At 63.5% G+C, this 55,797-nt stretch carries 57 protein-coding genes, 1 tRNA gene and 1 riboswitch (2 of these 59 only partly in view); of the genes, 32 read left to right on the plus strand and 26 right to left on the minus strand.

Translation table 11 applies throughout. The annotated features are described in order from the left end of the window. Both ACIPV6_RS12630 and ACIPV6_RS12635 read left to right on the plus strand, forming a co-directional pair. Positions 1-1,902 carry the 3' portion of a penicillin acylase family protein gene (locus ACIPV6_RS12630; RefSeq protein ID WP_400271212.1) on the plus strand. Its footprint begins 222 nt before the window's first position, so only the last 1,902 of its 2,124 coding nucleotides appear in the window; the start codon falls outside the window, past its left edge; it ends in the stop codon at positions 1,900-1,902. An 87-nt stretch (positions 1,903-1,989) separates the two neighbouring features. After that, the gene (locus tag ACIPV6_RS12635; protein ID WP_400271213.1) at positions 1,990-2,592 is read left to right on the plus strand and encodes a GNAT family N-acetyltransferase; all 603 of its coding nucleotides are present in this window, start codon (positions 1,990-1,992) and stop codon (positions 2,590-2,592) included. A gap of 79 nt (positions 2,593-2,671) precedes the next feature. On the opposite strand, the gene ACIPV6_RS12640 is transcribed toward ACIPV6_RS12635, so the two are convergent. Genes ACIPV6_RS12640 through ACIPV6_RS12650 form a run of 3 tightly spaced genes read right to left on the minus strand, consistent with a single transcriptional unit; the run spans position 2,672 to position 5,621 of the window. Continuing rightward, the gene (locus tag ACIPV6_RS12640; RefSeq protein ID WP_400271214.1) at positions 2,672-3,466 is read right to left on the minus strand and encodes an energy-coupling factor transporter transmembrane component T family protein; all 795 of its coding nucleotides are present in this window, start codon (positions 3,464-3,466) and stop codon (positions 2,672-2,674) included. Next, entirely contained in the window at positions 3,463-5,001 is a 1,539-nt protein-coding gene (locus ACIPV6_RS12645; RefSeq protein ID WP_400271215.1) for an ABC transporter ATP-binding protein, read from the minus strand. Before ACIPV6_RS12645 ends, ACIPV6_RS12640 begins: the two co-directional genes overlap by 4 nt. Further along, positions 5,001-5,621, minus strand: coding sequence for an ECF transporter S component (locus ACIPV6_RS12650; protein WP_400271216.1), 621 nt, complete (start codon positions 5,619-5,621; stop codon positions 5,001-5,003). Before ACIPV6_RS12650 ends, ACIPV6_RS12645 begins: the two co-directional genes overlap by 1 nt. Before the next feature lie 78 nt (positions 5,622-5,699). Continuing rightward, a riboswitch (TPP riboswitch) is annotated at positions 5,700-5,836 on the minus strand. 155 nt (positions 5,837-5,991) lie between these two features. On the opposite strand from ACIPV6_RS12650, the gene ACIPV6_RS12655 reads away from it, so the two are divergent. Then, positions 5,992-6,705 (plus strand): NUDIX hydrolase, encoded by a 714-nt coding sequence (locus tag ACIPV6_RS12655; RefSeq protein WP_400271217.1) that lies wholly within the window; start codon positions 5,992-5,994, stop codon positions 6,703-6,705. Between the two features lie 36 nt (positions 6,706-6,741). Beyond that, positions 6,742-7,002 carry a DUF4235 domain-containing protein gene (locus tag ACIPV6_RS12660; RefSeq protein ID WP_387438201.1) on the plus strand — a complete coding sequence of 87 codons (261 nt, stop codon included), beginning with the start codon at positions 6,742-6,744 and terminating at the stop codon, positions 7,000-7,002. Between the two features lie 68 nt (positions 7,003-7,070). On the opposite strand, the gene mnhG is transcribed toward ACIPV6_RS12660, so the two are convergent. From mnhG to ACIPV6_RS12690, 6 genes are read right to left on the minus strand one after another with little or no spacing between them, the layout of a single operon-like run. Further along, complete coding sequence (mnhG, locus tag ACIPV6_RS12665) at positions 7,071-7,454, minus strand: monovalent cation/H(+) antiporter subunit G (RefSeq protein WP_400271218.1); 384 nt, start codon at positions 7,452-7,454, stop codon at positions 7,071-7,073. Continuing rightward, positions 7,444-7,722, minus strand: coding sequence for a monovalent cation/H+ antiporter complex subunit F (locus ACIPV6_RS12670; protein ID WP_387438199.1), 279 nt, complete (start codon positions 7,720-7,722; stop codon positions 7,444-7,446). Before ACIPV6_RS12670 ends, mnhG begins: the two co-directional genes overlap by 11 nt. Continuing rightward, positions 7,719-8,282 carry a Na+/H+ antiporter subunit E gene (locus ACIPV6_RS12675; RefSeq protein ID WP_400271219.1) on the minus strand — a complete coding sequence of 188 codons (564 nt, stop codon included), beginning with the start codon at positions 8,280-8,282 and terminating at the stop codon, positions 7,719-7,721. Before ACIPV6_RS12675 ends, ACIPV6_RS12670 begins: the two co-directional genes overlap by 4 nt. Continuing rightward, a complete protein-coding gene (locus tag ACIPV6_RS12680; RefSeq protein ID WP_400271220.1) occupies positions 8,279-9,847 on the minus strand; it encodes a Na+/H+ antiporter subunit D in 1,569 nt (522 codons plus the stop codon). Before ACIPV6_RS12680 ends, ACIPV6_RS12675 begins: the two co-directional genes overlap by 4 nt. Beyond that, entirely contained in the window at positions 9,844-10,344 is a 501-nt protein-coding gene (locus ACIPV6_RS12685; protein WP_397325720.1) for a Na(+)/H(+) antiporter subunit C, read from the minus strand. Before ACIPV6_RS12685 ends, ACIPV6_RS12680 begins: the two co-directional genes overlap by 4 nt. Further along, positions 10,341-13,328 (minus strand): Na+/H+ antiporter subunit A, encoded by a 2,988-nt coding sequence (locus tag ACIPV6_RS12690; protein WP_400271221.1) that lies wholly within the window; start codon positions 13,326-13,328, stop codon positions 10,341-10,343. The genes ACIPV6_RS12685 and ACIPV6_RS12690 overlap by 4 nt, the downstream gene beginning before the upstream one ends. Before the next feature lie 197 nt (positions 13,329-13,525). Between ACIPV6_RS12690 and ACIPV6_RS12695 the strand changes: the two genes are divergently transcribed. The 3 genes from ACIPV6_RS12695 (at position 13,526) to ACIPV6_RS12705 (ending at position 16,680) form a co-directional block, all read left to right on the plus strand. Beyond that, on the plus strand, positions 13,526-14,929 hold the full coding sequence (locus ACIPV6_RS12695) for an MFS transporter (RefSeq protein ID WP_400271222.1): 1,404 nt from the start codon (positions 13,526-13,528) through the stop codon (positions 14,927-14,929). A 65-nt stretch (positions 14,930-14,994) separates the two neighbouring features. After that, on the plus strand, positions 14,995-15,477 hold the full coding sequence (locus ACIPV6_RS12700; RefSeq protein ID WP_397325723.1) for a cation:proton antiporter regulatory subunit: 483 nt from the start codon (positions 14,995-14,997) through the stop codon (positions 15,475-15,477). 3 nt (positions 15,478-15,480) lie between these two features. Further along, entirely contained in the window at positions 15,481-16,680 is a 1,200-nt protein-coding gene (locus ACIPV6_RS12705; protein WP_400271223.1) for a cation:proton antiporter, read from the plus strand. Positions 16,681-16,756: 76 nt separating this feature from the next. Here the strand turns inward: ACIPV6_RS12705 and dcd are convergent, their stop codons facing one another. Next, the gene (gene dcd / locus ACIPV6_RS12710; protein WP_397325725.1) at positions 16,757-17,332 is read right to left on the minus strand and encodes a dCTP deaminase; all 576 of its coding nucleotides are present in this window, start codon (positions 17,330-17,332) and stop codon (positions 16,757-16,759) included. A 119-nt stretch (positions 17,333-17,451) separates the two neighbouring features. Between dcd and ACIPV6_RS12715 the strand changes: the two genes are divergently transcribed. Beyond that, on the plus strand, positions 17,452-19,425 hold the full coding sequence (locus tag ACIPV6_RS12715; protein ID WP_400271224.1) for a CAP domain-containing protein: 1,974 nt from the start codon (positions 17,452-17,454) through the stop codon (positions 19,423-19,425). A gap of 44 nt (positions 19,426-19,469) precedes the next feature. On the opposite strand, the gene ACIPV6_RS12720 is transcribed toward ACIPV6_RS12715, so the two are convergent. Beyond that, on the minus strand, positions 19,470-19,913 hold the full coding sequence (locus ACIPV6_RS12720) for an SRPBCC family protein (protein WP_400271225.1): 444 nt from the start codon (positions 19,911-19,913) through the stop codon (positions 19,470-19,472). A 284-nt stretch (positions 19,914-20,197) separates the two neighbouring features. Between ACIPV6_RS12720 and ACIPV6_RS12725 the strand changes: the two genes are divergently transcribed. The 4 genes from ACIPV6_RS12725 to ACIPV6_RS12740 all read left to right on the plus strand — a co-directional run bounded on the left by ACIPV6_RS12725 (position 20,198) and on the right by ACIPV6_RS12740 (position 22,484). Continuing rightward, the gene (locus tag ACIPV6_RS12725; protein ID WP_400271265.1) at positions 20,198-20,413 is read left to right on the plus strand and encodes a pentapeptide repeat-containing protein; all 216 of its coding nucleotides are present in this window, start codon (positions 20,198-20,200) and stop codon (positions 20,411-20,413) included. A gap of 68 nt (positions 20,414-20,481) precedes the next feature. Then, complete coding sequence (locus ACIPV6_RS12730) at positions 20,482-21,759, plus strand: D-alanyl-D-alanine carboxypeptidase family protein (protein ID WP_400271266.1); 1,278 nt, start codon at positions 20,482-20,484, stop codon at positions 21,757-21,759. Between the two features lie 72 nt (positions 21,760-21,831). Beyond that, positions 21,832-21,905, plus strand: a tRNA-Gly gene (locus ACIPV6_RS12735). A gap of 105 nt (positions 21,906-22,010) precedes the next feature. Further along, the gene (locus tag ACIPV6_RS12740; protein WP_400271226.1) at positions 22,011-22,484 is read left to right on the plus strand and encodes a nuclear transport factor 2 family protein; all 474 of its coding nucleotides are present in this window, start codon (positions 22,011-22,013) and stop codon (positions 22,482-22,484) included. 31 nt (positions 22,485-22,515) lie between these two features. Here ACIPV6_RS12740 and ACIPV6_RS12745 read toward each other — a convergent pair whose 3' ends face one another. Beyond that, complete coding sequence (locus tag ACIPV6_RS12745) at positions 22,516-23,916, minus strand: MFS transporter (protein ID WP_400271227.1); 1,401 nt, start codon at positions 23,914-23,916, stop codon at positions 22,516-22,518. A 157-nt stretch (positions 23,917-24,073) separates the two neighbouring features. Between ACIPV6_RS12745 and ACIPV6_RS12750 the strand changes: the two genes are divergently transcribed. Both ACIPV6_RS12750 and ACIPV6_RS12755 read left to right on the plus strand, forming a co-directional pair. After that, positions 24,074-24,928: a LysR substrate-binding domain-containing protein gene (locus ACIPV6_RS12750; RefSeq protein ID WP_387438184.1), complete on the plus strand. Its 855-nt coding sequence runs from the start codon at positions 24,074-24,076 to the stop codon at positions 24,926-24,928. Between the two features lie 66 nt (positions 24,929-24,994). Further along, positions 24,995-25,768, plus strand: coding sequence for a sugar phosphate isomerase/epimerase family protein (locus tag ACIPV6_RS12755; RefSeq protein ID WP_400271228.1), 774 nt, complete (start codon positions 24,995-24,997; stop codon positions 25,766-25,768). 15 nt (positions 25,769-25,783) lie between these two features. Here the strand turns inward: ACIPV6_RS12755 and ACIPV6_RS12760 are convergent, their stop codons facing one another. From ACIPV6_RS12760 to ACIPV6_RS12770, 3 genes are all read right to left on the minus strand, one after another. Next, a complete protein-coding gene (locus ACIPV6_RS12760; RefSeq protein ID WP_400271229.1) occupies positions 25,784-26,446 on the minus strand; it encodes a hypothetical protein in 663 nt (220 codons plus the stop codon). Between the two features lie 222 nt (positions 26,447-26,668). Then, on the minus strand, positions 26,669-27,457 hold the full coding sequence (locus tag ACIPV6_RS12765) for an alpha/beta hydrolase (protein WP_400271230.1): 789 nt from the start codon (positions 27,455-27,457) through the stop codon (positions 26,669-26,671). Positions 27,458-27,464: 7 nt separating this feature from the next. Next, positions 27,465-28,502, minus strand: coding sequence for a LacI family DNA-binding transcriptional regulator (locus tag ACIPV6_RS12770; protein WP_400271231.1), 1,038 nt, complete (start codon positions 28,500-28,502; stop codon positions 27,465-27,467). 196 nt (positions 28,503-28,698) lie between these two features. Between ACIPV6_RS12770 and ACIPV6_RS12775 the strand changes: the two genes are divergently transcribed. Genes ACIPV6_RS12775 through ACIPV6_RS12785 form a run of 3 tightly spaced genes read left to right on the plus strand, consistent with a single transcriptional unit; the run spans position 28,699 to position 31,921 of the window. Next, positions 28,699-29,868 (plus strand): Gfo/Idh/MocA family protein, encoded by a 1,170-nt coding sequence (locus ACIPV6_RS12775; protein WP_400271232.1) that lies wholly within the window; start codon positions 28,699-28,701, stop codon positions 29,866-29,868. Then, positions 29,868-31,082: a dihydrodipicolinate synthase family protein gene (locus tag ACIPV6_RS12780; protein ID WP_400271233.1), complete on the plus strand. Its 1,215-nt coding sequence runs from the start codon at positions 29,868-29,870 to the stop codon at positions 31,080-31,082. The genes ACIPV6_RS12775 and ACIPV6_RS12780 overlap by 1 nt, the downstream gene beginning before the upstream one ends. Further along, positions 31,079-31,921, plus strand: a complete 843-nt coding sequence (locus ACIPV6_RS12785; protein WP_400271234.1) for a sugar phosphate isomerase/epimerase family protein — start codon at positions 31,079-31,081, stop codon at positions 31,919-31,921. The genes ACIPV6_RS12780 and ACIPV6_RS12785 overlap by 4 nt, the downstream gene beginning before the upstream one ends. A gap of 177 nt (positions 31,922-32,098) precedes the next feature. Here ACIPV6_RS12785 and ACIPV6_RS12790 read toward each other — a convergent pair whose 3' ends face one another. From ACIPV6_RS12790 to ACIPV6_RS12805, 4 genes are all read right to left on the minus strand, one after another. Beyond that, the gene (locus ACIPV6_RS12790) at positions 32,099-32,548 is read right to left on the minus strand and encodes an oxidoreductase (protein WP_400271235.1); all 450 of its coding nucleotides are present in this window, start codon (positions 32,546-32,548) and stop codon (positions 32,099-32,101) included. 43 nt (positions 32,549-32,591) lie between these two features. After that, positions 32,592-32,795: a hypothetical protein gene (locus ACIPV6_RS12795; RefSeq protein WP_400271236.1), complete on the minus strand. Its 204-nt coding sequence runs from the start codon at positions 32,793-32,795 to the stop codon at positions 32,592-32,594. After that, on the minus strand, positions 32,779-33,861 hold the full coding sequence (locus tag ACIPV6_RS12800; protein ID WP_400271237.1) for a YihY/virulence factor BrkB family protein: 1,083 nt from the start codon (positions 33,859-33,861) through the stop codon (positions 32,779-32,781). The genes ACIPV6_RS12795 and ACIPV6_RS12800 overlap by 17 nt, the downstream gene beginning before the upstream one ends. Before the next feature lie 80 nt (positions 33,862-33,941). Next, the gene (locus tag ACIPV6_RS12805) at positions 33,942-35,159 is read right to left on the minus strand and encodes an ROK family protein (RefSeq protein ID WP_400271238.1); all 1,218 of its coding nucleotides are present in this window, start codon (positions 35,157-35,159) and stop codon (positions 33,942-33,944) included. 139 nt (positions 35,160-35,298) lie between these two features. Here ACIPV6_RS12805 and xylA point away from each other — a divergent pair, with 139 nt between their 5' ends. The 13 genes from xylA to ACIPV6_RS12870 all read left to right on the plus strand — a co-directional run bounded on the left by xylA (position 35,299) and on the right by ACIPV6_RS12870 (position 49,155). Continuing rightward, positions 35,299-36,486, plus strand: a complete 1,188-nt coding sequence (xylA, locus tag ACIPV6_RS12810) for a xylose isomerase (protein WP_400271239.1) — start codon at positions 35,299-35,301, stop codon at positions 36,484-36,486. A gap of 79 nt (positions 36,487-36,565) precedes the next feature. Next, a complete protein-coding gene (locus ACIPV6_RS12815) occupies positions 36,566-37,996 on the plus strand; it encodes a xylulokinase (protein ID WP_400271240.1) in 1,431 nt (476 codons plus the stop codon). Between the two features lie 69 nt (positions 37,997-38,065). Beyond that, positions 38,066-39,049, plus strand: a complete 984-nt coding sequence (locus ACIPV6_RS12820; RefSeq protein ID WP_400271267.1) for a LacI family DNA-binding transcriptional regulator — start codon at positions 38,066-38,068, stop codon at positions 39,047-39,049. A gap of 170 nt (positions 39,050-39,219) precedes the next feature. Continuing rightward, complete coding sequence (araB, locus tag ACIPV6_RS12825; RefSeq protein WP_400271241.1) at positions 39,220-40,989, plus strand: ribulokinase; 1,770 nt, start codon at positions 39,220-39,222, stop codon at positions 40,987-40,989. Next, complete coding sequence (locus tag ACIPV6_RS12830) at positions 40,986-41,693, plus strand: L-ribulose-5-phosphate 4-epimerase (RefSeq protein WP_400271242.1); 708 nt, start codon at positions 40,986-40,988, stop codon at positions 41,691-41,693. Before araB ends, ACIPV6_RS12830 begins: the two co-directional genes overlap by 4 nt. A 42-nt stretch (positions 41,694-41,735) precedes the next feature. Beyond that, on the plus strand, positions 41,736-43,256 hold the full coding sequence (araA, locus tag ACIPV6_RS12835; protein ID WP_400271243.1) for an L-arabinose isomerase: 1,521 nt from the start codon (positions 41,736-41,738) through the stop codon (positions 43,254-43,256). Continuing rightward, entirely contained in the window at positions 43,253-44,149 is an 897-nt protein-coding gene (locus tag ACIPV6_RS12840) for an aldose 1-epimerase family protein (protein WP_400271244.1), read from the plus strand. Before araA ends, ACIPV6_RS12840 begins: the two co-directional genes overlap by 4 nt. Positions 44,150-45,001: 852 nt before the next feature. Further along, positions 45,002-45,934: a hypothetical protein gene (locus tag ACIPV6_RS12845; RefSeq protein ID WP_400271245.1), complete on the plus strand. Its 933-nt coding sequence runs from the start codon at positions 45,002-45,004 to the stop codon at positions 45,932-45,934. Beyond that, on the plus strand, positions 45,927-46,676 hold the full coding sequence (locus ACIPV6_RS12850) for an ATP-binding cassette domain-containing protein (RefSeq protein ID WP_400271246.1): 750 nt from the start codon (positions 45,927-45,929) through the stop codon (positions 46,674-46,676). The genes ACIPV6_RS12845 and ACIPV6_RS12850 overlap by 8 nt, the downstream gene beginning before the upstream one ends. Next, positions 46,673-48,091 carry a hypothetical protein gene (locus ACIPV6_RS12855; protein WP_400271247.1) on the plus strand — a complete coding sequence of 473 codons (1,419 nt, stop codon included), beginning with the start codon at positions 46,673-46,675 and terminating at the stop codon, positions 48,089-48,091. The genes ACIPV6_RS12850 and ACIPV6_RS12855 overlap by 4 nt, the downstream gene beginning before the upstream one ends. Positions 48,092-48,126: 35 nt before the next feature. Then, on the plus strand, positions 48,127-48,432 hold the full coding sequence (locus tag ACIPV6_RS12860) for a hypothetical protein (RefSeq protein WP_400271248.1): 306 nt from the start codon (positions 48,127-48,129) through the stop codon (positions 48,430-48,432). Continuing rightward, on the plus strand, positions 48,419-48,979 hold the full coding sequence (locus tag ACIPV6_RS12865; protein ID WP_400271249.1) for a methyltransferase family protein: 561 nt from the start codon (positions 48,419-48,421) through the stop codon (positions 48,977-48,979). Before ACIPV6_RS12860 ends, ACIPV6_RS12865 begins: the two co-directional genes overlap by 14 nt. Further along, positions 48,967-49,155, plus strand: a complete 189-nt coding sequence (locus tag ACIPV6_RS12870) for a hypothetical protein (RefSeq protein WP_400271250.1) — start codon at positions 48,967-48,969, stop codon at positions 49,153-49,155. The genes ACIPV6_RS12865 and ACIPV6_RS12870 overlap by 13 nt, the downstream gene beginning before the upstream one ends. 121 nt (positions 49,156-49,276) lie before the next feature. Here ACIPV6_RS12870 and ACIPV6_RS12875 read toward each other — a convergent pair whose 3' ends face one another. From ACIPV6_RS12875 to ACIPV6_RS12900, 6 genes are read right to left on the minus strand one after another with little or no spacing between them, the layout of a single operon-like run. Further along, entirely contained in the window at positions 49,277-50,119 is an 843-nt protein-coding gene (locus ACIPV6_RS12875; protein WP_400271251.1) for a substrate-binding periplasmic protein, read from the minus strand. A gap of 32 nt (positions 50,120-50,151) precedes the next feature. Next, the gene (locus ACIPV6_RS12880) at positions 50,152-50,805 is read right to left on the minus strand and encodes an amino acid ABC transporter permease (RefSeq protein WP_400271252.1); all 654 of its coding nucleotides are present in this window, start codon (positions 50,803-50,805) and stop codon (positions 50,152-50,154) included. After that, positions 50,802-51,440, minus strand: coding sequence for an amino acid ABC transporter permease (locus tag ACIPV6_RS12885; protein WP_397326243.1), 639 nt, complete (start codon positions 51,438-51,440; stop codon positions 50,802-50,804). Before ACIPV6_RS12885 ends, ACIPV6_RS12880 begins: the two co-directional genes overlap by 4 nt. Before the next feature lies 1 nt (position 51,441). After that, positions 51,442-52,212 (minus strand): amino acid ABC transporter ATP-binding protein, encoded by a 771-nt coding sequence (locus ACIPV6_RS12890; RefSeq protein ID WP_400271253.1) that lies wholly within the window; start codon positions 52,210-52,212, stop codon positions 51,442-51,444. Between the two features lie 23 nt (positions 52,213-52,235). Then, positions 52,236-53,042 (minus strand): hypothetical protein, encoded by an 807-nt coding sequence (locus ACIPV6_RS12895; RefSeq protein WP_400271254.1) that lies wholly within the window; start codon positions 53,040-53,042, stop codon positions 52,236-52,238. Next, positions 53,035-53,538, minus strand: a complete 504-nt coding sequence (locus ACIPV6_RS12900) for a RidA family protein (protein ID WP_400271255.1) — start codon at positions 53,536-53,538, stop codon at positions 53,035-53,037. The genes ACIPV6_RS12895 and ACIPV6_RS12900 overlap by 8 nt, the downstream gene beginning before the upstream one ends. Positions 53,539-53,790: 252 nt before the next feature. Here ACIPV6_RS12900 and ACIPV6_RS12905 point away from each other — a divergent pair, with 252 nt between their 5' ends. After that, on the plus strand, positions 53,791-54,339 hold the full coding sequence (locus ACIPV6_RS12905) for a type IV toxin-antitoxin system AbiEi family antitoxin domain-containing protein (RefSeq protein ID WP_400271256.1): 549 nt from the start codon (positions 53,791-53,793) through the stop codon (positions 54,337-54,339). Next, positions 54,336-55,226, plus strand: a complete 891-nt coding sequence (locus tag ACIPV6_RS12910) for a nucleotidyl transferase AbiEii/AbiGii toxin family protein (RefSeq protein WP_400271257.1) — start codon at positions 54,336-54,338, stop codon at positions 55,224-55,226. The genes ACIPV6_RS12905 and ACIPV6_RS12910 overlap by 4 nt, the downstream gene beginning before the upstream one ends. Positions 55,227-55,266: 40 nt before the next feature. Here the strand turns inward: ACIPV6_RS12910 and ACIPV6_RS12915 are convergent, their stop codons facing one another. Next, on the minus strand, positions 55,267-55,797 hold the 3' portion of the coding sequence (locus tag ACIPV6_RS12915; protein ID WP_400271258.1) for a LysR family transcriptional regulator. The gene runs 387 nt beyond the window's last position; 531 of the gene's 918 nt are visible here — the last part of the coding sequence; its start codon lies beyond the right edge, outside the window; the stop codon is at positions 55,267-55,269.

Here is a 55,797-nt window from a genome sequence, read left to right on the forward strand (position 1 = left end):
CGGTTCGCCCGGCAGGCCCGCGTGGATGACACAGCCCGCCGCTGCTTCGAAGGTCTCGATGAAGCCACTCAGCGTTGGTGCGGGCAGTACGTGGCCGGAGTGAACCAGGCCTTGGCTGACGGTTTGCGCAGCGGCCCGGAATTTGAAGAAGCCAACGCAACCCCTGAGCGCTGGAATCCGTGGACTCCCCTGGGTGTTTTCCTGGTCCACCACATCCTGTTCTCCACGTTTCCCAACAAGCTCTTCCGGGCCCACGTCGCCCGGACGCTCGGTGACCACGCCGTGAGCCTGTTCAGCATCGAGGCTCCCGTGTGGTCCGGCAGCAATGCCTGGGCGGCACACGGTTCCCTGACGGACAGTCGGCTGCCGCTTGTTGCGGGCGACCCGCACCGGCTCATGGAATTGCCGGGCGTGTACCAGCAGATCAGGCTTGCGTGCCCGGACTTCGACGCCGTGGGCTTCGCCTTCCCCGGAGTTCCCGGGCTTCCGCACTTCGGACACACCGGCCATACCGCGTGGGCCATCACCAACGCCATGGCCGACTACCAGGACCTTTTCGAGGAACACCTCCGCCGCGTGCCAATCCGTGGGACGGACCGCGAACGGGTCCTGGCCAGGGGCGCGGAAGGCTGGGAGCAGGTGAGCGTCAGTTCCGAGACCATCACGGTCCGCGGTTCCGGCCCTCTCCAGGTCGAGATCCTGGAGACCGCCCGCGGTCCAATCATCTCGGAAACGCCCGACGGCGGCGCGCTGAGCCTGCGCTTCCCCGCGTACGTTGAGGGGCGCCTGGGTTTCGAAGCCTTCCTTCCGCTGCTGCGGAGCCGTCAGGTTGCCGAGGTGGAGGCCGCGCTCGACTCGTGGGTGGAGCCGGTGAACAGCGTGATCACGGCCGACTCTGCGGGGTCCGTGAGGCACTTCGTCGCCGGTCTCGTGCCGCAGCGGAACCCTGCAAACCGTCGCCTTCCCGTGCCCGGACTGTCCGCCCGCCACGCGTGGGATGGCCAGTACGTTGCCCTCCCCCGCGCGGAAGTCACCAGGTTCGCGGTCAGTGCCAACGATCGCGCGGCCGGAGGTGGGGACGCTGTGGCCCTCGAGTTCGCCCCGGAACACAGGGCCCGCCGGATCAGGGAGCTCCTGGAATCTTCCCGGGGTCCGCTCTCCGTTGACCGGATGCAGGCCATCCATTCGGACTCGCTCCTTGGTCCGTGGCCGTTCTTCCGGGAGCTCCTGGATGGCCTCGACCCTGATGACCTGTCCCCTGTGGCCCATACGCTGCGCGCCCTGTTGCTTGTCTGGGACGGGCACATGGATGCAGAAAGCCATCCGGCCGCGGTGTTTGCCGCTTGGCGCGGTGCCTTGGTGCAGCGCATTGCCAGGCACCCGGCGTTGGCCCGCCTGGCTGAACCCACCGGGCACTCCTCCCTGTTCGGACCGTGGTTGTCGGCATCTTCCCGGGTGGGTTTCGCCCTTGAAACGCTGGTTGCCCGAGGTTCGGAGCTGGGGATTGCCGTCCCGGTCGAAGCAGCCGCGGCCCTTGAGGACGTGGCATTGGAGGAGTCGTTCATGAACGGGGACCTGTGGGGCGACAGGCACCAACTCCTGCCTGTGCACGAGCTTCCGGGGCCTTGGGCCGGCTCCGTCCCTGAAGCCCGGCTCAGCGGAGACACGGGCTGCGTCCTTTGCACGGAAAGCCTTCCCGGCGTGGAGGATCGAAGCTTCCGTGGGCCCGTTGCCCGCTATGTCTGGGACTTGTCCGAACGCAGCAACAGCCGTTGGATTGTGCCCTTCGGAGCCGCGGGCAAGCCGGACCACCCCCACTTCTCCGACCAGTTGCCGCTGTGGTCCACCGGGGAGTTGGTACCCGTGGTCACGGACTGGGAACGGCTCGCCAAAGACGCCTGACTCCTGGCTTCAACCACGGTTTTTCACCACCGCATCACATCAGTTCGCACCTGCACACACCACATCGCATCACACAAAAGGAAGCTCATGACTACCACCACCCAGGACTTCGCCGTCCGCACCACCATCTACGCAGAAGAGCTTGAGGGCTGGGGTTCGCTCCGGATTGTCCCCTTGGTTCCTGCCGAGGACATCGACCTCATCCACGAGTGGGTTTCGCAGCCCCGCGCCAAGTTCTGGGGCATGACGGAAAAGCCGCGCGAGGAAGTCCTGGGCATCTACGAGTTCCTGGACTCCCTGGACACCCACCACGCCTTCCTGGTGGTCCTCGACGGCGAGCCGTTGGCCCTGTTCCAGACCTACGAACCCCTGCACGATCCCGTGGGCGAGGTCTACCCTGCGCGTGAAGGGGACATCGGAATGCACCTCCTGTTGGCACCGGCAACGCGTCCTATCCCGCACTTCACGCCGCGGCTGGCAACCTCGCTCATAAAGTACATGTTCTCCGTGCCAGGCAAGGACCGGATCATCGTGGAACCGGACGCCCGCAACGCCAAGGCCCTTCGTCGGCTGGAAGCGACGTGCTTCGAACTGGGACCGATCGTCCAGCTGGAAGAGAAGGAAGCGCAGCTTGGCTTCCTGACCCGCGCCGGCTTCGATGAGATCCAGGCGGACAACGCAGACCGCTAAAAGGCCCCAGCTCATATTGTCTGAGTGAGGGAGCCGCAGGCTCCGGCCCCGGCTCCCTCGGTCGTGCACCTCGCACCGCCTAGCGCCAGACGAAGCTCCACGTCCCAGCGCTCACAGCCAACAACACAGCAGCAGCGGCGATGACCACGCCGCCCAGCAAAACCCACGCATCCAGCAACGAATAGGTGGATTCGCGCGCCCAGGTTCGCTTGCCCCCGCCGAAACCACGGGCTTCCATGGTCACGGCCAGCCGCGAAGCCCGCCGGACCGCCTGGACCAGGAGCCCGAAACTCTGCCCCAGGGTCGCCTTGATCCGTTGCACCGGGCTGCCCTGCGAGCCGACTCCACGGGCGCGCCGGGCCATGCCGATGGTCTGCCATTCTTCGGCCATCAAACCCACCAGCCGCATCGCCGCGAGCGACCCCAGGACGAAGCGGTGCGGCAGCCGCGCCTTTTGCGCCAGCGCATCGGCCAAGTCGGTGGGGTCGGTGCAGGTCATCAGCAGGATCGCCGGCAGCGCGATCGCCAGGCCCCGCAGCATGAAACCCAGCCCCAGCTGGAGGGACCCTTCGCTGATGGACCAGAGTCCGACGTCGAGCAGTACAGCGCCGCTGTCAGCGGCCACGATCGCGGTACTCCAGCCGCCAATGGCTGCCGCGATGATGAGCGGCCAGGCCCGGACCCACAGAAGCCGGATGGTGAGTCCGGCCAGCGGGAACAGCGCGAGCTCCGCCACGAGGGCGATCGACGCCGAAACCCAGTCGATGGACAAGGCCAGCACCATGGAAATCAAGAACACGGCCACGAACTTTGCCAACGGGTTTGCCCGCGTCAACAGGGCCTGGTTGCCACTGAGGCTTAGGGTCTCCCTCATGCCGCACCTGCTTCCTGTTTTTCGGCCTGGTTCGCTGGGGTGAGGCGCAGTTCCGTACCGCCCAGGACGGCGCTGAACTCCTCGTCGTGGGTCACCGAGACCACGGCCGTTCCTTGGTCCAGCAACTCCGACAGGAACGAGGCCAGCTCAGCCCACGTGTTCGCGTCCTGACCAAACGTAGGTTCGTCGAGCACCAGCACTTGGGGATGCGCCGCCAGGACAGTGGCCACAGACAGCCTTCGTTTCTCGCCGCCGGAAAGGGTGTAGGGGTTCGCGTCCACCAAGTGCGTCAGCCGCAGCCGCTCAAGCAACTCGTCGACGCGTTCCTCGCCGTGGCCCAAATGCCTGGGGCCGAACATGAGCTCGTCCAGGACCTTGCCCGTGACGAACTGGTGTTCCGGCTCCTGGAAAACGGTGCCGATGCGGGAGATCAGCTGGTCTGCTTTCCACGCGAAGGGATTGATCCCGGCGCCTTGGGAAAGTTCGACGGCGGCAGACACCTTGCCGTGCACCGGCGCCAGAAGGCCCGCCATGGTGAGCGCGAACGTGGACTTGCCCGCACCGTTGGGACCCGTGATGGTCAATGCTTGTCCGGCCCTGACCTGCGCGGTAACGCCGGCTTGGACAGGCACGGGTGGGATGCTCTTGAACCCCCGGCGACGGGGTTTTTCCCGGGACACAGCAAGGTCCTGTGCGGCCAGAAGCAACGGTGCCTGTCCCGCAGGGTCGGCGTTCCTGCCCCGGGTCCGCGGGACGTAGCCGGGAACCCACACGCCGGCATCAATGAGCATGGTGCGGGCCTCGGAGAGCACGTGGTCCGGATGCCCGTCCAGGAGGACCCCGCCACCGGGCTGCAGGACCACGATCCGGTTTACCAGGTCCTTCCACACGGACACCCGGTGCTCCACCACCACCAGGGTTGCACCGGTCTTGTCCAGGCATCGGCCAACGGCATCGCGTACTTCCAGCACACCGGCCGGGTCCAGGTTGGCTGTCGGCTCGTCCAGCAGGAGCAGCCCCGGCCGCATCGCCAGAATCCCGGCCAGCGCAAGGCGCTGCTTCTGCCCTCCGGAGAGTGCCGCCGTCGGGTGGTCCAGGGCCAGGCCGCCGCCTGCGGCGTTACGCAACCCGACGTCGTCGAGCGCTTCATGGACGCGTGCCCAAATGTCTGCCCTCGGAACGGCAAGGTTCTCGGCACCAAACGCTACGTCGTCGCCCACGCGGGACAGGACCACCTGCGTTTCCGGGTCCTGCTGCATCAATCCGGCGCGGCCCCGCTGTTCGCGCGGCAGTGCGCCGTCGATCAGCAGCGAGCCGGTTTCGTCCGAGTCGTCTTCCTCATCGCCCAACACCCCGGCCAGGGCGTGCAGGAGCGTCGACTTGCCGGCTCCGGAGGGACCCAGCAGGAGCACGCGCTCCCCGGGTTCGATCCGGAGGTCCAGGCCGTGGATGGCAGGGGTGGGCCGCCCTGCGTGCCGCCATCCCCATCCCTCGGCGGAGATGGCGGCAGGCTGGCCGCTGTTTGTGGCGGCCATCAGTTGAAGACTGGCTCCGACGCAGCCTTGCGGGATGCGAAAGCGCTCAGCACGCCAGTGGAAGCGAGTCCGCGGGTAGCTACCCAGGACAACGCACCGGCAATGATCGCGCCGGACAGGGTACAGAATGCGATGTAGGCCAGCTTGTCCACGGCCTCGTAGGCAATGTTCCAGCCCCACGGGACGAAGGAATCATTCAGGCCGCAGAAGAGTCCAGCGCCCGCGCCCGCCAGGAGCGAGGTGGGCAGGTTGAACTTCTTGTAGCGGAACGCAGCGAAGACCAGCTCCGCACCGAGGCCCTGCAAGATACCGGAGATGAGCACCGTGGTGCCGTACTGGGAGCCCATGATGAGCTCGCCGGTGGCGGCCACAGCCTCGCAGAACAGCGCGGCACCGGGCTTGCGGATGATGAGCATGCCCAGCACTGCGGGGATCATCCAGCCACCGGCGATCAGGCCGGTGAGGGGCGGGTAGGCCGCGTTCATGGGGATGGATACGATTGCGGCGCCCTGGGACCATGCCCAGAAAATCACGCCGCCGGCGATGGCGATCAACGCTGCCACCACAATGTCTACAACGCGCCAGTTATAACTGGTCTTCTTCACGCTTGCCGTGGTCATTTCTTTGCCTCCTGAGGTTACAGGAGGGGAAAGTGCTCCCCGGATACCCCGGCCGGCTCACGCCGCCCGGGTCCGGACACTCTGAGAAGCTCGACTCCCTTGCGCCGGTACTAACCGGATCAGGTTCGAGGGTCTGCGGCTGTCCGCACTCTCAGCGCCCTCGCGTCTCCCACATCACTGCAGGATTCGACGGCGGCGCTCCCCTGTCGTTATCAATCTGCCCTTGTGGGCGTGGTTCAGTTTACACCTGAAGGGGTTTGCGGGGTCATGTGGCTGGTCATAAATCCGTTGCGGGGCCCGCTCTGCGCCCCATTCCCCGCCCTTAGGGCGCACAGCAGGCCCCACAACGCGGACCTGAGAGAATGGCTGCATGACGGATACTCCCGGTCCAAGCCACCTTGACGCAGCCAAGCCAGTGGCCGAAGCCCGCCTCGCAGCCAGCGTGATCCTGCTGCGCGATACGTCTGCTGGGCTGGAGGCCTTCGTCCAGCACCGCGTATCCACCATGGATTTCGCTGCGGGGATGGTCGTGTTTCCCGGCGGCCGAGTGGACGCTGGGGATTCCCAGGGCTGGGATTACCCGCCCAAACTTCTGGAGCGGCATGCCAGGGAGTGGCGGCTGAGCTCAATCGCCGAAGCAGGTCCGGATTCCACCGCGCCCGTCAGCCAAGCAAGCAAGAGCTCCGGGACCGTTCTGGCCGCTGCCATCCGCGAAGTCCAAGAAGAAGCCGGCCTCACGTTGGATCCGGCCGACCTTCGGCCGTGGGCCAACTGGATCACACCCGTGGACATGCCCAAGCGGTTCGATACCTACTTCTACGTGGCCAAGCCCGCCCCGGACGCCGCACCGCAACACCAAACCACCGAGGCCTGGCAGTCACTATGGATGCCCGTTGACGGAATCCTGTCCGCGGAGGCCGAGGGCAAACTGCAACTCATGCCGCCCACGTATTACCTGCTTAAGGAAATCTCCGGTTTCGATTCCGTTGATGCCATGTGGATCGCGGATCATGAGGTGGTTCCCGTACTGGCACCACCCGGCTCCCTGTCCGCCTTCCTCAAGGAGAGGGCGAGCCGGGGCTAAGCAGGATCCGCCGGGTTGTGAGGTTAGGCTGAAGGCATGAACTTCTTCCTCAAGCTTCTGGGCGCAGGCGTGAGCCTCGGCGCGGGTTTCCTTGGTACCAAGCTGGTCAACAAGGGATGGGAAAAAGCCACGGGCAACAAGCCGCCCAAAGGCAACGATGACATGGAAACGAGCCTCCGCTCAGCGCTGACGTTCGCCCTCATCTCGGCGTTTGTCAGCACCCTCATCCAGGTCCTGGCCAGCCGGGGTACGCAGCGCGCAATCGCCCGCTTCGCCAAGTCCCAGGACATCGTCTAACACCTACGCGGGGTCACTTCCGGCCTATGGTGGACGTCCGGATGGGCCTGAAGTGACCCCGCGTTGCCCTAATCCTCCGAACGCCCTTCGGCTGCCCGCTGCACCACGGCTTCCAGTTCGTCCTTGGTGAGCAATTCGCGGTGCCCATGCTTGGTACGGTAGGCCGAACGCCCCACCATGTGGGCCGCCACGGGCGCCGTGAGCAACTGGAAGATCCAAGCCACCAGCAGCACGGGCCACACCCACCAGGTGCGCATCTGCAGGCCGATCGCGGCGAGCATGAGGAACAAGCCCAACACCTGCGGTTTGGTGGCCGCGTGCATGCGGCTCATGAGGTCCGGGAAGCGCAACAAACCAATGGCGGCACCCAGTGACATCAGGGCGCCGACCACCAGGAACACTGCCGTGACCGAATCGATCACGAGGTCCACGCCGCTTGCATCAGGAGTCATTGGCCTGCCCCCTCCGCTCAGCCACGAACCGGGCAACGGTCACTGACCCGATAAATCCGATCACGGCCAGGGCAACCAGGAGCATGAGGTTGTTCAGGTGACGGTTCACGGCCATATCCACTGCCAGCGCAGCGCCAAGGATCGCCAGGAGAACGTCGGAAGCGAGCACGCGGTCAAGCAGCGATGGGCCGACGGCGATCCGGATGATCGCCCCGGCCGCGGCGAGGCTGAGGATCACCGCGGTAACTACGAGGACCAGTTCTTTCACAGTGCTGCTCCTTCCATGCCGGCGGATTCAGTCCGGAGGGCTTCCACTTCCTCGCGGGTGCCCATGATCCTGATCAACCCGGCCTCTATGTTTTGGACTTCGTGCCGGATCTTCTGCACATCTTCCTCACTGTAGATATTGAGCGCGTGCAGGTAGAGCGTGGAGGTGGAGCGGTCCACTTCCACTACCAGCGAGCCCGGAATCAGGGATATGACGTGGCCTGTGGCCGTCACCATGAGGTCGGCATGGCTCCGCAAAGGAACAGCCACGACGGCGCTGCGCACCTTGGGTCCCTTGACCACGGCCAGGTAGAGGACAAGGAAGCTCGCTGCCACCACTTTGCCAAGGAACATCAACGCGAACGGTATGGCGTGGAGGATGTTGAAACGGCCACTCAGTTCAACGGGCGGCAGGTAGAACAGCTTGGCCACCACGATGGCGATGAGCGCACCGAACAACAGATTGCCAGGGCTGAAATCCCGCCACAGGGCGCCCCACACAATCACCAGCCAGATCAGCAGTGGGAGTTCGGTGCGGAAGGAGATCGGTTTGCGGCTCACTTGGCACCGCCTGTCTGAACCGCTGCCGGCACCGGAGCATTGTCACCCAGGACGGAGTGGATGTAGGCCGAACGATCGAGCATGATCTCGGCTGAGCCACCGGACAGCTGGAAAAGTGGTCCGGCGAACACAGTAAGCGCCACACCGAAGACCACCAGTGCGGCCGTCGAACCCACCATGGTCCGGGGAAGGACACCGGCACGACCGGGCGTCAGGAGTACCGGATCCGGGTACTCTGCGTCCTCGGGCTTGCGCCAGAAGGCCCTGTTCCACACGCGGGCGATGGCCAGCAAGGTCAGGAGGCTCGTGACCACGCCGCCAACCACCAGGATGATGGCCAGGGGCGTGCCGAGCTCGACGCCTGCCTGCAAGAGGCCGAGCTTCCCGAGGAACCCGGAGAACGGCGGGATGCCTGCCAGGTTCATGGCCGGTACAAAGAACAACAAGGCGAGCAGCGGGGAGAGCTTGGCCAACCCGCCCAGACGGTCGATCGAGGACGAACCTCCGCGCCGCTCAATCAAACCAGTGACCAGGAACAAACTGGTCTGGACGGTGATGTGGTGCGCCACGTAGAACACCGCGGCCCCAAGCCCCGTTATGGAGGACATCGCCAGGCCAAACACCATGTAGCCAATGTGGCTGACCAGCGTAAAGGAAAGCAGACGCTTGATGTCGCTCTGGGCCAACGCACCGAGGATGCCCACCACCATGGTCAGCAACGCAACGATCATCAAGGGCGTGTTCAGGGTGTCCCCCGGGAACAGGAGCGTTTCGGTGCGGACCATCGCGTACACGCCCACTTTGGTAAGCAAGCCGGCGAACACAGCGGTGACCGGCGCGGGTGCCGTGGGGTAGGAGTCGGGCAACCAGAAGGACAGCGGGAACACGGCGGCCTTGATGCCGAAAGCCACCAGCAGCATCACGTGCAGGAGGTTCTGCGTGCCTTGGTCCAGCTCAGCCAGCTTGATGGCCAGGTCTGCCATGGTGATGGTCCCGGTGGCGCCGTAGATCATGGCGATCGCGATCAGGAACAGCACCGAGGACACCACGGAAACCACCACGTACGTCACTCCGGCCCGGATGCGGGGCCCTGTTCCGCCGAGCGTCATGAGGACGTAGCTCGCGGTCAGCAGGATTTCGAAGCCCACGTACAGGTTGAAGAGGTCTCCAGTGAGGAAGGCGTTGGAAACACCGGCCACCAGGATCAGGTAGGTGGGGTGGAAGATGGAGACCGGCGCTTCCTGGTCGCCATCGGCCATGCCTTGGCCGGTGGCGTAGATCAGGACCGCGAGGCTCACCACGGTGGACACCACGAGCATGAGCGAGGAGAACTGGTCCACTACCAACACCACGCCCCACGGCGGCAACCAGCCACCGAGGGTCACGGAGGTGGTGCCACCGTCCCACACAGATATCAGCAGGAAGGATTCCAGGAGCAGCGTCAGGCTCAGGATGCCGATGCTGACCGCGCGCTGGGCGGCAGTGTGCCGGATCAGCACGAAGGCCAGTGCGGCACCGAGGATGGGGAGAAGGACAGCGAGCGGTGACAGGTTTGCGAGATTCACGCGCTGCCTCCTTCCCGGCTCTGAGCCGTTTTGGGGGTTTCCGTTTCTTCCGGGTGCAGCCGTTCTTCCGGAGTGGACGGAGTGATGGCGAACTCCGAGGTTTCCAGCGGCACAATGGCGTCGTCTTCGGCGTCGAAGCTCGGCGTCTGGGCGACGCGACGGTCTTCGATGTCGTCCTGGATTTCGTCCTGCCGGGCCAGTGCCCACGTGCGGTAGATGATGCCAAGCATGAACGCGGTCACCGCGAAGGAAATCACGATCGAGGTCAGGATCAGGGCCTGCGGCAACGGATCGTTGTACGTTCCAGGGTCCGTCTCTTTGGTGAACAACGGTGCCAGCCCTGCGTAACCACCGGTGGTGAGGATCAGGATATTGGTGGCGTTGGCCAGGAGCATCAGCCCCAACAGCACGCGGGTCAGGCTACGTTCCAGGATGAGGTAGATGCCACAGGCGTACAGGACGCCCATGACGATCAGCAAGGTCAGGTTGATGCTCATGCTTCACCCTTTCCGGCCGCGGCTGTCTCTGCGGCGTCATCCTCTGCGATGGGCGCGCCTTTGCCTTCAAAGTGCTCGTCGATTTCCGCTCCAAGGCTGCGGAGGACATCCAGCGCCAGCCCCACCACCACGATGTACACGCCGATGTCGAAAATCGTTGAGGTCACGAACTTGATGTCCCCGAAGACGGGCAGCCAGAACTCGATGATGGCGCTCTGGAACACCTGTCCCCCCAGGAAGAGCGGCACCAAACCGGAGGCAGCCGCCGTCGCGAGTCCCGTTCCGAGCAGCGTTCCGGCACTCACTGTTGCGGCTTCACTCAACTCGAAACGGCCACCCGCGAGGTACCGGATGGTCAGTGCCAGGCCGGCCGTCAGGCCGCCTGCAAAACCGCCGCCGGGCAGGTTGTGGCCGGCCAGGAGGAGATAGACGGAGAACACGATCATCGAGTGGAAGATGAGCCTGGTGACCACCTCGAAAATGATCGAGCGGCGCTCGGGAGCCAGGGTTCGGCCGGCTACAAGCCAGGCGTCGCGGGTAACGTCGCTGAACTTCCGCGCCACAGCCAGCGTGGCGCTGTCGCGGGAGTCACGTTCGACGTCGGTGCGGCGCCCCACGCTGCCTTCCGGCACTGCCGCTGAGGTCCTGATGCGGTCGCCACGGCTGCGCACGAAGATCAGGCTGGCCACACCGGTCGCGGCGACGGCCAGCACCGAGATCTCGCCGAAGGTGTCCCACGCGCGGATATCCACCAGGGTCACATTGACCACGTTCAAACCGCCGCCGCCCTCGTAGGCCAGCCGCGGGAAGTCCAGGGAGATCGGCGTAGCCACGCGGGCACCCATGGCGTAGATCGCCACGAAGATCATGGTGATGCCGAATGCTGCACCAATGATCACGCGGATCACCCGCAGCCGTCCGCCGGTGCGGTCCCGGAGTTCCGCGGGCAGGCTACGCATCGCGAGCACGAAGGCCACCAGCACGATGGTTTCCACCAGCATCTGGGTCAGGGCGAGGTCCGGTGCGCCCTGCAGCGCGAACACCAGGGCGATTCCGTAGCCCGTCACGGACACCATAAGGACGGCGAGGAACCGCTTGTTGGCCCGGACGGCCGCGAGTGCGCCAACAACGATCCCCATCCCCACAATGATCTGCAGCGGAGAGTTGGGATCGACGAAATACACCCCGTCAGGGAGGGGCTTGTTGGCCGCGATCAAGGCTGCGAGCGGAACAGCGAAGGCGACGGTAAGGATGACGGTCAGGTAGAAGTACAGCGAACCACGCTGGGTGCGGCCCGTGACCCAGACAGCGATGTCGTCCAGCGCACCGATGGTGTGCTGGTAGGACCGGTCGCCATCGATCCAGTCCGGAACCAGGCCCTGGACGCGGGACACTGCGTTGCGGCCGTAGAACATGGCGGCGCCCACCACGAACGTCAGCGCTGTCAGGCCCAAAGCGGGAGTGAGGCCATGCCACAAAGCGAGGTGACCGGCGTCGGGAGCTCCTTCGCGGTCCGCAAACAGCCCTGCGTACGGCTGGATCCACGAGTCCACGGGAACCGGCCAGAGTCCGTAGACGATGGTCAGGAAGCTCAGGATGGCAGGAGCGGCAAGGAAGGCCGGCTTGATCGGCTTGAAAGGAGTGGGCTCCACGCCTGCTTTGGTGGCGAAGGCACCCCACATGAAACGCGCGCTGTAGGCGAAGGTGAGGATCGATCCGATCACCAGGCCAACCAGGATCCAGATGCCCCACGCCGGCGCATCATGCCCCGTGGCGTAGTGGACAAACGTCTCGAAGACGGACTCCTTCGCCACAAACCCGGCCAAGGGAGGAACACCGGCCATAGACGCCGCCGCAATGGCAGCGACCACGCCGAGCGCGCGCGAAGAACGGAAGACCCCGGACAGCTTGCGGATATCGCGGGTACCGGCTTGGTGGTCGATGATGCCCACCACCAGGAACAGCGTGGCCTTGAACAGCCCGTGCGCCAGCAACAGTGCGAGCCCCGCAAGGGCGGCATCGGGTTGGCCAAGGCCCACCACCATGGTGAGGAAGCCAAGCTGGCTGACCGTGCCGTAGGCCAGGATGAGCTTGATGTCGGTCTGCCGCAGTGCCCGGTAGCCGCCGATCAGCATGGTGGCCAGGCCCAGCCCCAGGACCAGCGGTAGCCAGAAGTCCGATTCGGAGAAGCCCGGCGCCAGGCGGGCAACGATGTAGATCCCCGCCTTCACCATGGCCGCTGCGTGCAGGTAGGCACTGACGGGAGTTGGCGCGGCCATGGCTCCGGGGAGCCAGAAGTGGAACGGGACAAGCGCGGATTTGGTGATGGCACCCACCAGGACAAGCACGACGGCGGCAGTCACCGCGTCCTGCATGGGCCCGGCCATGAGCGTCCCGGCTTGGTCAAGGATGGCCGAGATACGGTAGGTCCCCGCAGCCTGGCCGAGGATGATGAGGCCTACGAGCATGGCGAGGCCGCCGGCCGTGGTAACCATGAGCGCTTGCAAGGCAGACCGGCGGGCGGCCAGGCGGGTGCGGGCGTAGCCGATCAGCAGGTAGGACAGGATGGTGGTCAGTTCCCAGAAAATGAACAACATCAGGAGGTCATCGGAGGTCACCAAACCGAACATTGACCCGGCGAAGGCGAGCAACTGGGCACCAAAGCCACCAAGGCCAGGGTCCTTGTCCTTAAAGTAGCGCGCGCAATAAACCAGCACCAAGGTGCCGACGCCCAGGATAAGCAGGGACATCACCCATGCCAGTGCGTCCATCCTGAAAGCGAATTCAAGCTTCAGGTCGGGGATCCAGGGCAGGACTTCTTCGAGGCCGCTGCCTGAATAGACAGGTGCGTATTGGAGGATCAACCAGATAAAAGCGCCTGCCGGTACCGCCGCGAGAGCGTAGAACGCGTTCCTGCCGAGTTTGCTGAAGATCAAAGGCGCCACAGTTGCCGCGACAAAGGTGATGGCGAGAACTGTGATCAATGTTGTCTCCGCAAAGTCAGGAAGGAATTGTCAAAAGTTGGAGCAAGCGGTGCATACGTTGGGTTCGGTTGTGCCAGTTTATCAAGGGGTTAAGGGCGTCTTCACCGGAAAGTGCGCTATGTGGACAACCTCAGGCCTTGTGAGGACCCCGGTCTGTCGCATCACGGACCGCCGTCGTGTCCCGATAGCATTCAGGCATGAACGCGGCTGCAGTTCCCGAAGCTTCCCCTCCCCCGTCCGAGCTTGCCTCCGGCCCGGCCGCTTCCAAAAAGGGGCAGATCCTCGCTTGGGCAGCCTGGGACTGGGGCTCGGCAGCCTTCAACGCTGTCATGACCACGTTCGTCTTCACCGTCTACCTGACATCCAACGCGTTCGGCGGAGAGGACACGGCGTCGGCAGCCCTCGGCGCGGCCCTGGCGTTGGCCGGGCTCGCCATCGCCTTGCTGGCACCCGTGACCGGCCAGCGTTCGGACGCCGGCGGGCGGCGGAAACTGTGGCTTGGGGTGAACACCGCTGCCACGGCCGTGCTTACGGCCTTGTGCTTCTTCGTTTTTCCCCAGCCGGGGTTCCTGTTGCTCGGGGTCTGCCTGATCGCTTTGGGCAACGTGTTCTTCGAGTTCGCCGGCGTGAACTACAACGCCATGCTGGCCCAGATCTCCACGCCCCGGAACATCGGCAAGGTCAGCGGCTTCGGGTGGGGCATGGGGTATCTCGGCGGCATCGTGGCGCTTCTCCTGGTCCTTCAGTTGTTTGTCCAACCGTCCTTCGAGTGGTTTGGCTCATCCACGCAGGACTCCCTGAACATCAGGCTCGTGGCCGTTTTCTCCGCGTTGTGGTTCTTCATCTTCGCGTTGCCTGTGCTGTTCGCCGTACCCGAACTCCCCGGCAGGAAGGATGCCGCGTCACTGGGCTTCTTCGACTCCTACCGCCTGCTGTTCAAGCGCATCGGGGCGATCTACCGGACCAGCCCGCACACCATCTTCTTCCTTCTTTCCAGCGCCATCTTCCGCGATGGATTGGCCGCCGTGTTCACCTTTGGTGGGGTGATCGCGGCAGGCACGTTCGGTTTCGAGCTTAAGGACGTCATCTTCTTTGCGATCTTCGGAAACGTGGTTGCAGCCATGGGCGCCATCATTGGCGGTTTCCTCGATGACAGGGTCGGTCCCAAGGCCGTGATCGTCATGTCGCTGGTGGGCCTGCTCGTTGCAGGAACCGTCATCCTGGTGCTGGGCAACGGCACCTACGTCTTCTTCGGCAACGAGTGGCCCGGAACCAACACCTTCTGGGTGTTCGGGCTCCTGCTCTGCCTCTTCGTGGGCCCGGCCCAGTCCTCCTCGCGCGCCTACCTGGCCAGGCTCGCTCCCAGCGGCGAATCCGGCGAACTCTTTGGCCTTTACGCCACCACCGGACGCGCCGTAAGCTTCCTGGCGCCCAGTCTCTTCACGCTGTGCATCACAATTGCTGCTCCGATTGTTGAAGAAGGTGGAGCCCAACGATGGGGCATCCTCGGGATCATGGTGGTCCTGTTGGCCGGCCTGCTGGTGATCCTGCCAGTCAAGCCGCCCAGCAAGACCGAGATCGCAGTGGTCCCGGACAAGTGAGCGCCCGGCTATAGCTGTGCGCGAACGCCGCTTCCCGGCGGATGCAAGAGAGTTAAGGTGTACATATGAACGTGGAAGAGACCGAACTCCCGGGCCTTGGTGTCCGCAAGGATTTCGTCACGGCTTCTGGCCGTCGTATCGGCGTGGTTGAGCACCGCGAGGGCGAAACCGAGCTTTTCGTTTCGACATGGGACGATCCCGATACATGCCAGGCCTCCATTCCGCTGACCGCGGACGAAGCGTCCTGCCTGGGCAACCTCCTGAGCGGGCAGCACGTTGCCATGCGCCTGGCCGAGGCACACCGGGAAATCCCCGGCATCGTCACCCGGCAGTTCTCCATCACGGCTGATTCCCCGTTCGTCAACCAACCCATGGGCAAAGCGCAGATCCGCACCCGCAGTGGGGTTTCCATCGTGGCGATCATGCGCGAAGGCGAGGTGGTCCCGTCGCCGGCACCCGACGTCGTTCTTCACCTTGGTGATCTGCTGGTGGCAGTCGGCACGCAGGAAGGTCTTGACTCGGCCGCCGGCATCCTCCGCAACGGCTGACCCGTGGATCCGGTCGCGCTTGCCCTGGTGGAACTGGGCGCTGTTGTCTTCTGCCTGGGGCTGCTGGCACGCCTGGCCGGCCGGATCGGCATGTCGCCTATTCCGCTTTACCTGGTGGGCGGCCTGGCGTTCGGCGCCGGCGGGGTGGTCAAACTCGACGGAATGCAGGAGTTCGCGCACCTTTCCGGCGAAATCGGCGTCATCCTGCTGCTGTTGATGCTTGGCCTGGAATACACGGCATCCGAACTTGTCACCGGGCTGAGGCGTTCCTGGCAAGCCGGCGTCCTGGACTTCATCATGAACTTCATCCCGGGTGCGGGCATCGCCGTGCTCCTCGGTTGGGGCCTGGTGGGAGCGATCGTCATGGGCGGCGTGACGTACATTTCCTCATCCGGCATCGCGGCCAAGGTGATTACGGACCTCGGCCGGATCGGTAACCGCGAAACTCCGGTAATCCTCTCCATTCTGGTCTTCGAGGACCTGGCCATGGCCATCTACCTGCCGATCCTCACCGCGATCCTGGCCGGCGTTGGTTTCCTCGGCGGGCTGCAAACAGTGGGGATCGCACTCGCCGTCGTGACGGTCATCCTGGTAATCGCGTTGAGGCACGGCCACCGTGTTTCCCAAGCCATCCACAGCGAGAATTCCGAGGTGTTCCTCCTCAACGTCCTGGGCCTGGCGCTGTTGGTTGCCGGCATCGCCTCGGCGCTGCAGGTTTCCGCCGCAGTTGGCGCCTTCATGCTGGGCATCGCCATTTCCGGTGCCACGGCCCACAACGCCACCAGGATCCTCGAACCGCTGCGTGACTTGTTCGCGGCGATTTTTTTCGTGGTCTTTGGCCTAAATACGGATCCGCGGTCCATTCCCCCGGTCCTCGGCGTGGCACTGCTGCTGGCCGTCCTCACCGCAGCCACCAAGATCCTGACGGGTTTCTGGGCAGCCAAGCGCGCGGGGATCGCCGTGCCGGGACGGTTCCGCGCCGGCGCAGCCTTGATCGCACGCGGGGAGTTCTCAATCGTCATCGCCGGCCTGGCCGTCGCTTCCGGGGCCGTGCCAGACGAACTCGCTGCCCTCGCAACGGCCTACGTCCTCATCATGGCCGTCCTGGGTCCGCTGGCCGCCCGGTTCGTGGAGCCCGTGGTCAAGGCATTCCGCAAGACTCCCAAAGCCCCGCCCCGCACACCCGAGCGCACGCCGGCCTGACCCGAACTTCGCCGAGGGGTTGGATCCTGGCGCTTTGCCCCCTTAGCCCGAAGAGCCAACCCCTCGGCGCAGAATCCTAGATAGCCGTCCGGTGGAAGTTCTGGTGGCTGCGGCTGGCTGTCGGACCACGCTGGCCCTGGTAGCGGTTGCCGTATTCACCGGAGCCGTACGGATGCTCGGCGGAAGAGGTCAGGCGGAAGAAGCACAACTGGCCGATCTTCATGCCGGGCCACAGCTTGATGGGCAGCGTGGCCACGTTGGACAACTCCAAGGTCACATGGCCGGAAAAACCGGGGTCGATGAAGCCGGCAGTGGAGTGCGTCAGCAAGCCAAGGCGGCCCAGCGAAGACTTGCCCTCAAGGCGTGCAGCGATGTCATCGGGCAGGCTCACGGTCTCGTACGTGGAGCCGAGCACGAATTCGCCCGGGTGCAGGATGAACGGTTCGTCACCCTCAACCTCCACCAGGCGCGTGAGCTCAGGCTGCTCCTCGGAGGGGTCGATGTGGGCGTACTTGTGGTTGTCGAAGAGCCGGAAAAACCGGTCGATCCGCACGTCCACGGAAGACGGCTGAACCATCGCGGGGTCGTACGGTTCAAGGACAATCCGTTGGGAGTCAATTTCGGCACGAATATCGCGGTCAGAGATCAGCACAGCATCAAAAATACCGCATGCATTGTCCTTGCCGTCCCGTGCGACTATAGTTCCCGGACAGGTTAAGCCGCGCCCGGACTTTGGGGGCATCGAGCATTCGCGGGGTAATTGTGGGGAAATTGGCAGCGCCTGCGGCAATTGTGGTGGCCGGAGTACTGGCACTGGTAATAGCCGGTTCCAGCCAGCTCCTGCCGGCAACAGAGACGGTTCCGGGCGGCGGCACAACTCCCTCCGGCAGCGCACCTTCCGGCCTGAAGGCTCCCGAACCAAGCACGACGGCGGTGGACTCACCTTCGGCTGAACCGGCCGCCCCCGGCGGAGAGCCAAACGGCCCCACTGTGACGGACCCGGGTCCTGCAACGGTGCCCGGCTCCGTGCCCACCCGGCCGGTTGCCGTCGAACCGACCATTGAGTCTCCTCCGCCCGTTCCAAACATCGGCCCGTCCTGGGGTCCAGACGGCCCGTCGTCACAGACCACCGCTCCCGAAGTACCCGGCGCCGAAGACGCAGGCCCGGCACCCACTGATCCCGAGCCGTCACCTGCCCCGACGCCCTCCGCTCCGGCCGCTGGCCCCTCGCCGGACGTGACGCCGTCGGCCATTGCAACCGAGCCGACTGTGACGCCCGGCCCTGGCACCACCGCCTCACCCGGCTCAACGGCAACCCCCACCCCGACGCCGACAGCACCGGCAACAGCGCCCACGGCGACCCCGACACCCTCCGGCCCGGTTCCTGCGCCGACCCCAAGCACAAGCCAGGGCCCAAGCGAAACCCCCTTCCCCGGCAAGTCCCCCAGCAGCGATCCCACCACGGACGACGGTGCCCTGGCATTGCTGCCGGACAACAACTCGGCCGCCATCCTCACAGTCTTCAACGCCATCAACAGCTACCGGGCCTCCCTTGGCCTGGCCCCGGTGAAGTACCACGCAACCGTGGCCAACCTGGCGCAGGAGTGGTCCAACAACATCGCCAGCCGTGAAGTGATCCAGCACAGGGCCAACTTCTGGACGGACCCGCGCGCCATGAACCCGAACAACGGGGCGGGGGAGGTCATCGCGGTTCGCTGGGACCGGGATGCCGCGCAACTCGTGGAATGGTGGAAGGGTTCGCCGGGCCACGATGCGCTGCTCAGGGATCCGCGGTTCAACGTGATGGGCATCGGCATCACGTACACGGACGGCAATTGGCAGACCACCCCCAACCGCTACACCCTGTGGGGCGTGGTCAACTTCTTCGGCTACACCACGTTGCCGGCCGGAACCACCACCCGCCCGGGTGGAACGGTCACGCCGCCCACGGACCCGGTGGGTGCCTGCGAACCGGGCGACAAGCACCAGCCGCCCACGGTGGATCTGAAGTCCGCTGCCATCCGCAGCGCCGCCGACCTCGTATCGGTGGGCGGTGACGGTTCGGTGTACTCGTACCAGTCCCTTGGCAACGCGAAATACGGCGCAGCCCGGAAAGTCGCAGCAGGCTTCACGGGACTCAAGGAGTTGTTCGTCTCCGACTGGGACCGTGACGGCGTGTTCGACCTCATTGCACAACGAAACGACGGGCAGTTGCTGGTGTACCCGGGCAAGGCCTCCGGTGGCTTCGGGTCGCCGGGGGTCCTGGGCCAAGGATGGCAGTCGCTCACCATTTCCGTGGGCCAGTGGTGCGCCAACAACCGGCTCCCCCAGATTGTTGCCATGGATGGTTCGGGCGGTTTATGGCTCTATAAGAACTCGGGGCTCTCCTATATCCGGAGCCAGTCAGCCATTGGCACAGGCAACCCGGCCGTGCGCCTGACCATGGTGGATTACAACGCCGACGGTTTCCAGGACCTGCTCACGGTGGAGGCGAACGGCAATCTCCGCCTGTACCGTGGCAGCGGGCTCGCCACTCCGCGGCAGGAAGCGCGGCCGATCGTCGGCGCGGCCTGGACGGACTACAGCGGCATCCGCGCGCTGCAGGGCGTCGGTGGCCCGGGGACCACGGGTGTTGCCGGTTTGGGCACCAACGGCGTGCTTGAGTACTGGGACCTCACCTCGGGCAGGCTCACCACGCCGGTCACCGTGGGCGGCGGCTGGAGTGGTTTCAAGCTCGCCCAGTAGGGCTCAATCCGTCCCGGCCAACCAACAGGCCGGACCGGTATCCGTCAGGCCGCGGTATCCGACTCGATCACGGTCTTGAGCTGCTCCAACTGGGCAACCTCAGCTTCCATGGTCTTCTGGATCATTCCGTTCATCAGCTTCTGCAAGCCCTTGGGGTGGTACTCCAGGGCGAACCTGAGCCGTGTGGTCTTTCCCTCGGTGCTGAGGTAGTAGCCGCCATGGGGCCTGGCTGGTCCGGCCACGACTTCGAAGCGCACTTCCGCTCCCGGGCGGGCTTCGGTGATCTCGAAATCGGCGGCGATGGGCCGGCCACCGGGTCCGGTGAGGGTCTGCTGGTACACAGCGCCCTTCTCACCGCGCACTCCCGAACGGAGTTCGATGCTGCGGATTCCGGTGCGCCACAGCGAGTTGTTCATGCCGTCCATGAGGAACTCGAACACGGTCATGGCGTCCCTGCTGATCACCACTTCATGGGCTGCAAATGCCATGGAAACCTCTTTCGGCGTACGGTCGAATGGTCGTAGCCCGGTTCCCCATACACTGCAGCTAACACCTTCAGAATAGTCAGCCGCACTGGCCCGCGACACACGGCCACACGAGCCTTGACCGAATGGTTACCTGACAGCCGCATGCAAGCCCGGTAGAGTTCCTGCGGCTGCTATTAATCACTTTGGGGGCGTAATGCAGGCTTTTGAGCAACAGACTTTCGCAGGAAAAGTACGACGGCGGCTGGCGGCCGGAGCGGCTTTCCTCGCCATCGCCGTGGCCGGCAGTGTGGCCGTCGCCGCGCCAGCGGGCGCCGCGCTTCCCGGGGGAACACCGCAGCGCACAGTTCACGCGGGCGCGGTTCACGCGGGCGCGGTTCACGCGGGCGCGGTTCACGCGGGCGCGGTTCACGCGGGCGCGGTTCAGGCGGGCACAGCTCAGGCGGGCGCACTCAAGGCGGCCGTCGCGCCGCAGTCCGCTCCGGCGTCGTTATCCGCCTTAACCGCCGTCCCCGCTACGGTCAACCCGCTCCCCAGCGTGGACCCGGTGGGCGATCCCGCCAGCTTCTCGGTGCTGGTGAACAAGTCCAGGCCCCTGAACCCTGCCAGTTACGCACCGAGGGACCTCATAAACGCCCGCGGCTCGGGACAGTTCCTGCGTGCCGAGGCCGCTGCGTGGCTCAACGGCCTGTTCCAGGGCGCCGCGGATGCCGGTACGGGCGGCCTCTCGATCGTGAGCGGATACCGGTCCTACGCCCAGCAACAGCAGGTGTACTCCTACTACGTCAGCATTTACGGGCAGGCGTACGCGGACACCATCTCCGCCCGGCCCGGGTACAGCGAGCATCAGACGGGCTTGGCCGTGGATGTGGGCAACCAAAACGGTTCCTGCGGGCTGAGCACGTGCTTCGGTGACACGGCAGCGGGTAAGTGGGTGGCCGCGAATGCCCACAAGTACGGCTTCATTGTCAGGTACCCCAACGGCTACACAGGAACCACGGGCTACAGCTACGAGCCGTGGCACCTCCGGTACGTCGGCGTCGCGTTGGCCACGGACATGAACCGCCGCGGCTACCCCACCATGGAGCAATACTTCGCGGGCAACACGGCGGCGGGCGCGAGCATCAAGTCGGGCGCGGACCTCGTTGCCGCCGACTCGTCCGGCAGGCTCCTGCGCTACCCGGCGACGGCGGTGGGCAACTACGCGGCGCCCGTACAGATCGGTTCGGGCTGGACCGGCCTAAAACAGGGCTTCGTGGTGGACTGGGACATCGACGGCGTCTACGACATCCTGGCCCAGTGGAACAACGGCGTCCTTGGCGTCTACCGCGGCCTTCCTGGTGGCGGCTTCGCCGGGCAGGTTGTGGTGGGCAACGGTGGTTGGGACCAAATGACCATCACGGTGGGCAAATGGTCCCACTCGCACCCGCGGCCCAGTGTGGTGGGGTACTTCCCGGACGGCGTGCTGCGTTATTACCCCAATACCTTCGGCGGGGCACTCAGCGGTCCCCAGATCATCGGCAAGGGCTGGAACGGCATGGAGCTGACCATGGCGGATTGGGAAGGCGACGGCGCCAACGACATTCTGGCCCGGACCGGTTCAGGCAAGCTCATCAACTACCGTGGCGACGGCTGGGCGGGCTTCTACGGGCCGGCAATGACGGTGGGAACGGGCTGGCAGTACATGCGCAACCTTCTCCCCAGCTTCGGCCTGACCGGCGCAGGAACACGGGGCATCACGGCGCAAACCATGGAGGGCAACCTTTACAACTACGGCCTGGGCCGTAGCCAGTGGACCACGTACTCCCAAGTGGGCTCCGGATGGAACAGCCTGAAGCTCTTCAAGTAGCAGCGTGCCTTGTCCTGAACACTCCAGGAACTGCGCTAAGCTGGGATTCGCTTCGGCTCATGCGGAAGCAACGCGGGCGTAGCTCAATGGTAGAGCGCTAGCTTCCCAAGCTCGATACGCGGGTTCGATTCCCGTCGCCCGCTCCAGCAAGACCCTTGGCCATGCGAACCACTTCGCAGGGCCAAGGGTCTTTTCTTGTGGAGCCCCACGCCTAAAATCGTAGGTACATCACCTATCCGGGAGGTCCTCCAATGACTCTCACCGACGATGCTGGGGCGGGTCCGCTCGCCGTCATCCACCGCCTGCTGGAAGCCACGAACAAGCACGATCTTGAAACCCTGGCGGAGTGCTTCTCGCCGGGGTACGTCAATGAAACTCCGGCCCACCCCACGCGGGGATTCACTGGCCGGGAGACTATCCGCACCAATTGGGAACAACTCTTCACGGGCGTTCCGGACATCAAGGTACGCATGGTGTCCCACAGCGTGAGCACCAGCCAGGTGTGGACGGAACTGCACATGCAGGGCTCATGGCGGGACGGCACCCCGCACGAGCTCACGGGCGTCATCATTTTCGGCGTCGAAGAGGGCGCCATCAACAATGCCCGCTTCTACATGGAGCCCGTGGAACATTTGGTCCGCATCGACGACACGGCTGACCGCGTCAGCCACCGCGTCACCCACGGACGGCCCCAGGACGCCCCCGCCCAGGCGGCTTCGCAGTAACACCGCTTGGACGGGGCACCACGGCCGGGTGTCAGGCCGGCTGGGTCCTCGCCACGATGCGCACCACCCGGCGACGATCGCGCAGGTCTACCTTGAGTTGCAGCGATGACTTCCTGGCCAATACGACGGCGACTACCGCAGCCGCCGCTGCCGGCACGCCGCCCGCGATCAGGATGCCGATCTGGGGTCCGAAGTGTTCGGCAAGCCAACCCATCACCGGACCGCCAATCGCCTGTCCACCAATGAGGACCACCAGGTACAGGCTCATGACTCGACCCCGGATGCTCATGTTTGAACTCGTCTGGACCATCTGGTTGGCAGCGGTGAGGAACATGAGGCACCAGAATCCGGCCAAGACCATCGCCACGCTGAACCAGACCATTGAGGGCATGGCCGAGGAGAGCACCAACATCAGTCCGTACAGCCCGGCGGACATTACCACCGAGCGCAACCGCAGTTCCCTGCGCCGGGTGGACGCAACCGCGCCCGTCAGTGCACCGAGCGCAACCATTGCGTTCAGCAGGCCGTAGCCTCCGGCACCGGCGTCGTACACGTGGTCCGCGAAGGCGGCAAGCAACACCGGGAGGCTCATGGCGAAAACCGCCACGAATCCGGCCATCAACCACGGCCAGTAAATGGTGGGCTTGCTGAGCGCATACTGCAGGCCCTCACGGAGCATGCCCTTCTTCCGCGGCGTGGGCTGGCTGAGGTGCAGTTGGTCCTTGCGGAGGATCATCAGCATGGTCACGGTTGAGCAGCAGGCTACCGCGTTCGCGGCGAAGGCCCAGCCCGCGCCCACGGCAGTGAGCAGCCATCCGGCCAGCGCAGGGCCAATGAGTCCGCCCAATTGGAAGGTAGTGGAGTTCACGCTGATGGCGTTGCGCAGGTACGTGGGACCGACAAGCTCGTTGACGAAGACCTGGCGCGCAGGCTGGTCAAGCACCGTGACGAAGCCCAGGAGCAATGCGATCACGTAAACATGCCATACCTGGACCGTGTGCGTGAGGGACAGCGCCGCCAGGGCTGCGGCCAGGACCGCTGCGGCCGATTGGCAGATGATGAGGATTTTCCGCTTGGCGAAGCGGTCGGCCATCATGCCGCCCCAAGGGCCAAGGAACAGCGAAGGCATGAACTGCAGGGCCACCGTGATTCCGACCGCCGTGACGGAACCGGACAGTTGGAGCACCATCCAGTCCTGCGCGATGCGCTGCATCCAGATGGCGATCACGGCAATGAAGTGGCCGATTGCGAAGATCCTGAAGTTCGGGACCTTCAACGAGATGAAGGTGTGCCGCCAGGGCAGCTTTTCGCTTACGACGGCGAGTGGCTGGGTGACGGTGTCCGGCTGGTTTTTCTCCGGTAAAGGACCAGCGGACAGGGAATCGATGACGGGCTGGCTGACGTTTGCCGCTGAAGGCGGTGGGGGTGCCAAAAGTAGTCCTCGGATCGAGAGTTTCGGTGGGATGGACTTAACGCTATGGTTGCCAGCAGCAATTGTGGAAGCGTATCGGGATGATAACTAGGATTGCGAAATGCAATGATGCCTTCTACGCGACGCCGAAATTCCGCCCAATGCCTGAGGAGTTCCGTTGTTTGAACCAGTCCAGCTCCGCTCCTTTTTGGCCGTGGCAGAGACGCTGAGCTTCACCAAGGCCGCCGAGCGTCTGGGCCTTGCCCAACCCACCGTGAGCCAGCACGTCCGCAAGCTCGAGACCGCTGCGAAGCGCATCCTGGTGGCCCGCGACACCAGGGAGGTCCGGCTCACTGACAACGGCGACGCCATGGCCGGGTTCGCCCGCAGCATCCTCGCAGCCCATGATTCCGCGGCACGCTATTTCTCCGGTTCGGCCATGCGCGGGCGCCTTCGCTTCGGCACCGCGGACGATCTCGCCATCACCGGCCTCCCCCGGATCCTGCGCGAATTCCGGCAACTGTACCCACAGATCAACCTCGAATTGACCGTGAGCCAGAGCGACCAGTTGTACAAGCGGCTGAACGCAGGTCAGCTGGACCTGGTCTTCGTGAAGTGGGTGGCCGGCGCCAAGGACGGCACCGTGGTCCGGCATGACAACTTCGCTTGGGTTGGCCTGGAACAGACCGTCCTCGAGCCGGGTGCACCCGTGCCTCTTATCGCCTACCCCGCACCCAGCCTCAGCCGGAAACTGGCCATCGACGCGTTGGAAGCCGCCGGCCGCACTTGGCGGATCACCTGCAGCACGAAACAGATCAGCGGCGTCCTGGCAGCGGTGCGCGCAGGCATCGGCGTCGCCGTCATGCCCGCGTCCTTGGTGCCGGAAGACCTCAAGGTCATCACGCAGCGTTTCGACCTGCCGCCGGTAGGAGACGTGGACTTCACGTTGATCCGAAACCCCTTGGCCAACGCCGAAGTCATCGATGCCCTCACGCAAGCGATCATGGGCAGGACGCTGAACAAGTCCACCTAGCGTTCGAATGTGTGCGAACCGGCTCCAAGACTGTTCGGGTAAGCGCATTCCCGGTATCCTTAGCCAATGATCGACCTCACCCTGCTGGCGGAGCTCACGCCCGGTATTTGTTCTGTCACCCTCCGGGCCAAGGACATCGATGAGGTGGTCAGTATCGCGTCGCAGGCCGGGCTCGCCGGGATCGAGTGGGGCACGGATGTGCATGTCAGTGACGCAGCCTCTGCCGTCCATGCAAGGGAGGCCACCGAAGAAGCGGGCCTCGTGATCCTTTCATTGGGTTCCTATTACCGGGCGGGATCCTTCGGAGACTTCACGCGGGACCTGGACCTGGCTTCCGCGTTGGGCGCCCCGCGCATCCGGATCTGGGCCGGCGAACTCGGCTCGGCCGAAGCCAATGAAGAGCATTGGGACGCCGTCGTCAGGGACACCCAGCGTATTGCGGACCTCGCCGAGGGACAGGGGATCGCCATAGCCTTCGAGTACCACGGCAACACGCTCACCGACTCCCCCGCCACAACGCTGCGCCTCCTTGAGCGGGTCGGCCGTGGCAACGTCGGCACCTACTGGCAGCCCGCCGTCGGGCTTTCCGACCAGCAGGCGCTCGAGTCACTGCACCAGGTCCTGCCGCACGTGGTGGGTGTCCATTGCTTCTCGTGGGGGCCGGAAGCCGAACGCCATCCGTTGCGCGCGCGGAAGCTGCTGTGGCAGACGGTGTCCGATGTGCTCCGCGGCAACGGCAAGGACCTGGACATCATGATGGAGTTCGTTGCGGACGACCTCCCTGGGAACGTCCTGAGCGACGCCGAGTTCCTGCACGCCATCACGCTGGGCGAGGACTAAGCCACGGCCAGGCGACTATACGTACCAAGAGGGACACTGCCTTTGAACCTGCGTCACGCGGTGGGCAGCCCTTACCCAAACTCCGACATCTTGGGACCTGTACGTCGACACCCTGTGAATAGCATCCATGACCTTGTTTATGTTCTGGGAAAAAATAGGCTCATGGTGGGCTACCCGGTTACGGATGCCTCGGACAACGCCCACGTCCCTTGCAAGGCCTCGTGCAGCAGCCGACGTTCCTGCCTCTGTGGGCAGGTTGGGGAACACCGTTGTTAAAAGTGGGTTCCAAATCGCCACGTCATAGCGACTGGAAAGCATTTGCTCCCAGAACACGAACTTGAGTTCTGGAATGACTTTGCCGGTTGTTGGGTACCAAGAGGCCTTTTGCTGAACATCCTTACGAGGTTCATAGCGCCCGTGCTTCATGGGGATGCTGTACAGAAAACGGCTGTCCCAAGGCCACCGTTCACGGTACGTCAGGGTCAGGGCCTCATGGATCGCGTTGCGAAGAACTACCTCAAACAAGTGCATTGGCAACAGCAGGGCCGAAGCCAGCTCGGCATTCCATTCGTACAGCTTGATGGCGTCGTCGTGGCCGGCGCCCCTTCGCTGGGCCGCCCGGTCAAATGCTGTCAGCCGCGCCGGCGTGATGGCCCTGCGAATCTCGGTGTACTGCATTTGACCGGCCCGCTCCTTCTCGGTAGCGTCTTGGATACATGCTTCGGGTTTTGAGGGCGCAAGCCTACGCTCGGAGATAAATGAGATTAGGAAAATGCCACTCCATCGGAGTGGCATTTTTCATGCTAGCCACCGTTCTCGCGTTGCAGTAATCACGGCATCTTTGCCTGTGGAAGACTCCCTCATTCAGGGCGCGCTGATCTCGTGGCGGCCGCCAGGACCCTAAGTCCACATCCTGGACAGCCACGCGGCGCATAGGCCCGGCCATTGCTCCACACCGGGCGTCCCTTGCGCCAGCCCGATGCCGTGGACACCGTGCGGAAAGACGTGCAACTCAACCGGTACCCCTGCTCCCGCGAGCGCGCCTGCGTAGGCGAGGCTGTGGCTGACCGGGACCGCTTCGTCGTCTGCGGTGTGCCACAGGAAAGCGGGCGGCGTGGAACCGTCCACCTGCCGTTGCAGCGACAACTCATCCAGGAGTTCCGGCGCCGCGCCTTCCCCGGCCAGGTTGTCCACCGAGCCCTGGTGCACCGAATCCACGAACGAGACCACGGGATAACAGAGGATACTGAAATCCGGCCTGGAGTCAGGTTGGTCCAGCCTCGGATCGCCGGTGCGAAGCCCCACGGACAACGACCCCGCCAGGTGCCCACCCGCGGAAAAGCCCAAAACGCCGACGCGGGAGGGATCTACCGCAAGGCCGTGAGCTCCATTGCGGATCCAGAGCATGGCCTCCTTTGCGTGGGCCAACGGCTCGGGATGGCGGTGCGGCGCCACCTTGTACCTCAGCACAAAGGCATGGATGCCCAACGAGGCGAGCCACTCCGCCACGGGCTCAGCCTCATGGTCGGCTTGCCGTGCATAGCCTCCGCCGGGCAACACCAGTAACGCCGGCGCCAGTCCTGCATGATGCCCGACGGCGGGAATCACCGTCAGCGCGGAAGGCGCCTCCCGCGGTGGTGAGGTGTCCGCGGAAGCCGACGTGCCGCCGTCGTGCGTCGGTTGGTCCATCGCGGTCTCAGGCGGGATTGTCGGCCGGCACTTCGGTGCTCCGGCGAAGCTTGACGGAACCAGTGACCGAGCCGCCTTCCGGAGCGCCGGCGGCGAGTCGGCCCATCTCCTCCAATGGCAAGTACACGGTGGACAGTGCGGGACGGAAGTCGCGCAGGGTCTCGATGTCGTCAAAACCGGCGATCGTCGCATCGCGCGGGATCCAGACGCCCTCCGAGCGAAGCGCCGCGGTGACGCCGATGGCCATGACGTCATTCACCGCAAAAATGCAGAGTCGGTCCTTCGAGCCCCTGATCCGTTCGGCGAGGGCCAAACCGGCATCGTAGCCGCCCGCGCGGTTGAATCCGCTGCGGATGACTTCGGCGGCGGTCCGGCCGGAATCGGCGAGGCCGTGCTGGAAGCCACGCACACGATCGTCGGAGGTGAAGAGGCCTTCCGGGCCTGCCACGATCAGGAACGTGCCCTCGTGGGAAGCCACCAATTCGCGGGCAAGGCCTGCGGCGAGCTCCTCGTTGGGGACCGCAACCACGTGGTAACCCTCCGCGGTGGTGGCACCGACGATCGAATGGCCCACTACTCCCACGTGCCCGCCGTTGCGGCAATAGCGGTCGAGTTCCGCTGCCAGTTCAGCGTTGCCCTGCTGGTCTTCCGGGCGGGCCGAGCGCGAACCGGCGATGACAATGGAGTCGGCCCGGCGAGCGGCGAATGCTGCCACTGCTTCCCGCTCATCGGACGGCGAGCCGGACGTAGTGGCAAGCAAGACCATGCGGTTCTGCTCACGCGCGGCTTCCTGGACTCCGCGGGCAATGGCCGAAAAGTAGGGGTCGGCGATGTCGTGCACGATCAAGCCGATGAGGCCGGAGCTGGATTTTGCGAGGGCCTGGGCCTGGGCGTTGGGAACGTAGCCGAGCTTGTCCGCGGCTTCACGGACGCGCTCCGCGATGCCTTCGGCGGGCTTCCTGGAGGAACCGTTGAGGACCCTTGATGCCGTGGCGAGGGAAACCCCCGCCAAACGGGCTACTTCACTGAGTGTGCTGGCGGCCACGGGGCCCTCCTTTTCTGCAGGCGTCGGGGCTGGCGCTACGGAAATTATGTCAGGATTCATCCAGTTTTGGGAAAGCGCTTGCCAAGTGGCGGAGGCGTGGTGCATCATCGAAGCAATGGGAATGCGCTTTCCCGCACAGTATTCGCATCAGCTGCCCGCACCGCCGCGGGCAGCACCACAAGGCACTGGAGAAAACATGGGCTTCGAAACAAAGACGATCCGCATCGCCATGAACGGCATTACCGGCCGGATGGGCTACCGCCAGCACCTGCTGCGGTCCATCCTGCCCATCCGCGATGCCGGCGGCTTCACCCTTGAAGACGGCACCAAGGTCCAGGTTGAACCCATCCTGGTGGGCCGCAACGAAGCCAAAATCCGCGAACTCGCCGAGCTCCACAAAGTCTCCGAATGGACCACTGACCTGGACGCCGTGATCAACGACCCCACGGTCGATATCGTCTTCGACGCATCCATGACCAGCCTCCGCGCAGCCACCCTCAAGAAGGCCATGCGCGCCGGCAAGCACATCTTCACCGAGAAGCCCACGGCAGAAACCCTCGAGGAAGCCATTGAACTGGCACAGATCGGCAAGGAAGCCGGAGTCACCGCCGGCGTTGTGCACGACAAGCTGTACCTCCCCGGCCTGGTCAAGCTCCGCCGTTTGGTGGACGAAGGCTTCTTCGGCCGCATCCTCTCCATCCGCGGCGAGTTCGGCTACTGGGTCTTCGAAGGCGACGTACAGGCTGCCCAGCGCCCGTCCTGGAACTACCGCAAGGAAGACGGCGGCGGAATGACCACGGATATGTTCTGCCACTGGAACTACGTCCTTGAGGGCATCATCGGCAAGGTCAAGAGCGTCAACGCGAAGACCGCCACCCACATCCCGGCACGCTGGGACGAGGCCGGCAAGGAATACAAGGCCACCGCTGACGACGCCTCCTACGGCATTTTCGAACTGGAAACCCCGGGCGGCGACGACGTCATCGGCCAGATCAACTCCTCCTGGGCAGTCCGCGTCTACCGCGATGAACTGGTTGAGTTCCAGATCGACGGTACGCACGGTTCCGCCGTCGCCGGTTTGAACAAATGCGTTGCGCAGCAGCGCGCCCACACCCCCAAGCCGGTCTGGAACCCGGACCTGCCCGTCACCGAATCCTTCCGCAGCCAGTGGCAGGAAGTCCCGGCCAACGCCGAACTGGACAACGGCTTCAAGCTGCAGTGGGAAGGGTTCCTGCGGGACGTCGTCGCCGGCCGCGAACACCGTTTCGGCCTGCTCTCCGCAGCCCGCGGAGTCCAGCTGGCCGAGCTCGGCCTCCAGTCCTCGGCCGAGCGCCGCACCATCGACATCCCGGAGATCACCCTCTAATGACGTCACTCATTCTTCCCACCGACGACGGCGGCACCCGCGAGTACCGCCTCAAGCCCGCCACCTCGTGGGCCAAGCCATCGGCTCCGTTGACGGCCCGCCGCGCCTACGCCGCCGCCCATGTCATCCCGGAAGTCGCTGCGGACAACACTCCCGGCGCACCGGCACAGCTGGACTGGGACGCCACCTTGGCCTACCGCCATGAGCTCTGGTCCTACGGCCTGGGCGTTGCCGACGCCATGGACACCGCCCAGCGCGGCATGGGCCTGGACTGGGCAGCGACCCAGCAGCTCATCAAGCGCACGGGCGCCGAGGCTGCTTCCGTCGTGGCTGCAGGCAATGCCGCCATCGCCGGTAAGTCCGTCCGGGACCTCGTTTCCTGCGGCGCCGGAACAGACCAGTTGGACATCGCCGCCCTCCCTGACGGCGCCGCCGGTATCCAGGCCGTGATCGACGCCTACCGCGAGCAGATCGCCGTCGTGAGCGAAGCCGGCCCCAAGGTGATCCTGATGGCCTCACGCGCCCTCGCCAAGGTAGCTTCCGGGGCCGACGACTACCTGCACGTCTACTCCACCCTCCTGCAGGAAGTGGACCAGCCCGTCATCCTGCACTGGCTTGGCACCATGTTCGATCCCGCACTGGCCGGCTACTGGGGCTCGGACGATGTTTCGGTGGCCACCGAGACGTTCCTCAGCCTGATCCGCGAACACGCGGACAAGGTTGACGGGGTCAAGGTTTCGCTGCTGGACGCCTCGCACGAGGTCGCCTTGCGCGCCAACCTCCCGGAAGGCGTCCGCCTCTACACCGGCGATGACTTCAACTACCCGGAGCTGATCGACGGCGACGAAACCCACCACTCGGACGCCCTTCTGGGCATCTTCGCGGCCATCTACCCGGCCGCTTCGGTCGCCTTGCAGAAGTACGACGCCGGTCAAGGTGCCGAAGGGCGTGCCATCCTGGACTCCACCCGTGAGCTCGGAAAGCATATCTTCAGCGCCCCCACGTTCTACTACAAGACCGGCATCGCGTTCATGTCCTGGCTCAACGGCAAGCAGCCTGGTTTCCAGATGGTGGGCGGCCTGCACTCGGGCCGTTCGGTCCTGCACCTGGCCAAGACGTTCGAGTTGGCTGACCAGGCGGGCCTGCTGAAGGATCCGTCGCTGGCTGCGTTCCGCATGTCGGACTTCCTGCGGATCAACGGGGTGGGCGCATGAGCGCGGATTTCTCACGACTCTCGCTGAACAGCGCCACCACCAAGAAGTGGACCCTTGCCGAAGCTGTGGAAGGTTGCGCCCGCGCCGGCATTCCCGCGATCGGACCTTGGCGCGACCGCGTGGCCGAGGCCGGGCTGGACAAGGCCGCCAAGCTGATCAAGGACGCCGGACTCCGCGTCTCCTCGTTGTGCCGCGGTGGTTTCCTGACCGCAGCCGACGCGGAGGGACAGGCAGCCGCACTGGCTGACAACTTCGAAGCCGTCCGCGAAGCAGTTGCCCTGGACACCCAGGAGTTGTTCCTGGTGGTGGGCGGGCTCGCTCCGGGCGAGAAGGACGTGCTGGCTGCCCGCCAGCGCGTCGCCGACAGGCTCGAGGAGCTGGTTCCCTTTGCCTCCGAAAACGGCGTCCGTCTGGTGTTGGAACCCCTGCACCCGATGTACGCCGCGGACCGCGCACTCATCTCCACCCTGGGCCAGGCACTGGATCTCGCCGCGCCGTACGACGCAAAGGCGGTCGGGGTCGCCGTCGACACCTTCCATGTGTGGTGGGACCCGGAACTGAAGGCGCAGATCGAACGCGCAGGCCGCGAGAACCGCATCGCCTCCTACCAGGTGTGCGACTTCAACCTGCCGATCGCGGCGGACGCGCTGCTCTCGCGCGGCATGATGGGCGACGGCGTCATCGACTTCGCGACCATCGGAACCTGGGTCCGGGACGCCGGGTACCAGGGCGACATCGAAGTTGAAATCTTCAACCAGGACATCTGGGATGCCGACGGCGACTCGGTCCTGGAAACCATGAAGCAGCGCTACGCGGAGCTCGTCCTTCCGTACGCCTGAAACGTGTGATCCGTCCGGCTGGGAATCCCGGACGGATCACAGCCAAAACAGCGGGTCCCTGCCAAGGTCACGGCAGGGGCCCGCTTTTTTCATCCGCGCTTGGGGCCACGGCCGGCCGGGCAAGGGAACCAAAAGGGGCAAGACGCCGACCAGGGCTTCCCCGGCGACGCTTGAGCCTCAATGGGAAACCAGGCCGTTCCAACCCCACGTGGGGATGCGCAAGCCTTCGGGGACGTCGCGCGCTGAGCCCGGGTAGGCAGCCATGGAGTGCGTCGTGGCCCAGGAGAAGTAGTCATGGAGGACGGTGCGCAGCTCCCCATTACTGACTCCGAGATCGTCCAAGGCCTGGTCGAAGCAAGCGATCGCCCTGGCGTCCATATCCTGGTGCACGCCGTTCCCGCTGTGCATCCTGACCACCAACGACTCGTCGCCGTAGTGGTCCGAGTAGGAAGGCGGTCCACCCAGGGCCTCGGCCCAGTAGGCGGCGAGTCGCTCCGTGTGTTCGGGATGGACGCCATGGCGGAACGCGTGCCCCACCATCTCATCGGATTTCACTCTCTCATGCCACGCATTGGCTAGGGAGATGAAGAAATCCTCGCCGCCTGCCGCTTCAAATACCGTCTGCATGCTGCCAACCATGGCACGAGCGACGCCGTCGGGGAAGAAACCGCTAGGCGGGTTGCGACGAGAGGCGGATCTGCGCGCCGGGCACGCCGATCAAGGTGACCGTGCCGCCGTCGTGATCCTGGAGGTCCAGCCGGATGCTGGGCGGATCCTGGTCCCGCGCTGCTGATGTCACGCTGAAAACCTCGCCACGAATCTCCACTGAGTCACCGTCTTTGACCGCTTTCAGCTTCTTATACTTTCCGTTCATTCTCTGCATCACCCTGGCTCTCGCGGAGTTCGACGCCGCGCTGGATATCTTCTTCCTCCTGTTTCTGTGCCTTGTCACTGCGTTTCGTGTCGCGGGGAGGCAATTGCAAGCTCTTTTCGGCTTCGATGCCCGCCTGCAGTTGGCGTCCCCTTTCCATCTCGGCGTCGAACTCGGCGCCGAAGAGCAGGGACATATTGAGGATCCAGAGCCAGAGCAGCATGATGATGACGCCGGCCAGCGCCCCATAGGTCTTGTTGTAGTTGCTGAAGTTGGCCACATAGAAGCCGAAGCCAAGGGACGCGAGGGCGAAGATCACCAAGGCGATCAAGGAACCCAGGCTCATCCAGCGGAATTTGGGCTGCTTCACATTGGGGGTGAAGTAGTAGAGCACGGCGATGATCACCACCACCAGCGCGATGAGCACTGGCCACTTTGCGATGTTCCATACCGTGAGGAAGGCCCCGGACATGCCGATGGCACCGCCCACAGCCTCTGCTACAGGGCCGCTCAGGACCAGCATCGCAGCGGCCAGGCCGGCGCCCAGCACTGCCACGACCGTGACGGCGAGCATGGTTCCCCGCAGCTTGATGAAACCGCGTCCTTCATCCACTTCGTAGACTCGGTTCATTGCTCTTCCAAAGGCCGTGGTGTACCCCGAAGCGGACCACAAGCCCACAACGATGCCGAAGACCAGGACCAAACCTGCGGAGTTGGACCTGGTCAGGTCTTCGATTGGCTGCCGCATCGCGTCCACACCGGGCCCGGGGGCAAACTTCTGGACGATATCCAGGAGGGCGGTAGTGGTCTTGGCCGCGTCCCCGAAGATACCCAGAAGCGATACCAACGCGAGCAGTGCAGGGAAGAGGGAAAGGACGGCGTAATAGGTCAGCCCGGCGGCGGCATCCGGACACTGGTCCTTGTTGAACTCGCGCAAAGTACGTTTGAGGATGTACATCCACGTTGGTTTGACCAGGTCATCGGGACTATCGGGCTTGCGCGAATCATCAGGGGCCGGAGCCGTGGCGGCCTTGGCGGTGCTGGTGTGTGCTGATTTGTTTGTACTCATGAGGCACCTGTTCGTGGGGATCGAAAACGCGAACAACTGACCCATCAATAGTAAGCATGCTGATGATTATTCGGGAAGTCTCACGTGGTCAACTTTCCTGCAAGGATCAATTCAAGGGGCGAGTCGATGACCGAACGGATCACTTGGCCCGCCGCACCCAGGAGGGTGCCGGAGTGCTTCAGACCCGAGACGCGGAGGTCGTCCGACCGCAGCAACCCGGGGGCATGCCGGTGCAACCCCTCCAGCACCGCAGGCTTGAGCCAGTCGCCCAGCTCCGCGAAGTGACCGCCCAGGACAACAGCTTCAAGGTCCATCAGCCTGGCCGAGGAGGCGAGCGCCACACCCAAGTAGCGCCCGGCGTCGTGAACCGCTTTGCTTGCCCTGGGCTCCTTGGACTCCAGCGCTGCCACCAGACCCGCCATCCGCTCCGATAAGGATCCCTCCGGAATCCCCGCCGCCTGGAAGATGGCTTCCTGTCCGGCGAAGGTTTCCAGGCACCCCGAACCACCACACGAACACGGCGGGCCATCCGGATGCACCACGACGTGACCGAGCTCGCCGGCAGAACCGCCCGGCCCCATGAACAGTTCCGAGCCGATGATCACGCCACCACCCACACCGACTTCGCCCGAGACGTACAGGAAGTCAGCCTGCCCACCGCCGCCGTACCAGAGCTCTCCCAGTGCGGCACTGTTGGCCTCATTGGAGAGCCGGACCCCCAGTGGCGCACCCTTCAGCAGGGCGTCCGGGTCCAGGAATTCCTGCTCCCAATGGAGGTTGGGAGCAGAAACCACCAGGTTGTGGTGCTCGTCAACCAGCCCAGGGACCGCAAGACCCCCGCCCAGGATGTCGACGCCTTCTTTGCTCGCAGCTGCCGCGGCTTCCGCCGCGAGCGCACCCAGCCGGGCCATGACAGCATCAGGCGCGAGTCCCCTGTTGTGCGATTCGACCGTTGAGGTGAATCGAAGCGCTCCGCCGAGGTCTACCAGGCCAACAGCCAGATAATCCACGTTGACTTCCATGCCGACCACGCCGCGGCGGGTGTTGAGTTCCAGGCCCTGGCCGGGGCGGCCACGCTCCCCATCCCGGTACAGGCCCACCTCGGAAACCAGCCCCGAATACACAAGGTCCGCAACGAGGCTGGAAACGGCAGCCTTGGTGAGTCCCGTACCAGCAGCAAGTTGCGCCCTGCTGGGCTTGGTGTCTCCGGTCTTGGCGATCGAGTCGAGGACCAGCGACAGATTACGACGGCGGACGTCGCCAACGCGGCCCGGCGCGGCTTGCTCATTCACTGACATGGACCATCCTCGCGGCTTGGAAGATTTTCTTGCTGCTTTCCATTGACCATGATCCATTATGGCCCATATAGTTCAGATTGAAAACTAATTGAGGTGCCTTCCTTCCGTGCCTCAGGACGCACTTTGCAAAGGAGCAGGAATGACCCCGCAGCCCACCCCACAGGACCGTTTCACCTTCGGCCTCTGGACCGTCGGATGGACCGGCGCGGATCCCTTCGGTGTGGCGACCCGTGCCGCCCTGGACCCGGTGGAAGCCGTCCACAAGCTCAGCGAGCTCGGCGCCTACGGCATCACCTTCCATGACAACGACCTTGTTCCTTTTGACGCCTCCGCTTCAGAGCGGGACCTGATCCTGAAGAACTTCAAGGCAGCCCTTGCCGAAACGGGACTCAAGGTCCCCATGGTCACCACCAACCTGTTCAGCCACCCCGTTTTCAAGGACGGCGGCTTCACCTCCAACGACCGTTCCATCCGCCGCTTCGCCCTGAGCAAGGTGCTCCGGAACATCGATCTGGCGGCAGAGCTTGGCGCCGAAACATTCGTCATGTGGGGCGGCCGCGAAGGCAGCGAATACGACGGTTCCAAGGACCTCTCCGCCGCGCTGGACCGCATGAAGGAGGGCGTTGACACCGCCGCCGGTTACATCAAGGAGAAGGGCTACGGCCTGCGCATCGCGCTGGAGCCCAAGCCGAACGAACCACGCGGTGACATCTTCCTTCCCACCGTGGGCCACGGCCTGGCGTTCATTGCGCAACTGGAGCATGGCGACATCGTTGGCCTGAACCCGGAGACGGGCCACGAGCAGATGGCCGGTTTGAACTTTACCCACGGCATCGCCCAGGCACTGTGGGCAGGCAAGCTCTTCCACATCGACCTCAACGGCCAGCGCGGTATCAAGTACGACCAAGACCTCGTCTTCGGCCACGGCGACCTCACCAGCGCATTCTTCACCGTGGACCTCCTGGAGAACGGCTTCCCGAACGGCGGGCCCAAGTACGATGGCCCCCGCCACTTCGACTACAAGCCCTCGCGCACCGATGGCTACGACGGCGTCTGGGAATCGGCCAAGGCAAACATGGCCATGTACCTGCTCCTCAAGGAACGCGCCCTCGCTTTCCGCGCCGATCCCGAAGTCCAGGAAGCATTGGCCACATCGGGTGTGTTCGAGCTCGGCGAGACCACCCTGGCAGCGGGTGAAACCACTGCGGACCTGCTTGCCGACTCCACCGCATTCGAGAGCTTCGACGCCGACAAGGCCGCCCAGCGCTCCTTCGCATTCGTTCGGCTGAACCAGCTGGCCATCGAGCACCTCCTCGGCGCCCGCTAAACCAACCCCAAGCAGCCCGCCGCCGGGTCCGGACATTATTTCGCCGGACCCGGCGACTGCACCCCGAAGGAAGAGTTCCATGCCCCTTGTCGCCGGGATCGACAGCTCCACCCAGTCCTGCAAGGTAGTCATCCGTGACTTGGAAACGGGCGCCCTGGTACGCCAAGGACGCGCCTCCCACCCCCACGGCACGGAAGTGCACCCGGACCATTGGTGGACAGCACTGCAGGAAGCGATTGCCCAGGCGGGCGGACTGGACGACGTCGAGGCCGTGGCTGTTGGCGGACAACAGCACGGTATGGTGTGCCTCGACGAGTCCGGGGACGTGGTGCGGCCGGCCCTGCTGTGGAACGACACCCGTTCGGCACGTGCTGCCGAGGAACTGATCACTGAGGCCGGCGACGGAGATGCCCCGGCGGGCGCGGCGCACTGGGCCTCGCTCACGGGAACGGTGCCCGTGGCTTCGCTCACGGCCACCAAGCTTCGCTGGCTCGCCCGGAACGAGCCCGCAAACGCCCGACGCGTTGCGGCTGTCTGCCTCCCCCACGACTGGTTGTCCTGGCGACTGGCCGGCCACGGCCCCGGGACGGGCCCAGCTTCTCTGGACCAGCTCCGCACAGACCGCTCCGACGCTTCGGGCACCGGGTACTTCGCGGCCGAACAGGGCACATACCTGCCAGAGGTACTCAAGAGCACCCTGGGCCACGTACCCGTCCTGCCCATCGTGGTGGGTCCGTTGGAAGCGGCCGGCAAGACTCCCGCGGGAGCCCTCATAGGACCGGGAGCCGGCGACAATGCTGCGGCAGGACTGGGCGTCAGCGCCGCCGTCGGGGATGTTGTTGTATCGGTCGGAACATCGGGAACGGTATTTGCTGTTTCCGATGTACCGGCAAAGGATCCGAGTGGGCTGGTTGCCGGCTTCGCCGACGCCACCGGGCATTATCTGCCACTGGCTTGCACCCTCAACGCCACACGGGTCTTCGACACCACGGCAGCCCTTCTGGGCGTGGACCTCACCGGGCTGGGTTCCCTGGCACTCAGCGCACCCGACGGAGCCGAGGGCCTGACCCTGGTCCCCTACTTCGAAGGCGAACGGACACCCAACCTTCCCGACGCCACCGGATCCCTCCACGGGATCACGGTCTCCAACTACACCCCCGCGAACGTGGCACGCGCCGCCGTCGAGGGCGTGGTCTGTTCCTTGGCCGACGGCTTGGCAGCCCTGCAGGCGCAAGGCGTGGAAGCCCGCCGGATCATCCTTGTGGGCGGCGGCGCCCAATCGGAAGCAGTCCAACGGGTCGCCGCAGCAGCCTTTGGCATGCCGGTGTTCGTCCCCGAACCCGGAGAGTACGTAGCGGACGGCGCGGCACGTCAGGCAGCAAGCGTACTCACCGGCTCCCTGCCCGAGTGGCGCCTTCAAGGAATCAACCTGGCCGCCCCCACCGGAGGAGCGGTTCCGGAGTTCCTGGCCAGGTACCGCCGCTACGCCGCGAAGGCAGCCATCGGCTGATCTCCGGCACCGGTGCTCTATCGTGACAGGGTGAGCACCGAGCATTCCGCCCCCAACCGTCCGCCCGTCATGGAAGACGTTGCGCGAGTGGCAGGCGTGTCCCACCAGACCGTGTCCCGCGTGCTGAACAACCATCCGAATGTCAGTGCGAAGACCCGGGAACGCGTGGAGCAGGCAATCACCGAACTCGGGTATCGCCGTAACACCGCAGCCCGAAGCCTGGTGACCCGCAGGTCCCAGACGATCGGCGTGCTCGGCAGTGAGCTTGCCCAGTACGGTCCATCACACACACTCCTGGGCCTCCAGCAGGCCGCCCGTGAAGCTGGCTACTTTGTCAGCGTCGCAGGACTGCGGGACGTCACGCCGGAGACCATTAAGGACGCCATTGCGCACTTCATGGACCAGGGCGTGGACGGCATCGTGGTGACGGTACCGCACCCCGGAACTTTCGAAGTCCTCAAGGACATCATCACCCAGATACCGCTGGTGGCCGTCGGGGCCATCGGAGACAAACAGCTGAGCGGCGCAACCGTGGACCAGCGCGAAGGATCCCGACTGGTGGTGGAGCACCTCACCAAACTTGGCCATGAACGCATAGGGCATCTGTCCGGGCCGTCGGATTGGATCGACGCCGCAGCACGCATCGACGGTTGGCGGGGCGCTCTTGCCGACGCGGGCTTGGACGCCTCGGTGTTAATCGAGGGCGATTGGAGCGCTGAATGCGGCTATCGCGAAGGTTTGAAGATCGCAGCCGAGCGATCCGTGACGGCGTTGTTTGTGGCCAACGACCAAATGGCCCTGGGCGTTCTTCGGGCCTTTCATGAGGCGGGGGTGCAGGTTCCCGGAGACATCAGCATTGTGGGCTTCGACGATCAACCGGAGTCGGCCTACTTCATCCCGCCGTTGACCACCGTGGCCCAGGACTTCGAGGAATTGGGGCAGCGCTGCATCGGACTGCTCCTGGAGCGCCTCGAAACGGGCGAACCCGGCTCGCCGGTCACGGTCAAGCCCCGCATGGTCATCCGCGACACCACAGCCGCCCCACCCATGTAAGTCGCAGCAGATGCCGTTTGGGCCATTCTCAACGGCAATAACTGCGACCCAGTTGGGTGCAACAGTCTTGACATTCGTTTTGTTAGCGCTAACAATTGCATCAGAAGCTTGATCCGCCCCTTCACCCGACCCCGGCAATGAGGCCTTGGCCAGCCGGATGGAGACCGCACATGAACACCCCAGAGAACAGTCCGCTGGACCAGCAATTCGTCATAGGCGTGGATTACGGCACTCTTTCCGGGCGCGCCGTTGTGGTTCGCGTTTCGGACGGCGCCGAGATCGGCAGCGGAGTCTTCGCGTACCCCCACGCGGTTGTCTCGGAAAGCCTCCCCGGTACCGGCCAACGGCTGCCGGCGGACTGGGCCCTGCAGGTGCCCAACGACTACCGCGACGTCCTGCGCCATGCAGTACCGGCCGCCGTCGTGAACGCCGGAATCGATCCCGCGCAGGTGGTGGGTATCGCGACCGACTTCACCGCCTGCACCATGGTTCCGACGACGGCGGACGGCACCCCGTTGAACGAACTGGAACGTTTCGCTGACCGGCCGCACGCGTTCGTCAAGCTCTGGCGTCACCACGCGGCGCAACCGCAGGCCGATCGTATCAACCAGCTCGCTGCGGATCACGGCGAGGCGTGGCTTCCCCGTTACGGTGGCCTGATCTCCTCGGAATGGGAGTTCGCCAAGGGCCTGCAACTTCTTGAGGAAGACCCGGAAGTTTACGCTGCGATGGACCACTGGGTTGAAGCAGCGGACTGGATCGTATGGCAGCTGTGCGGCACGTACGTGCGGAACGCCTGCACCGCCGGCTACAAGGGCATCTACCAGGACGGAAAGTATCCTTCGGAAAAATTCCTTGAAGCACTGAACCCCGGGTTCAAGGACTTCATCAACGAAAAGCTCCAGCACACCATCGGCCGCCTGGGCGATGCCGCCGGACATCTTACCGAGGAAGCCGCTGAATGGACGGGGCTCCCCGCGGGCATCGCTGTGGCCGTTGGCAACGTGGATGCGCATGTCACGGCGCCCGCAGCAAATGCCGTCGAACCCGGCCAACTCGTGGCGATCATGGGCACCTCCACCTGCCATGTGATGAACGGCGATGTCCTGCGCGAAGTCCCGGGCATGTGCGGTGTGGTGAACGGTGGCATCGTGGACGGGCTGTGGGGCTACGAAGCCGGACAGTCAGGCGTGGGCGACATTTTCGGCTGGTTCACCAAGACCGGCGTTCCTCCGGAGTACCACCAGACCGCCTCCGACAAAGGCGTGACAGTCCACGAGTACCTGACCGAGCTCGCCTCCCAGCAGGAAATCGGTGAGCATGGCCTGATCGCACTGGACTGGCATTCCGGCAACCGGTCCGTGCTGGTGGACCACGAACTTTCCGGAGTTGTTGTGGGCCAGACGCTGGCCACCAAACCGGAGGACATTTACCGTGCACTGCTCGAAGCCACGGCCTTCGGCACGCGAACCATCGTGGACGCCTTCCGCGATTCGGGTGTCCCGGTGAAGGAGTTCATCGTGGCCGGTGGCCTGTTGAAGAACAAGCTCATGATGCAGATCTACGCCGACGCGATCGGGCTGCAGCTTTCCACGATCGGCTCCGAACAGGGTCCGGCCCTGGGCTCCGCGATCCACGCCGCAGTCGCCGCCGGTGCATATAAGGACATTCGGGAAGCCTCCGCCGCCATGGCTGCCGCACCCGGTGCCGTGTACACGCCCATTCCCGAAAACGTCGCAGCCTATGAAGCGCTCTTCCAGGAATACAAGACCCTCCACGACTACTTCGGGCGCGGAACCAACGATGTGATGCACCGGCTCAAGGCCATCCAGCGGGCGGCGAGGGACAAACACCAGTCGGCGGCAGCACCGTCGTCGGACGCTGGCTCCCACGCCTCAAGCGCCCCGGCATCCCACACCCTGGAAGGAGCCACCGCATGAGCGGCCTGTTGGAAACCATCGCAAGGATCCGCAAGGAAGTCTGCGAACTGCACGCTGAGCTGACCCGCTACGGGCTGGTGGTGTGGACCGCCGGCAATGTTTCGGGGCGGATCCCCGGCCATGAGTTGATGGTTATCAAACCCTCCGGCGTCTCCTATGACGACCTGACGCCGGACCTCATGGTGGTTACCGACCTGCACGGCATACCGGTGTCAAGCCTCACCGGCGAAGATAGTGAAACAGTCCAGTGGGGCAACCCCAGCCTCTCCCCCTCCTCGGACACCGCGGCCCACGCGTATGTGTACCGGAACATGCCCGGGGTTGGCGGAGTGGTGCACACGCACTCCACGTATGCCACGGCCTGGGCCGCCCGCGGCGAGGAGATTCCGTGCGTGCTGACCATGATGGGCGACGAGTTTGGCGGGCCGATTCCGGTGGGGCCGTTCGCGCTGATCGGCGACGACTCGATCGGCCACGGAATCGTGGAAACACTCAAGAACTCCCACTCCCCCGCGGTCCTCATGCAGAACCATGGGCCGTTCACCATCGGCAAGGACGCGCGCGCCGCAGTCAAAGCCGCGGTGATGTGCGAGGAAGTGGCCAAGACCGTCCACGTCTCCCGCCAACTCGGTGAGCCGTTGCCGATTGACGACGCCCGGATCGCGTCCCTGTTCGACCGCTACCAGAACGTCTACGGCCGCTGACGCAGCAGCGCCACCAGGCCACACCGAAACTTCAGGAGTATCATGCCCAGCAATTCCGCCAACACTACGTCCCTTGACCACTACGAGGTCTGGTTCCTTACCGGCAGCCAGCACCTCTACGGCGAGGACGTCCTCAAGCAGGTGGCCGCCCAGTCCCGGGAAATCGCCGAAACCCTCAACGCCACGGTCCCCGTGAAGCTGGTCTGGAAGCCCGTCCTCACCGACTCGGACGCCATCCGCCGCACCGCTTTGGAAGCCAACTCGAACGATTCGGTGATCGGCGTGACCGCGTGGATGCACACGTTCAGCCCGGCGAAGATGTGGATCCAGGGCCTGGACGCACTGCGCAAACCGCTCCTGCACCTGCACACGCAGGCCAACCGCGACCTTCCCTGGGCGGACATCGATTTCGACTTCATGAACCTCAACCAGGCAGCCCACGGCGACCGCGAATTCGGATACATCCAGTCCCGCCTCGGGGTGCCGCGGAAAACCGTCGTCGGGCATGTCTCCAACCCGGAGGTCGCCCGTCAGGTGGCCGCCTGGCAGCGCGCCTCGGCCGGTTGGGCTGCCGTCCGCACCCTGAAGCTAACGCGGTTCGGGGACAACATGCGCAACGTCGCGGTCACGGAAGGTGACAAGACCGAGGCCGAGTTGCGCTTCGGCGTCTCAGTGAACACCTGGTCCGTGAACGAGCTGGCCGATGCGGTCCACGGCGCTGAAGAGTCCGACGTCGATGCGCTGGTTGCGGAGTATGAGCGCCTTTACGAGGTGGTTGACGAGCTGAAAGCAGGCGGTGCCCGCCACGAATCGCTCCGCTACAGCGCCCGAATCGAACTCGGCCTGCGCAGCTTCCTGGAAGCGAACGGCTCTGCAGCGTTCACCACCTCGTTCGAGGACCTCGGCGAACTCCGCCAACTTCCCGGCATGGCCGTCCAGCGGCTCATGGCCGACGGTTACGGGTTCGGCGCCGAGGGTGACTGGAAGACCGCCATCCTGGTCCGCGCGGCGAAGGTCATGGGTGCGGGCCTGCCCGGCGGGGCGTCACTCATGGAGGACTACACCTACCACCTGGAACCGGGCAGCGAGAAGATCCTGGGCGCGCACATGCTTGAGGTCTGCCCGTCACTGACCGCCAAGAAGCCGCGCGTGGAGATCCATCCGCTGGGCATCGGCGGCAAGGAAGACCCCGTCCGCATGGTGTTCGATACCGACGCAGGTCCGGGAGTCGTCGTCGCGCTGTCCGATATGCGCGACCGGTTCCGCTTGGTCGCGAACGCCGTCGACGTCGTCGACCTTGACGAGCCGCTGCCCAACCTTCCCGTAGCCCGCGCGCTCTGGGAACCCAAGCCGGACTTCGCCACCTCGGCTGCCGCGTGGCTCACTGCAGGCGCGGCACACCACACGGTATTGTCCACGCAGGTGGGCCTGGACGTGTTCGAGGATTTCGCCGAAATCGCCCGCACGGAACTGCTCACCATCGACGAAGGCACAACCATCAAAACGTTCAAGAAAGAACTCGCCTGGAACGCCGCCTACTACAAACTGGCGGGCGGGCTGTGAGCGCTGAATTCACGCTGACGGCGGGTGGTTACACGGCTGTTGTCACCGCCCATGCCGCCGCGCTGCGTGTCCTGCAGTTCGAGGGCCGCGACCTGGTGGTGCCGTTCGCTGAGGGCGGTCCAATCCCGGATTACCGTGGCATCATCGCGGCGCCCTGGCCCAACCGGATCGCGGACGGCCGCTACACGTTCGACGGCGTTCCGCACCAGCTCACCGTCAACGAACCGGAGCGCGGTACGGCGCTGCACGGTCTCACCTTCCCGCTCGACTGGACCATGAAGGAACACGACGCCGGTTCGCTCACGTTGACGTGCACGGTGGGGCCAACGACGGGGTACCCGTTCGTGGTGGAGCTGACCGCTCAGTACACCTTGGACGATTCCGGGCTCCACGCGAGCGTGACAGCAACGAACGCGGCCGACGTCCCCGCGCCCTACGGCTTGTGCCCGCACCCGTATTTGGTGGCAGGTTCTTCGCCCTTGGATGAGTGGATCCTCGAAGCGCCGGTGGGGACGTACCTCGAAGTCACTCCGGACCGGCTTCTTCCCGTTCGACTGGCGTCTGTTGAAGGGCACCAGTTCGATTTCCGGACGGCGCGGGCGATCGGCGCCGCCGAAATCGACCACGCCTTCACGGACGTGGCGTACGACGGCGGGCTGGCGCGGCTGTCGTTGCGCGACCCGGCGGGCACCGGCGTCGGAATGTCCTGGGACGAAAGCTGCACTTGGCTGCAGATCCACACGGCAGATAAGCCGGCACCCATCCCGAGCCGGATCGGCCTGGCCGTGGAACCGATGACCTGCCCACCGGACGCGTTCAATAGCGGGACCGACCTCATCCGCCTGGAACCCGGCGCCAGCCACACGGCGTCGTGGAGCATTTACATCCTCTAGCGCCCGGCGTACCCAACTGGGGGACAGCACACGTCCTACTGAGCACTCAGTGGAGCAGGTGCTGTCCCCTACTTGGGTGGGGTTAGCCGATCAAGCGGGCACCGCCCGTGTTGATCGCGGAGGCTAGAGCACATGTCAACCATATCTGCGCCCCATGACCCCACGTTTGTAGACGACGCACGACACCCGGCAATGAGTTCTGACGCTCAGGATTCCGGGTTGGCAAACATACGTAAGGGCCGTTGTTGCTCGAAGTGTCGATTGGTCTGGACAACTCATCACTCATCTGTCTCGGCTCGACCCAGTCGGCGGCAAGCTATCCAGCACTACCGACGCTAATGGCTGTGCGGACCGCAAATGAATCGATTTACCTGTATTGAGTTAACACGGCAAAGACACCTAGCACCACGCAAGAGGAAGTTAAGAAAACGAGTTTTGACATGCTATTCCAGACGCTCCTTGAAATAGCGAGTCAGGATGACTCTATTCCCGACTAAAAAATTCCCCCCAAATCAATGTGATGAGCGTCATGAAATACCTGTCTAGCTCACAGAAGGTTGACGGGCGCTGGTCTCAGTGAACGTTTTACTCAGAAATTAGCACCACCTTTCGGCTGGTGTGCTGATATAGATAGGGGAATTCATGTCAATGGTTATGGAGCGTCCGCAGCTGATGTCTGCTTCGGTACGCGAAGAAACTGAGGCAGAGTGGGCGGCGGCCGGCCTAGTGGCGGCAGTGCTTGGCATGGCGCTTGCTGTCGTCATCTACATCTGTTCTGTCTGCAGTGCACGTTCGTTCGATGCCTGTATGCACGCCGTGCAGAACTACTGGGGATCGGGCTGTTGATCCGACATGTCTCAATTGATTTCGGGAGCGTGCTTTAGCCTTGCCCCTGGGATCGCTGTTGAAGAAGGGTATCTCCGGGACGATAAGGACCGGAGATACCCTCTCAACTCCCTCGGCGTCAAAGTCTGTAAGGCAGCCACAAAGCCGGTCGGCGTCGACGAACTGATCGAGGCCCTTCCTGGAGGCAAGAACAACGAGGATGTTCGCGATTCCTACAGAGACTTCATTGACGATCTAAACCGGGCTGGTCTGGTGTCGGTTCATCAAGGCTTTGTCGCCGAGCTCGAGCTCGATGCGACGATTCTTATGACGAGCCCTCTGCGAAGGATTGGCGTGCGTGGCCGACAACGGCGCGTGCCGCTCTACCGCCGTTATGTAGCAAGCGCCCGTTCGCTCGTTCCAGCGGTAGTTGAAGCACACCAACTCACAATGTGGCTTGGCGTGGCTGCAGTCGTGGTCGCCGCAGCGCTTGGATTCTCGGGCAGCCCGGACTCTGTTCGGCTGATAGGGGCAAGAGCATTGGCTCTGTCGATTGCGCTCTTCTTCTTGGGGATCATTATCACTGCCTACTTTCATGAGTTGGGACATCTCTGGCTCGGAAGGATTCGAGGGGTTACCCCCACATCCGTCTACGTGAGGTCCGGGGCAGCAGGAGTTGCATTCGGCCCAATGCCGGCACGGGACCGGATCGTGATCGTCGCGGCGGGTCCCCTGGCCGGATTGGGCTTCGTAGCAGCGATCGAACTCTTGATACTTCGTTCGCCAGACGTCCTTTGGTCGCAGGCGGCAATGGATCAGCTCAGGCTGTCGTCTGCGGCAGCGTTCGCCTTAATCGGAGTTCTGCAACTCCTGGGCCTAACACCTTTGACTAAGGATGGGCGGACACTCTGGCGTACTCTACTTGGCGGCAATGGAAGGCGGCCTGAACCCAATGGCTGAAGGCTTGGCGATCACAGAGCTTTGCGTCGACTACAAGAACTTTCGACTTGGGCCTGTCAATACCGACCTTACCCCGGGGTCGGTAACAGCTCTGATGGGAACAAACGGTTCCGGCAAAAGTTCTCTCATACGGGCAGTGCTCGGTCTGCAGCGAAGGACCAAGGGTTCAGTAATTTTTCGTGGATCAGATCTAACGGTTCGTGACGCAACTACATTGGCAAATGTTGGATACGTCAGCGATTCTCATCGCGATTTACTGGCCGAATTTACCGCTAAGGAGTATTGGCAGTACTGCAGGATCGCAATTGAGAAGGCATCGAGGTCTCGCGCAGAAGGCCTCCTGGATAAAGCTGAGCACTACTCGACCTTGCTCGATTTTCCTTACGAATCGAGAACACCGATTGCAGGGCTCAGTTTGGGAACAGCCCGTAAGGTTCAGATCATCGGAGCCCTCTTGGGCGATCCTGAATTAATCATCATGGACGAGCCATTCAGCGGACTCGACTTCATAGCATCGCGCGCTCTTGAATCGGTCTTGGTCAGGCTTCGGGATCAGGGCAAGACGCTGCTGCTCGCCAACCATGACCTTGACCTTGCAACCAGACTCGCCAACCGCGTTTTACTCCTTCACGCAGGACAAATGCTCCTGGATTCACCGATTGACGTCTACGGCAGCGAACATGACCTTGAGGCCGGCATCTCGGCATTGCTCAACGGCGCAAGGCAAGGATTAGAACCGTGATCGCGCTTTTGTACCCTATATTCCGCATATACGTACGCCGCGCCACTGGTACCTCAAATTGCCCGGGGCTGCGGCCTTACGTGCTTGTGGCCATCCTGATGACCATGGCCGCAATAATCGCTTTGCTGTCGTGGAGAGCCTACGTGGACGGCCATGATCCCTCCGCCTTGAAAGAGATCAACGTCGCAGTCGCTGTCTGCGCGGCCTTTGCAACATCGGGCCTCATCGTACTGGCTACCGAAGCGGCCCGGGATAAGACCGGTGCCATGCTCCGCTCATTAGAGTCGATGCCAATCAGCCCATCGCACGTGCGGTGGCTTTTGATTATGCCTCTGGGCGCCTTCGGCGTCGTCGGTCAGACCTTTGTCCTGATACCGATGTGGGTCGGAATGGTTGCCAACGGGTTTTCAATCGTCGACGGTCTGGGCTATTCGACTGTATCAATTATTGCCGGCACGGGACTTGGTTTGTTCTGCAATGGCTGCACACTGATAGTCATGCGCTCAAAGCGATGGGACAGCATCCGAATGCCGTCTTCTTTCATACTGTGGGCCGTGTCAACGGCAGCAGTAATTGCAGCCAGTGTTGACTCCTTTCGAAGCTTTGAACTGTGGCATCGGCTGTTGACGATCCCATCGACGGTAAAAGATGTCTGGGAAGGCTCATCTCTTCAACCAATGGGATTGTTCACATCCTTGGCACTCTTGACACTCGGCATCTTGACATATGTCGCCGGTGTGAATCTCCAGTCCACAAACTCCGCATACAAATCCCTCCGACTGACTTGGACCGCCCCTGTGGACCGGAGTCAATTTGCTGCGGAAGCAATCTACGCTTTGCGCGACACCAACGTTTTGTCCACAACACTCGCCACCCTGGTCATCAATGTTCTGCTTATTTTCGGTTGGAAGAGCTTTGCGCCTTCGTCGCTGAAACCTCTGGGGTTCTCGGTGGTAATTGTCGTCACTGTCGTGGCCGGATTGGCCGCCAGAGTGACGCGGGGTGTTTTCATGGCACGCTTCCCACCAGCGGCCGTCCTCGGGTTGAGACTTCTTTCGTGGTTCGGGACACAATGCATGCTCAATTTGGGAGTCTTCCTCTTGGCATGGCTCCCCGCCCTGTGGGCGGCCGATTTGGTCCCGGCAGACCGCTGGCTGGAAGTGTCGCTCAGTGCTGCCGTATGTCTTGCCACGGCAGTTCTGTTGAACTTCACGGTGGTCGTCAGCGCTACGAACCCTATAGGTCAGATTCTGGCCACGTGGCTATACGCGGTAGTTGCAAGCTTGGCAGTGTCCGTCATCAGTCAGTTGGTCACCAACCAACTCCCGGATGTTGCGGTCTTCTTCGCTGTTGCGGCCATCGCCGCCGCAGTGCTTGTGAGCTTTGTCATCGAACGACGTCGATGGCGCACATGAACCTCGATGTCTACCCAAACAATTAAGGAATTGCCATGAAGTCTGCACGCCCACGATGGATGACAACCTCCATTATCTTGACGACGTTCATCACCGTCATTTGCTTGGCTGTTATTGGGTTCATGTTCGTTACAGCTTCCGCGAATGCGCGGGACGCGACCGGAGATCAGGTATTCGCGCAAACAATCTTCGGTCTTCCGATTCTGGAAGGATTTCGTCTCAATGGAAAGTTCGGCGTTCACATGAAGCCGGGGGCGATTGTCTTCATTGCCATCCCGCTCCTCACCGGGGTTCTCACGAGCCTTCCGGCCTTGAAAGGGTTTGTTAATGGGGCTCGTTAGCTTTGTCTGCTGGGTGGCCCTGGGCCTGGCCATGGTTTTGGCCGAGGTCCGTCTCGGAAACCGTAAGGACGTGAACCCGACACCCCAGGCCAAATCCATGGATTTCCTCATGATTCTCGGTACCGGATTCGCCTTGATTGGCCCCGGAATCTTGGGAAGTATACGTGCGCAGGGGTCTGACGCGCCCTCGTTCGTCGCTGGCCTCGTGCTCGGGTTTATGGGGTTGCTTCTTCGTATCGTGGCAATGTATCAACTAGGCAACCGCTACACTCTGACGCCTCAGGATCAGTCTGGAGATTCGGGGGTTATGAAGGACGGACTCTACGCAGTAGTTCGCCATCCTGGATACAGCGGCATTCTTACTCAACTCGCGGGCATGGCGATCATTGCCGCCGATTGGTGGGGCGCCGTTTGTTTGCTGCCGTTGTGTCTCCTCACGATTGCCAGAATCCACGGCGAGGAGCATCTGCTGGTACGGGAATTCGCCGCACAATACCAGCGCTACCAGAAATCCGTACGGTGGAGACTTGTGCCATGGATCTTCTAGAACCGGATGGAGGCAGTAACGGCCCTCTCGATGAAGCCGAGTTTGACTTGGCTGTCGCGAAAATGCAGGCGGCCGCCGGCCCGAAAGTGCTCAAGCTCCGTCTCGAGGCTTGCATACCAACACTGGTACTTGTAGGCATAGTCATTGCCGCTGTGATGAATATCGCTTTGTCCTAGCTGAATTCGATAGTGACGGGCATCCCCTACCGAACCAACCGCGTCTACGGCACAACTGGGGGACAGCACACGTCCTACTGAGCACTCAGTGGAGCAGGTGCTGTCCCCTACTTGGGTGGGGTTAGCCGATCAAGCGGGCACCGCCCGTGTTGATCGCGGAGGCCGGGAAGCCGTTCTTCACTACGATCTTCTCCAGAGTGCCGTCCTTGCGCAGTCCGTCCACGTACTCGTTGAGGGCCTTGAGCAGTCCGGCGTTGTCCTTCGTCACAGGGAAACAGGTCTGCGGCGGCTCAAGCGAAGCCTTGATCGCGTTGTCGGGTTCCAGGACCTCGACTTTCAGGCCATTGCTGTTGTTGTGGGCCTCACCGAAGCCGTCAATGCCGACGTCGAGCCGGCCCGACTTCAGGTCCTGGAACAGGTCCACGGGAGCCTTGTACAACTGAAGGTCGCCCCCGAGGTAGCTCTTGGCGTCGTCCACCCAGACGTTCCCGTTGACGGTGCCAACCTTCTTGCCCTTCAGGTCCGCCACTTTATTGAGGCCGTCCTTGGAGATCAGTACCATCTGGTCGGTGTAGATCGGCTCCGTCAAGGACAGAATTTCGGCGCGGGCCTTGGAGCGCCACCAACCACCCGTGGCGACGTCGGCACGGCCACCCTGAACGGTGGGGATCACGGCTGCCGCGGCGGCGGACACGGCGTTGATGGTGAGGCACTGCTTCTCGGCAAAGCCCATGAGGATGTCGCCGTCGACGCCCCCTAGTTCATTGCCTTTGAAGGTGACGTAGGGCGGTGCTTCGTAGACGGCGACCGTCAGCGAGCCCTTCTTCATGGTGTCGAACTGGGCTGCCGGTTTGCAGTCCGCGGACGTCTTGGATCCGGCGGCTTCGGTGTTGCCGCCGCAGCCGGTGAGCCCTGCGGCCAACGCCAGGGCAGCCACGGCCGATGCGATGACTCGTAGTTTCATGATGGGTTCCTCTTGGTGGGGGTGCCGGCGTGTCAGCGGTGACGCGCCAGGCGATGCTCGACGAAGTTGCTGAGGGAACTCGCAGGAATGGTGATCAATGCGTACATCAAGCCCGCGAGGGTAAGGATGCTCAGGTAGCGGAAGGTGATGGAGCCGATGGAGTAGGCCTGGCTCATCAGTTCCGGCATGGCAATGGTGTAGGCCAGGGAGGTCGCCTGGAACACCATGATCGCGAATCCCATGAGCGGAGGGATGGCGATTCTGACTCCTTGCGGAATCACAACAAATCGGAGGATGTCCCGGCGCGCCATGCCCAAGGCGTGGGCGGCTTCCACCTCTCCAGAGGGCACGGCCTGCAAACCGCCACGGAGGATTTCGCTCGTGTAGGCGGCGGTGGTGAAGGCCAAAGCCAAGGATGCCGCCACGAAGGAGGTCAGCGTCATGCCAGCGCTGGGAAGTCCGAAGTAGAACAGTTGCAGGACCACCAGGGCCGGGGTTCCACGTCCGACTTCGATCACGCCGATGGAAACAGCCCTCAAAGCACGGTTCCTGGAACCTGCCCCCAATGCCAACAGCAGGCCGGCCGGCAAACCTATCAGAAGCGTCACGAGAGTCAGCTGGAGACTGACGCCAAGGCCACCCAGAAGGTCCGGGAAGTAGTCCACCCAGTCGTTGAAGAACGTCATCGCGCAACCCTCTTTCGGAGCTTGCTGTCCAGCAAACGCGTTGCCCAGGCACAGGGGATGGTCATGGCCACGTAAAGGCCGGCCGCCCACAGGAACGGCACGATGGCATCACCCGTGACAGTGGATTCGTGACCGGCCCAGTAGATGGTGTCCTGCACGCCGATGACGGAAGCCACAGATGAGTCCTTCAGCAGGCCGATGGCAAACGTGGCCGCTGCCGGAATCGAGACACGGAGCACCTGCGGGCCGATGATGCTGGCCAAGGTCGCGGCCCGTGAGAGTCCCAAGGCATCGCTGGCTTCCCACTGGCCGTCGTGGATGGCCGTCAAACCACCCCGATAGATCTCGGCCATGTACGCGGAAGAGACCAGCCCAAAACCGATGACCGCGGCCGCAAACGAGCTGAGCTCGATCACACCGCTTCCCACTCCGAAGTAGATGATGAACAACCACGCCAGCGGAGGAATGCCCCGCAGCAGCTCAATAAAGGACCGCGCAATGAAGCGGACCAGCACAAACCGCGACCGCCGGGCCAACACCAGTGGAATGCCGCCAATGGAGCCGAACAAGAGCGATGAAAGCGTCAGCAGAAGCGTCATGGAGACGCCTTGTGCCACCACGCTGAGGTGTTCCATGTCAGCGCTCCAATACGGCACGCAGGAACCGGCGTGTGCGGTCCATGCTGGGAGAGGTGAAGACGTCGGCAGGGTCGCCTTGTTCAAGAATGGCGCCCTCCGCCATCACCACCACCCGGTCGGAGACATCCCGCGCAAACTGCATCTCATGGGTAACCACCACCATGGTCATGCCTTCGGCCGCGAGTTCCTTCATGACAGCAAGGACTTCCAGGCCAACCTCGGGGTCAAGCGCGGACGTGGGCTCATCGAACAGCATCACTTGTGGGTCCAACGCCAGTGCCCGGGCGATCGCGATGCGCTGCTGTTGACCGCCGGAGCACCGGCTGGGGTACTGATTGGCTTTGTCCGCCAGGCCCACGCGTTCCAGGAGCTTCCTGGAACGGGCATCTGCCTCCGCCCGGGTCCGGCCGAGCACGCGTTCCTGCGGGAGCGAGATGTTCCGCAGGACCGTCATGTGCGGGAAGAGGTTGAACGACTGGAACACCATCCCCACGTGGCGGCGCAAACGGACCAGGTCCTTGTGGCTGATCTCGGTTCCTGCGTCCACCTGGTTGCCCTCAACCGTGATCCGTCCGCTGTCCGGGACTTCCAGCAGGTTGATGCAGCGGAGCAAAGTGCTCTTGCCAGCACCACTGGGGCCGATAATCGCAACCACTTCCCCCTCGCGGACAGACAAGGACACATCGTTGATTACCGTGTGGTTCCCGAATCGCTTGACCACCGATTCCAGCGAAATGGCGGTCCGATCCTGTGCGGGATCTTCTTGCATGGCTAACTCGTTCCTGGCTTGTGTCATTGGACTGACGCGGCGTGTGCGCCGGCGGCCGAATTCCCGTCGGCGGCCGGCCCGTCGGCGGCGTCAGCACCGGCGTCGAACCCTGCACCGAGCGCGTTGAGCGCGAAGGAGGCGACGTCCAGGATCGGCACGCTGGTGTACTTGCGGATCTCACGGCGGAATTCGGGAAGAAGTGTGCATTCGAGCACCAACACGCCAATGTTCTCGAAGCGGCCGCCCGGCCCGAACTCCCGCCTCACTACGGACGCCACGCCTTCTTTCAGCAGTGGCTGGTCCCAGCCGTTGCCGAGGGCATGGTCGTTGGTCAGCATGGTGGCCCAACCGGGCTCACCCTCCATGCCCGCAATGACGATCCGGGAGGACAGTACGTGATCGCCGAGAAGCTTGGTGGCGAGCGATTCCGAAACCGTGAGGACGCCAATGTCCTTGCTGGTCAACACCGAGGCGATGGGCAGGAGGTCCAATCCGCTGGTGATGACGTTGGCAGTTTGGCGCATGTCTTTGCGGGCGTAGAAGAAGAAGCCGCAGTCCGTGATCACCAAAGGGCAGTGAGCGAGCTTTTCACTCGCTGCCCAGAAGGCCTCGACGGCTTCAGGTTCGCCGTTGACCAGAGGTTCAACACGGGCGCCTCTGGCCACCGCATAGGCCACGGGAAGGCCCTGCCAGCTGGCCGGGTTCTCGAAGAAGCCCACGGGATTGTCGCTGATGCCGGGCGCATCCGGGGTGAGGCACTCCACGTAGTCGACGGGGTAGGAGTCGAGGTCGCAGAGGATGACGCCAAGCAGGGGCTTGACCTCAGACATTGCCGGCCACCCCGGCGAGCGGAACGTCGAGCGCTGCCTGCGTTCCGCCGTCGAACGCTTCCACGCGGGTGGCGGCGCTCCCGACAATGGCGACGGCGTTGACCTCAACCCGGATGCCGGGGAGGTTAAGTTCTTCGCCGATCAGGATGCCCGTGGCTGTGGGGCCCGGGGCCGGGAAGTAGCTGAAGCGGATGTCGTACGTGCGCTGCCATTCTTCGTAGCTGAGTTCGCCGGCGTAGAAGGTGTTGAACTGGACCACGTCACCCATGGTGCCGCCCAGTTCTTCGATGACCCGCTTGAGCGACTCCATGACGGACTTGCACTGCGCCACAATGTCGCCGGGGTTGCGGACGTTGCCTTGTTCGTCGAGGTCTTCCTGGCCACCGACGTAGATCATGTCCCCCACTCGGATGCCGTGGCTGTGGTTGATCTTGAAGTGGCCCGGCACCTGCCAGTGGCCGGGAAGCTCTGCGAAACGTCGTTCGAGGGTGGTCATTTCTTCGTTCTCCTTTGTGGTGATCGTCACTGATCACTTCAAGCATGGAACGGGAAATCAAGGTTTAACCCTGCAACAGAACGAGGTTTGCTGGGGCTGCCGCAAGACTTTCTTTGGCTGCGGTTTGGGTGCCGGTTAAGGCACGACGGCGGCGCGCGCCTTAGGCAGCGGCGCATTAAGGCTGGCTCATGCTCAGCGGCAGGAAGGAAGCACAATCTGCCAAAAGGTGACTAAAAATAGTAACCTTTTGGCATGACAAAGGTGAGTCAGCTCCGGGAAATTGGAATGGACCACGGAGGGTTCGTGGACACAGATGCGGCCGTCGCAGTTGGCATGGACCCGAAAGCCTTGTCCCGCATGGCTCATCGCGGACGCCTGACGCACGAGCTCCACGGGATCTACAGGTTTCCCGAGATCCCGGTGGACGAGACCACCGAGTACCGACTGGCTTTGCTTTGGGCCGGAACGGATTCTGCATTGGACTCAGAGAGCGTATTGCTGCTCCTCGATCTCTGCGACGTTAACCCACGTGAAATCCATGTTGCCGTGCCGCCCGGGACACGGATTCGCCGCAAAGGCAAGGACCACTACTGCCTCCACAAGGGAAAGTTTGACATCGAGTTCCACAAGGGACTTCCGATGCTTCCCGTTCACCGGGCCGTCGCCCGGGCGCTCGATGAGGGCATGCGCCGCGGGTTGGCCTCACAGGCTATCCGGACGGCGACCAGGAGGGAACTCATAGAGGAGTCCGAAGCGCAGGACCTTATTCATCGATACCAGCTTGGAGAGGAGGCCAGGTGAAATACGGAGATCTGCCAGCCAGGGTCAAACCCGCGAAGACCGCCTCATCGCTGTTGGCTGCAATTCGCAACACGGAGACGGGCGAGCCGGACCAAGTAACCACCTGGACCATTGCCGCAAGCGTCCTCATGGCAGCCCTTCAACGGCCAAAAGGCAGTGGTGGCAAGCCCTTCCTTAGGCTGAAAGGCGGAGCCTATCTGGAATGGTCCCTGCACCCGGCCGCCCGCGCCACGCAGGACGTCGACACATTTTTCACGGCGGAGGCCGACCGTTTTGACTCCTTCTTGCGGGAAACATTAGCCAGGCCACTCGGTGACTTCACATTCGTCCTCAAGGCCCGAACCGGAGACATCGAAGTTGCCCTCGCTGCAACAAATCCCCGGCGACATGAGATCCAGATTTTCTTCGCGAGGAAATTGTTCCGCAAGGTGGTCCTTGAGGTGTCCTTCCTGGAAGGTGCCATGGACACGTCCAATGACAGCGTGCCCGCCCCTCGCCTTGAGCCCTTCGGTATACCCACACCCGCAGTGACACTCGCCTCCATCTCACCGGAGTACCAAGTTGCCCAAAAGCTGCACGCCTGCACTGGTCCCGGCCACGAGGAACGGGAACGCGACGTACTGGACATCCTGCTGCTGAAACGGAATGTCTTTGACCCAGGACTGGGAACCGAGCCCCTGCTGCAAGCGTGCGAAGACATCTTCCGCACCAGAGCCCGGATCGGGAGCATGAATGGGGTCCAGGCGAGGGTTTGGCCTACCGCAATTGTCATCCATGAAAATTGGGGTCCGGAGTTCGCGACGCTGGCCGGAAGGCTGGGCATGGACATCGATCTTGCGGCCGCCGTTGAGGAACTCAACGACTGGGCGGCCGGGTTCCAGCCCTGACACAAGGTCATATCCGAGAACGACATTAGCGGCGCGCGCCTTAGGCAACGGCGGCGCCCAATAGCCCGTGGACTTCGTCCAAGACAGCCTTGATGATGGGCCGGCGGGCATCGCTGCTCCGCGTTACCGTGAGCACCCGACGCCGGATACGCGGCTTGTCGAACGCATGGATCCCGACGGGTGCCACGGTGTCGTCCACGGACAGCGGAGGCAGCAGCGAAATTCCCCTGCCACGGGAAATGGCCTCGACCAGCAGAAGAAGATCATCCACCACCCAGCGGCTGTTCGGCTCGAATCCCTCATTCCGGCACGCGAAGCGTACGGCCTGTCCGCACGCCCCGGCCTCTGGAGTCAGCACCCAGTCCGCATTCTTGAGATCGGTCAGCTTCAGCCGCGGGGGCACCACATAGTCCGGCGGCGTGACCAGGACCAGGGGCTCATTCATGACTTCACGCGTGACCAGGTAGTCGGGGAAAGCAACAGGGACATTGTCGTAAAGATCGACAATCGCGATATCCAGGGCGCCGTTCAGCAATTGCTCAATACTGTCCACGGGCTCGACGACGTTGAC

Origin of the sequence: Paenarthrobacter sp. NPDC089988 (assembly GCF_044748465.1) — a bacterium.
GTDB lineage: Bacteria > Actinomycetota > Actinomycetes > Actinomycetales > Micrococcaceae > Arthrobacter.

Bases quoted from the DNA above. Each gene is read 5' to 3' on its own strand.
- ACIPV6_RS12635 (WP_400271213.1), top strand. From the start codon at position 1,990: ATGACTACCACCACCCAGGACTTCGCCGTCCGCACCACCATCTACGCA.
- ACIPV6_RS12640 (WP_400271214.1), bottom strand. From the start codon at position 3,466: ATGAGGGAGACCCTAAGCCTCAGTGGCAACCAGGCCCTGTTGACGCGG.
- ACIPV6_RS12645 (WP_400271215.1), bottom strand. From the start codon at position 5,001: ATGGCCGCCACAAACAGCGGCCAGCCTGCCGCCATCTCCGCCGAGGGA.
- ACIPV6_RS12650 (WP_400271216.1), bottom strand. From the start codon at position 5,621: ATGACCACGGCAAGCGTGAAGAAGACCAGTTATAACTGGCGCGTTGTA.
- ACIPV6_RS12655 (WP_400271217.1), top strand. From the start codon at position 5,992: ATGACGGATACTCCCGGTCCAAGCCACCTTGACGCAGCCAAGCCAGTG.
- ACIPV6_RS12660 (WP_387438201.1), top strand. From the start codon at position 6,742: ATGAACTTCTTCCTCAAGCTTCTGGGCGCAGGCGTGAGCCTCGGCGCG.
- mnhG (WP_400271218.1), bottom strand. From the start codon at position 7,454: ATGACTCCTGATGCAAGCGGCGTGGACCTCGTGATCGATTCGGTCACG.
- ACIPV6_RS12685 (WP_397325720.1), bottom strand. From the start codon at position 10,344: ATGAGCATCAACCTGACCTTGCTGATCGTCATGGGCGTCCTGTACGCC.
- ACIPV6_RS12695 (WP_400271222.1), top strand. From the start codon at position 13,526: ATGAACGCGGCTGCAGTTCCCGAAGCTTCCCCTCCCCCGTCCGAGCTT.
- ACIPV6_RS12700 (WP_397325723.1), top strand. From the start codon at position 14,995: ATGAACGTGGAAGAGACCGAACTCCCGGGCCTTGGTGTCCGCAAGGAT.
- ACIPV6_RS12720 (WP_400271225.1), bottom strand. From the start codon at position 19,913: ATGGCATTTGCAGCCCATGAAGTGGTGATCAGCAGGGACGCCATGACC.
- ACIPV6_RS12740 (WP_400271226.1), top strand. From the start codon at position 22,011: ATGACTCTCACCGACGATGCTGGGGCGGGTCCGCTCGCCGTCATCCAC.
- ACIPV6_RS12755 (WP_400271228.1), top strand. From the start codon at position 24,995: ATGATCGACCTCACCCTGCTGGCGGAGCTCACGCCCGGTATTTGTTCT.
- ACIPV6_RS12760 (WP_400271229.1), bottom strand. From the start codon at position 26,446: ATGCAGTACACCGAGATTCGCAGGGCCATCACGCCGGCGCGGCTGACA.
- ACIPV6_RS12765 (WP_400271230.1), bottom strand. From the start codon at position 27,457: ATGGACCAACCGACGCACGACGGCGGCACGTCGGCTTCCGCGGACACC.
- ACIPV6_RS12775 (WP_400271232.1), top strand. From the start codon at position 28,699: ATGGGCTTCGAAACAAAGACGATCCGCATCGCCATGAACGGCATTACC.
- ACIPV6_RS12780 (WP_400271233.1), top strand. From the start codon at position 29,868: ATGACGTCACTCATTCTTCCCACCGACGACGGCGGCACCCGCGAGTAC.
- ACIPV6_RS12785 (WP_400271234.1), top strand. From the start codon at position 31,079: ATGAGCGCGGATTTCTCACGACTCTCGCTGAACAGCGCCACCACCAAG.
- ACIPV6_RS12790 (WP_400271235.1), bottom strand. From the start codon at position 32,548: ATGCAGACGGTATTTGAAGCGGCAGGCGGCGAGGATTTCTTCATCTCC.
- ACIPV6_RS12795 (WP_400271236.1), bottom strand. From the start codon at position 32,795: ATGAACGGAAAGTATAAGAAGCTGAAAGCGGTCAAAGACGGTGACTCA.
- ACIPV6_RS12800 (WP_400271237.1), bottom strand. From the start codon at position 33,861: ATGAGTACAAACAAATCAGCACACACCAGCACCGCCAAGGCCGCCACG.
- ACIPV6_RS12805 (WP_400271238.1), bottom strand. From the start codon at position 35,159: ATGTCAGTGAATGAGCAAGCCGCGCCGGGCCGCGTTGGCGACGTCCGC.
- xylA (WP_400271239.1), top strand. From the start codon at position 35,299: ATGACCCCGCAGCCCACCCCACAGGACCGTTTCACCTTCGGCCTCTGG.
- ACIPV6_RS12815 (WP_400271240.1), top strand. From the start codon at position 36,566: ATGCCCCTTGTCGCCGGGATCGACAGCTCCACCCAGTCCTGCAAGGTA.
- ACIPV6_RS12820 (WP_400271267.1), top strand. From the start codon at position 38,066: ATGGAAGACGTTGCGCGAGTGGCAGGCGTGTCCCACCAGACCGTGTCC.
- araB (WP_400271241.1), top strand. From the start codon at position 39,220: ATGAACACCCCAGAGAACAGTCCGCTGGACCAGCAATTCGTCATAGGC.
- ACIPV6_RS12830 (WP_400271242.1), top strand. From the start codon at position 40,986: ATGAGCGGCCTGTTGGAAACCATCGCAAGGATCCGCAAGGAAGTCTGC.
- araA (WP_400271243.1), top strand. From the start codon at position 41,736: ATGCCCAGCAATTCCGCCAACACTACGTCCCTTGACCACTACGAGGTC.
- ACIPV6_RS12845 (WP_400271245.1), top strand. From the start codon at position 45,002: ATGTCTCAATTGATTTCGGGAGCGTGCTTTAGCCTTGCCCCTGGGATC.
- ACIPV6_RS12850 (WP_400271246.1), top strand. From the start codon at position 45,927: ATGGCTGAAGGCTTGGCGATCACAGAGCTTTGCGTCGACTACAAGAAC.
- ACIPV6_RS12860 (WP_400271248.1), top strand. From the start codon at position 48,127: ATGAAGTCTGCACGCCCACGATGGATGACAACCTCCATTATCTTGACG.
- ACIPV6_RS12865 (WP_400271249.1), top strand. From the start codon at position 48,419: ATGGGGCTCGTTAGCTTTGTCTGCTGGGTGGCCCTGGGCCTGGCCATG.
- ACIPV6_RS12870 (WP_400271250.1), top strand. From the start codon at position 48,967: ATGGATCTTCTAGAACCGGATGGAGGCAGTAACGGCCCTCTCGATGAA.
- ACIPV6_RS12875 (WP_400271251.1), bottom strand. From the start codon at position 50,119: ATGAAACTACGAGTCATCGCATCGGCCGTGGCTGCCCTGGCGTTGGCC.
- ACIPV6_RS12880 (WP_400271252.1), bottom strand. From the start codon at position 50,805: ATGACGTTCTTCAACGACTGGGTGGACTACTTCCCGGACCTTCTGGGT.
- ACIPV6_RS12885 (WP_397326243.1), bottom strand. From the start codon at position 51,440: ATGGAACACCTCAGCGTGGTGGCACAAGGCGTCTCCATGACGCTTCTG.
- ACIPV6_RS12890 (WP_400271253.1), bottom strand. From the start codon at position 52,212: ATGCAAGAAGATCCCGCACAGGATCGGACCGCCATTTCGCTGGAATCG.
- ACIPV6_RS12895 (WP_400271254.1), bottom strand. From the start codon at position 53,042: ATGTCTGAGGTCAAGCCCCTGCTTGGCGTCATCCTCTGCGACCTCGAC.
- ACIPV6_RS12900 (WP_400271255.1), bottom strand. From the start codon at position 53,538: ATGACCACCCTCGAACGACGTTTCGCAGAGCTTCCCGGCCACTGGCAG.
- ACIPV6_RS12905 (WP_400271256.1), top strand. From the start codon at position 53,791: ATGACAAAGGTGAGTCAGCTCCGGGAAATTGGAATGGACCACGGAGGG.